A 56507-nucleotide genomic window follows, 5' to 3' on the forward strand; every position below is an offset into this window, starting at 1 on the left:
ACTCTCGCTGCCTGCGCCCCGTCATACTCCGCGGTCCGCGCGCGCCGTCCTCCCCCCAACGGGATGACCGCGTCAAGGGCCATCAGGCGGTGGTGCCGGAAAAGTGTCGCTGGAAACATTCGGTACCTGCCAGGGAGGTGAGTCGTGAGCGACGCATTCCCACCCTCACCGGTTCCGCCGCCGTTGCCGCGTGAGCTCGTGCCGAGGCCCGCCCTGCGGGCCGCGCTCGACGAGGGCGCCGGCCGCGCGGTCACGCTCGTCTGTGCCCCCGCCGGGTTCGGCAAGTCGGTCGCCGTGGCCGACTGGGTGCGACGCGGCGACACGACACCCTCGGTCTGGCTCTCGCTGACCGAGGAACACGACGACCCGGTGCGCCTCTGGACGGCGGTCCTCACCGCGGTGCGTGCGCGCGGCGCGGACCCCGCGGCTGCTCCCTCGGACGGCCGGGCACCCGGGATCGCGGGACTCGGCGACGTGCTCGCCGAGTTCGCCACGCTGCCCGGGCCCCTGCGGCTCGTCCTCGACGACGCCCACCACCTGCGCGGGCGCACGTGCGCCGAGCAACTGCGGGAGTTCGTCCGCGCCCACGGGCCCGCGGTCCAGCTGGTCGTCGTGAGCCGGCTGGACCCACCACTGCCGCTGGCCCGGATGCGGCTGGCCGGCGAGCTGTGCGAGCTGCGCGCGGACCGCCTGCGTTTCGGCGAGCGGGAGACCGCGACGCTCCTGCGCCGGTGTGGCCTCGAACTGACGGCGGAACAGGCGTCGAGGCTGCACGAACGGACCGGCGGCTGGGTCGCCGGGCTGCGACTGGCCGCGTGCTCGATGCGCCAGGAGCGCGACCCCGACCGGTTCCTCGCCGACTTCTCCGGCGACGACCACGCCGTCGCGGACTACCTGGTCGGGGAGGTGCTGGCCGGGATCAGCGAGGACCGTCGCGAGGTGCTGCGGCGGGTCAGCATCGCCGATCCGGTCCCGGCGGGGCTCGCGGTCGAGCTCTGCGACCGCGACGACGCCGCCGACGTCCTGGACGAGCTCGGGCACGAGCTCGGCCTGGTCAACGTCGACCCGGACCGGGCCGACTACCACGTCCAGGAGCTCCTGCGTTCGCACCTCGAGGCCGACCTCGCCCGCCGGGACGGGGCGTCGACGGCCGACCTGCACCGCCGCGCGGCACTGTGGTGGGACGGCCACGGCCGGCCCGCCGAGGCACTGCGGCACGCAGGGAAGGCGGGCGATCCCACCTTCGCCGGCGGCATGCTCGAACGCCGCGGCGCCCGCCTCGTCGCGATCGGTGACCGCGCCGCGCTGCGTGACGCACTCCGCGCGGCCGGGACGACGGCCGAGGCGAGGACGTGGGCCGCGGCGCTGTCCGCGCAGGAGAACCTCGTGCGCGGCGACATGAACGCGGTGGCCGCGGACGTCAGACGGGCCCGCCGGGACGGGCGTCCCGCGGCCGGTTCCGAGCTGGCGGTGCTCCTGACGGCGACCAGCCGGCTCGCGGGGCTGTCCGGTTCGGTGCCGGCCACCCCCGAACCGCTGCCCGACGACCCGTCGCTCGCGGCCCTCGCACTGGCCGGCCGGGGCGCCGTCGAGGTCTTCGCGGGCGCCCCGGGCCCCGGCCGGTCGAACCTGGCGACGGCACTGGACACCGCTCGGCGCCGGCACCTGCCGCTGCTGGAGGCACAGTGCCTCGCGCTGCTCGGGGTGGCCGCCTGGAACGTCGGCGACCTCCGTGAGGCCGCCGCGAGGTCCGACGGCGCGCTGCGAGCGCTCACCCGCGAGGGCTGGGAGCACTCGGGGCTGTGGGTCACCGCGTCGTCGATCGCCGCGCTGACCGCGGTGGAGCGCGGGCGTCCCGACGTCGCCCTCGTCCTCCTCGAGGGCGCGGCGGGTCCCGACCCCGATTCGCTCGACCCCGCGGTGCGCGTCGCGCTCGGCCTCGCCCGGGGTGCTGCGCTGTTCGACTCCGGGGAGCGCGCGGCGGGGGTGCTCGAACTGCAGCGTGCCCGCTCGGACGGCGTCGGGCAGCCACTGCCGCCCGCCCTCGCGACGACGGCGGCACTGATCGAGAACCGCATCGCGCTCCGGATGGGCTACACGCGCGCGGCGGCCGCGGCCGAGGGGCGCATCGAGGGGCTGACCGGCGCCCGGGGCGAGCGGCTGCTGATGCGCGCGTGGGCCGAGTGCGAGACCGGTGAGTACCGCAAGGCGTACCGCTGTGCGCACGCGGCACTCGACCCGGCCTCCCGGTCCGTCCGACGGTCGACCCTGGTCGAGGCGTGGCTGGTCCTCGCGGACGTCGCGCTGCACGACGGCGATCGGCCGGGCGCGCGGTGCGCGCTGCGCAGCGCGCTGGACCGGGCGGCGGCCATGGACCTGGCCCGGCCGTTCGTCATGGCGCCGTCGGCGGTGCGCGCCCTGCTCGTCGACGAGCTCATGGGGGACGGCGACCGCGGCCGGTTCGCGGCCCGCGTGCTGTCCGTGCCCACCGGCGGGCCCCGCGGCGTCGCGCCGACGCTCACGGCCCGCGAGGAGGACGTGCTCGCGCTGCTGCCGTCGCTGCTCAACCTCGACGAGATCGCCGCGGCCCTCTCGGTCTCGGTCAACACCGTCAAGAGCCACGTCCGGTCGATCTACGACAAGCTGGGGGTCTGTTCGCGCCGCCGGGCGGTGCTCGCCGCGCACGAGCGTGGCCTGCTGGGCCGGCGTCCGTCGGCGACCCGGACCGGGACACCGCATCTCACGGTCAACGGCTGAGTTCTGCCCGCGCAGCCGCACCGGGTCGGGGTGCGGCGGGAAGGGGGAGGCGATGCACGTCCCGGGGAGCACGATCGCGCTGCCGGAGCTGCCTGCGGCGTCGGTGCCCCGGCCCGACCTCGTCGACCTCCTGGACCGGGCCGAGCCGGGACAGCTCGTGCTGGTGGTCGCACCGCCGGGTTACGGCAAGACCGTCGTGCTGACCGAGTGGATGCGGGCCCGCCACGCCCCGCGCGTCGCGTGGGTCTCCCTCGACGCGACGTTCGACGCCGACCGGTTCCGCTCGGCGCTGACCGCCGCCCTGGCCGCCGTGCCGGGTCTGCCTCAGGGTCTGTTGCGCAACGCCGCCGGGGCGGCGGGCCACCGGCCTGGGGCGGACGTCGTCGACGAGCTCCTGGCCGCGCTCGACGACGTCCGGCCCGCGGTCCCGGTCGTACTCGACGACGTGCACGAGCTGACCGATCCCGGGGCGCTGCGCGACCTCGGCCGGCTCGTGCTCACCGGGGCCGCAGGGCTCCGGCTGGTCCTCGCCAGCAGGCACGACCCGCCGCTCCCGCTGCCCAGGCTGCGGGCGGCGGGCCGGACGCACGAGCTACGGGCCGAACACCTGCGGTTCACCCTCGCGGAGACGACGTCGCTGATGCGGGTGTCCGGCCTGGACCTGACGCCGGGCCAGATCGCCGCGCTGCACTCGCGTACCGCCGGGTGGGCCGCCGGGCTGCGGTTCGCCGCCGTCGCACTGCAGTCCACGGAGGACCGTCAGGGTTTCATCGAGCAGTTCTCCGGCAGCGAGCACTCGACGGCGGACTACCTCACCGGTGAGGTGATGGCGAGCCTCCCGGTGCCGTCCCGGGACCTCCTGCGGGTGGAGTCGGTCTGCGGCCTCCTGCCGACGGGGCTGGCCTCGGCGCTGTCGGGACGACCGGACGCCGGCCGGGTGCTCGGCGAGCTGGCCGACGACACCGGACTGGTGGAGCGGCTGGACCCGTCCACCTTCCGGATCCACCCGCTGCTGCGCACGTACCTGGGAGCAGAGCTGGAACGGCATCTTCCCGCGCGGTACCGGCACTCGCACGTCACCGCGGCATGGTGGTGGCTGGCCGCGGGCGACCCCGTCCATGCGCTGCGTCACGCCGAGCGGGCCGAGGATCCCGAGCTGCTCCGCAGCCTGTTGCCGTCGATGGGCCTGCGGCTCGTCGCGACCGGCGAGCTCGCCGCGCTGCGCACGCTGATCGACGGCGCGCGTGACGCCGGCGGGCCGGTCGACGCGTGGGCACCGCTGCTGGAGGCCTACCTCGAGTTCGCTCTCGGCGCGGGCACCGACCGGACGGCCCTCGCCGCCCTGGAGCAGGCGGACCGGGTGTGGCCGGCCGCGCCCCAGCCGCCGCCGGCCCAGCTGCGGGGATCGATCGAGCTGCTCCTCACCGGCCACACCGAGACCCGTGCGCCGGTTCCGTCGGTCGCCGAGACACCGGAGCAGGCGCTGCTGGAGAGGCTGAGCCGGGCGACGGTCGAGGTCAGCGAGCCGGCACTCGACCCCGCCCGGGTGCGAACGGGGCTGGAGGAGCTGGTCCTGCTCGCGCGCGAGCACGGGTTCGGCTGGTTCGAGGAGTGGGCCTGGACCCTGCTGACGGTGGTCGAGCTCGCCGCGGGCCGCTACCGGGACATGGCCGGTGCGGCCCGATCGGCCATCACCGCGGCGGCGATGCTGGGCCGCCAGGTCAGCGCGATGCCGGCGTCGGTCGCGGTGATCGCCTACGCCGACCTGCTCGCCGGGGACCCCGCGGCGGCACGGCAGCGGGTGGCGGCCGCCGTCGCCGAGGAGCCGCGCGGGGAGCCCGAGCGGGTCCTTCGCGTGCTGCACTCGGTCGCCGGGCACGATCTCGGGGAGACGGCGATCGGCCTGGCGCGGTGCCGGTCCGCCCTGTTCGAGCTGACGGCGCCGGCCGCGGTGCTGGCCTCCCTCGCCGTCCTCGAGCACGAGGTGGAGCTCTCCCACGCCGGTGCGACGAACGCGGCCCGCACCACCGAATGGCTGCAGGAGCGGGTGGGGAACGTCGCCGAGGTCCTGCTCATGGACGCCAGAGCCCACCAGGCCGCCGGACGGCACGACGCCGCGCGGACCACGGCCGAGGCGATCGTCGCCGGCGTCGTGCCGCATCTCGTCGCCCACACACCGGTCGACGCACACCTCGTGCTCAGCGAGTGCGCGCTGCGCGACGGCGAGCTCGAGCGGGGTCGTGCCGAGCTCGTCGCCGCGCTGCGCGGTGCCGCGAAGCTCGACGTCGTACGGCCGCCCGCGGTGATCACCGGACCGGTCGGGGACCTCGTCGAGTCCGTCAGCGCGGAGGTCTCGGACCCGCCGTGGCACGAGCGGCTCGTCGCCGCCCGCGCGATGGTGCACGGACGCGTCCGCGCGGCACTGAGCGAGCGCGAGCTCGCCGTCCTCGCGCTGCTGCCGTCGTTGCTCAGCGCCGCCGAGATCGCCGACGAGCTGACCGTCTCGGTCAACACCGTGAAGACCCACATCCGGTCGATCTACACCAAGCTCGGTGTGGGACATCGGCGCGACGCCGTCGTGCAGGCGCGGGAGCTGGACCTGCTGCCCTGACCCGTGCTGTTCACCTCCTGAGGATGACGTGCCGGGAGGCGGCTCGGGCCACCGTGACGACGGTCGGAGCAGCGAGGCACGGAGGCCGTCGATGGAGCTGGATACCAACGACCCGCCGGAAGGTCACTACGAGATCCGGATCATCGGCCGGCTCTCGGACCGCGCTCGCGCCGCGTTCCCGGGAATGGAGGTGCGTGAGGTGCCCGCCGAGACGATCATCTCCGGCGACCTGGCCGACGACGGTGGCGTGCAGGACGTGCTGCGCCTCATCCAGTCCCTCGGCCTGCAGGTCGTGTCGGTCCGCAGGGCCGGCTGAGCGCGGAGGGGCCGGCGCGATGACGAACCAGGACGATCAGCGCAGGCTGGAAGCCATCGAGCAGCACATGTTCGCGGACGACCCGGAGTTCGTCCGCCAGTTCCGGCGTCGGTGCGACGCGGTGGGCCGGAGCGGTCGGACCGGGTCCGGCCGTGCCGGGAGGGCGCGGTGGCAGGTGTGGGCGGCCGCGACGTTCGGCCTCCTCGTGTTCGTCGTCGGGATCGTGACCTCCGCGCCCGGGCTCGCGCTGGTCGGAGCGCTCTTCCTCGTGGCCTCGATCTGGGTGGGGCGGGTGGTCCGCGCGCGGCGCGGCCGTCGCGAATGACGCCCGGCCCCCGGCCGCCCCCACTCGTTCGCAACCTCACTGCTCTTGTCCGGCGCGCGGCCGACCCTGAGGTTGCGCGCGGCAGAACGCACGCAACGGCCCCGCTTCCCGCGAGGGCCGGTGCAGCAGTGGGGTTTCGCGCTCGCGCGGTTTGCGGCCCGGTCGAGGGTATATCGTGCGGAGCCGAACGAAAAGGGCTGCGACCCCTGCCCGACGCCGTGGAGGCTGAGCGATGACGGACCTCGGGGACCGGGTGACGGCGCTGCTGCCGCGGGCGCGGACCGAGCTGGCCGAGCTGGTCGCGATCCGGTCGGTCGCGGGCGCAGACAGCGGGCTCGCGGACGAGTGCCTGCGTGCGGGGGAGTGGGTGGCCTCGGCGTTCCGGGCCGAGGGGTTCGCCGACGCCCACCTGGTCCCGACGGCGGACGGCAGCGCGGCGGTCGTCGGCACCCGGCCCTGTGCCGACCCGGACGCACCGACGGTGCTGCTCCATGCGCACTACGACGTGCAGCCGCCGTCGGACGGGGACGCGTGGCGGACCCCGCCGTTCACCCTGACCGAGGTCGGCGGACGCTGGTACGGGCGCGGTGCGGCCGACGGCAAGGGCAACATCCTCATGCACCTCACCGCGCTGCGGGCGCTCGGCGAGGAGGTGCCGGTGCACCTGAAGCTGGTGGTCGAGGGCTCGGCGGAACAGGGCACGGGCGGTCTCGAGGCCTTCGTCCCCGAGCATGCCGACCTCCTACGGGCCGATGCGGTCCTCGTGTGCGACACGGGCGACGCCGCCGTCGGGAAGCCCGCGCTCACCGTCAGCCTGCCGAGCATGGTGAACGCGGTGCTCACCGTCGAGGCGCTCGAGCGCGACCTGCACCCGGGGACGTTCGGCGGCGCCGCACCCGACGCACTCGCCGCCCTCGTCGCCATGCTCGCCTCGGTGCGCGACGAGCGCGGCACCACCACGGTCCGCGACCTGCCTGACGATCAGGTGTCGTCCGGGGCGCCGTACCCGCCGGAACGGTTGCGGTCCGACGCAGCTCCCGTGCGCGGCGTGGACCTGGTGGGGGACGGGACGATCGCGGACATGCTCTGGGCCCGTCGTGCCCTCACCGTGCTCGGCATCGACGGCCCGCCGGTCCCCGGGGCGGCCGCCGCGATCGTGCCGCGGGCGCGGGCCCGGCTGAACCTGCGCATCCCCCCGGGAGTCACGCCCCTGCAGGCGCAGCGGGCCCTCGTGGCCCACCTGCACGAGGTGGCCCCGTGGCGCGTGCGCATCGAGATCGAGACGGAGGCGGTCGGCGAGCCGTTCCGGGCGAGGACGGACGGCCCGACCCACCGCGCGATGCTCGAGGCGATGCGCGAGGCGTACGGGCGTACGCCGGAGCGGCTGGGCCGGGGCGGGGCGATCCCGCTGTGCACCGTCCTCGCCGACACCTACCCCGACGCGGAGATCCTGCTCGTCGGTGTGGAGGGGCCGCGCTCGCACGTTCACGCGCCCGACGAGAGCGTGCATCCGGGCGAGCTCCGCGACATGGCGCTGGTCGAGGCGTTGTTCCTGCGCGGCTACGGCGCGTCGGCGAGTGGCTGAGCGGACCCGTGGGCCCGGCCGGCGGCCAGCGCCGACCGCACCCGCGGCGGCCACGGGTTGGCAGTGGGGGAGTCCGGTGTCGCGTGCACGACGGTCGTCGACCCCGTCGCGGCGACCGTCGATCCGGCGCGGACCGCGAAGTCGTAGCGCATCGACGTGGTGCCGACGTGCCCGACGGTCAGGTCGATCTCGACGCGGTCGCCGAACCACAGCCGGGCGCGGAAGTCGGCCTCGAAGCGCACCCGCGGGATGCGGCCGAACAGGTCAGCCAGGCCGAGCCGTCCGAGCAGCTCGGCCTCGGCCGCCTCGACCCAGCGCAGCACGACGCCGTTGTAGTAGTGCCCCGACGCGTCGGTGTCGGACCACTCGACGGTCCGGCCGATCGTGACGGTCGGCCGGGTCGCCGCCGCGGTCACGCCGACACCGTCGGGTGGGGGTCGGACCGCGCGTAGTCGCCCCCGAGCAGCGCGCCACCGATGGGCGCGACCGCGGGCAGGTCGAGCGCGCGCAGCATCCGGTGCGTCGTCGCGACGGCCGCGGACAGCACGGGTTTGCCCAGCACGTCCTGGACCTCGTCGATCACGCCGAGCGAGGGCATCTGCACGCACGCGGACAGCACGACGGCGTCGGCGTCCGGCCGGTCGAGCTCCTTCGCGTAGGCGATCAGGTTCCGCGGGTCGAGTGCGGCGACGTCGAGGTTGCCGGGCACGCACAGCGCCCGGTGGTCGAGCACGGTGACGCCCTCGGCCTCGATGTAGCCGACGACGGTGCGGGTCAGCTCGGGCAGGTACGGCGCGATGAGCACGATCCGTTTCGCGTCGAGCACCCGCAGCCCGTCGACGAGCGCGCCCGCGCTGGTCACGACGGGTGCGGGTCCGCCGTTGTCGACGGTCCGCCGGTGCAGCCGGCGCTCCGACTCCCGGTGGTAGCCCGGCCCCATGCTCATGATCGCGACGAGGCAGGCGTACCCGAGGACGTCGACGCGCGCGTCGGAGAGCTCGACGGCGCAGCGGTCGGACTCGCCGTCCATCGCGGCCAGCTCGTCGGCGGTCACGCGGGTCATGCGCATCCGGCTGGAGTGGAACGTGAACCGCTCCGGCGCCACCGTCTCACGCGCCCGCAGCAGCGCCGGGATCTCGGTCTCCATCGTCACGTTCGAGCTGGGGACGATCTGGCCGATCCGGAACGGGCGGGTCGTCGGGCCCGTCATCGCGCATCGACCACCGGGTTGCGCAGCGTCCCGATGCCCTCGACGGTCGCCTCGACGACGTCGCCGGGGCGCAGGAACTGCGGCGGGTTCTGGGCGGCGCCGACGCCCTGCGGCGAGCCGGTCGCGATGACGTCGCCGGGTTCGAGGGTCATGCCCGAGGAGATGTCGGCGATCAGCTCGGCGACGGTGAACAGCATGTGGGCGGTGTTGCCCTTCTGCTTCACCTCGCCGTTGACCTTCAGGCCCAGCGCGAGCGTCTGCGGGTCGGGCACCTCGTCGGCGGTGCGGACGGCGGGGCCGAACGGCGCGTAGGAGTCCTGGCCCTTGGAGAAGAACCACTGCCCGGAGCGGCGCTGGTCGCGCGCGGAGATGTCGTTGACGATCGAGTACCCGAACACGTGGGCGAGCGCGTCCTCGCGGGACACCTTGCGGGCGGTCCGCCCGATGACGACGGCCAGCTCGCACTCCCAGTCGAGCTGCTCGGTGAGGTCGCCGTCGTGCAGGATCGGCTCGCCCGGGCCGACGACGGCGGTCGCCGGCTTTCCGAACAGCACCGGCCGCGTCGGCAGCTCCTTGTGGGTGTCGAGGGCGCGGGCCGACTCGTCGACGTGCTCGACGTAGTTGAGCCCGACGCCGACGATCTTGCCGGGCCGGAACGGGGCGTGCAGTCGCACCGCGTCGCGGGGGACGCGGGGCCCGTCGAGAGCCGGGAGATCGGCGCCGAAGAGCGCAGGGATTCCCGTGACGCGCGCGGACAGGTCCACGACCTCGCCGCCGTCGAGGGCGCCGGGCCGGGCCGGCCCACCGTCGACGGAGAAGGTGACCAGGAGCATCGGAGGATCCCTTTCAGACGGCCTGGTGGCCGTCGTTGTCGGCGTAGGCCTCTTCGCGGTAGAAGCCCAGCGAGCGCATCACCGGGAAGTCGGTGAAGGAGAACAGGCACGCGTCGTCGGAGGTGCTGGCATTGGCGTGCTCGTGCCAGGACCACGACGGGATGGCGAAGATGTCGCCCTCGGTCCAGTCGTACCGGACCCCGTCGATGACGGTGTGCCCCGAGCCCTTGGCGGCGGTGTAGATCTGCGAGCCGACCTGGCGGTGGGCCATCGTGCGCTCGCCGGGACGCAGCATCTGCATGTGCGCGCTCATCGTCGGCATGACGGAACCGCCGGTCAGCGGGTTGGAGTACTCCATGATGATGCCGTCGTAGGGCGAGCCGTCGGAGGCCTTCGCCGCGTTCTGCAGCGCCTCGTAGGTGGGCTCCCACGGGTAGGCGGTCAGCGGTGAGTACGGCTTGTCCCACGTGTCGCCGACCGGGCGCAGCTGACCGGCGCCGTAGGTGAGCACCGAGGAGTTCGTGACGCCGTCCTGCTTCTGGTAGACGTCCGGGTGCACCTCGTAGAACGGCGCGTCCAGCGCGTTGACCAGCGGGATGTCGAGACCGTCCTGCCAGATCACGGCGCCCTCGGCCTCCAGGCCCTCGTTGCCGTGCTCGTGCCAGGTCCAGTTCGGGGTGATCGCGAAGTCGCGCGGGCCGACCTTGAGCTTCTGCCCGTCGACGATCGTCCACGCGCCCTCGCCCTCGAGCACGAACCGCAGCGCGGACGCCTGGTGGCGGTGCGCGGTCATCGACTCGCCGGGCGCCATGACCTGCAGGCCGGTGTAGAGCAGTCCGCAGGTGGCCGCGATGTCGCGGAGGTCGGGGTTGTAGAGCGCGACGACCCGCCGGCCAGCGTCGTCGCCGCTGACCAGGCCGAGCGCCTCCAGCACGAGCGGACGCAGGTCGGCGTAGCGCCACAGCATGGGGCGCGAGCGCGGCCTGGGGTACCAGGGCTCGATCTTGTTGGCGATCGTCCACAGCGCACCGGCCTCGAGGTCCTCGAGCCGCCGGTAGTAGGCCTCCAGCTCCGCGGTGTCGCGCACCCGGGCGCGCCCGAGGACGTCGTCACTCAGGTCGGTCATCACGCCTCCTCGTCTCTCGTCGCCCGACCAACATAGCGTCTTTTCGACGGCAGCAACAGATGCTAATGTTCTGCTCACTCAACCAGCGTCAGGAGTGAGGAATATGAGGATCGCCGTCGTGGGTGGAGGTCCGGGCGGCCTCTATCTCGCCGCGCTGGCGAAGCAGCTCGACCCGGGGCGCGAGGTCGTCGTCTTCGAGCGCAACGCGGTCGACGACACGTTCGGCTTCGGCGTCGTGTTCTCCGACGAGACGCTCGACGGGCTCGAGCAGGCCGACCCGGTGCTGTTCGCGGCGGTCTCGGCCCGGTTCGCGCGATGGTCCGACATCGACGTCGTGCACCGCGGCGAGACGGTCACCTCGGGTGGTCACGGGTTCTCCGCGATCAACCGGCGCGTGCTGCTGGAGCTGCTCGCCGGCCGCTGCGCCGACGTGGGGGTCGACCTGCGGTTCCGCACCGTCGCCCCGCCCGTCGAGGCGCTGCGCGCGGAGTACGACCTGGTCGTCGCCGCCGACGGGGCGCGCTCCGCGATCCGCACCGCGCAGGCCGACGTGTTCGGCCCCGACCTCGACGTCCGCAGCGCCCGTTACATGTGGCTCGGCACCGACCGGGTGCTCGACGCGTTCACCTTCGTCGCCAAGCAGACCCCGCACGGCACCCTGATGGTCCACGCGTACCCGTTCTCCGAGCACCGGTCGACGTTCATCGTCGAGACCGCCGAGAGCACCTGGCGCGCACTGGGTTTCGACGCGGTCGACGCCGACGCGCTGCCGCCGGGCGCCAACGACGAGGCGAGCATCGCCGCGCTCGCCGAGATGTTCCGCGAGGAGCTGGGCGGTGCCGCGCTCGTCGCGAACAACTCGAGATGGCTGCGGTTCACCACCGTCCGCAACCGCCGCTGGCACGACGGCAACCTCGTCCTGCTCGGCGACGCCGCGCACACCGCGCACTTCTCCATCGGCTCGGGCACGAAGCTCGCGATGGAGGACGCCCTCGCCCTGGCCGCATCGCTGCGCCGGCACGCCGACGTCGCGACCGCGCTCGCGGCCTACGAGGCCGAGCGCCGGCCCGTGGTCGAGTCGACGCAGCGGGCGGCGCAGGCGAGCCTGGAGTGGTTCGAGGACGTCGACCACGTGACCGGGCTCGACCCGCAGCAGTTCGCGTTCAACCTGCTCACCCGCAGCCGCCGCGTCACGTTCGACAACCTCGCGGTCCGCGACCCCGACTACGCCGCCCGCGTGCGCACCCACTTCGCGCCCGGCGCGCCGCCGCTGTTCCAGCCGTTCACGCTCCGGAACCTGGTGCTGCGCAACAGGATCGTCGCCGCACCCGTCACGGTCGACGCAGCCCGCGACGGGGTGCCGGGCGACGCCGAGATGCTCCTGCTGTCCGCCGCCGCCGTCGGGGGAGCGGGGCTGGTGCTCACCGGCGGCACCGCCGTCGCGCCCGATGGTCGTGCCTGCGCGGGGAGCAGTGGCCTCTGGTCCGAGCCGCACGTCGCGGCCTGGCGCGCGATCACCGACCGCATCCACGCGACGTCCGCCGCCCGTGTCGGCGTCCAGCTCACCCACGCGGGCCGGCGCGGCGTCGCGCCCGTCGCGCCGACGCCGGTCCCGTACGTTCCCGGGGACCCCGAGCCGGGGCCGGTCGACGAGGAGGCCGTCGTCGCCGCGTTCGCCGACGCCGCCCGCCGCGCCGCCGACGCCGGGTTCGACGTGCTCGAGCTGCACGCCGGCCACGGCCACCTGCTCTCGACGTACCTGTCGCCGCTCACGAACCCCGGCGACGTCGCTCACCGGCTGCGGTTCCCGCTGCGCGTCCTCGACGCCGTCCGCGCCGCCTGGGACGGCCCGCTGCTCGTGCGCGTCTCCGCGGCCGACCACGCGCTCGGCGGGCAGCCGATCGGCGACGCCGTCGAGATCGGTCGCGCGCTCGCCGCGCACGGCGCCGACGCCGTCGACGTCTCGTCGGGCGAGGTCGTGGCCCACGAGCGGCCGAACTACGGCCGCAGCTACCAGACCCCGCTGGCCGAGCGGATCCGCCACGACGCCGGCGTCCCCGTCGTCGCGGTCGGCGGCATCTCCACCGCCGACGACGCCAACTCGATCGTCCTGGCCGGCCGCGCCGACCTCGTCGCCGTCGGCCGCGCGATGCTGCACGACCCCGCGTGGGCCCTGCACGCCGCCGTCGCGCTGGGCTGGGACGAGGTCGAATGGCCCGCCCACCTGCGCGCCGGGGCCGCCCCGCCGCCGACCGCCCGGCGTGTCCCGCCGCGGCTCACGCTCACCGATCCCGAGCCCGTGCCGGTCCACCGGCGCTGGCGTCCGCTGCTCACCTCCGCGAAGGGCTGACCGCCATGCTGGAGCTGCCGCGTTTCACCGCCGCCGCCGTCCAGGCCGCACCCGTCTACCTCGACGCGGCGGCCACCGTCGCGAAGGCCGCCGACCTCGTCGCGGAGGCGGCGGGCCGCGGCGCGACGCTCGTCGCGTTCCCGGAGGCCTTCGTCCCGGGCTACCCGTACTGGAACTGGACCATGAACCCGGTGCAGGGCTCGCCGTGGTTCGAGCGGTTGTACCGCAACGCGATCGACGTCCCGGGGCCGGAGGTCGACACCCTGTGCGCGGCGGCCCGCCGGCACGGCGTCACCGTCGTCGTCGGGGTGAACGAGCGCGGCGCGCACAGCATGGGCGTCATCTACAACACGATGCTCACGATCTCCCACACCGGCGAGCTGATCGGCGTGCACCGCAAGCTGGTGCCGACGTGGGCCGAGAAGCTGACCTGGACCGGCGGCGACGGCAGCTCGCTGGTCGTGCACGACACCCCGGTCGGGCGCCTCGGCGTGCTGGCCTGCGGGGAGAACACCAACACCCTGGCCCGGTTCGCCCTGCTGGCCCAGGGTGAGCAGGTGCACGTCGCGTCCTACATCGCGCTGCCGGTCGCCCCCGAGGACTACGACATGGCCGACGCCATCGCCATCCGCACCGCCGCGCACGCGTTCGAGGGCAAGGTCTTCTCGGTGGTGTCGACGTCGGTCGTCTCCGACGAGATCGTCGACGCCGTCGCGGGCGACGACGAGGCCGTCCGCAAACAGCTGTCGCGCCCGCGCAACGCCCTGTCGGGCATCTTCGGCCCCGACGGGCGTCCGGTCGTCGAGCCGCTCGTCGACGACGAGGGCATCGTCTACGCCGAGATCGACCTGGCGCGCAGCATCCAGGCCAAGCAGATGCACGACATCATCGGCCACTACAACCGGTTCGACGTGCTCTCGCTGCACCTCGACGCGACACCGCGGGTCCCGCTCGTCGTGACGGGCCGGCCTCCGGTCGCGGCGACCGACGACGAGGCGGAGGTGGAGCGATGACCCCGCTCTCGCCCAGCGCCCACGTCGACACCTTCTGCCGCGACCGGCTCCCACCGGCGCAGCAGTGGCCCGAGTTCGTGTTCGACCTGCCCGACCTGCACTACCCGCAGCGGCTCAATGCCGCGACCGCCCTGCTCGACGCGGCCGTCGCCGGGCACGGTGCCGACCGGCCCTGCCTGCTCTCGGCCGACGAGACCTGGACCTACGGCGACGTGCTGGCCCGGGCCAACCGGATCGCGCACGTCCTCACCGCCGACCTCGGCGTCGTCCCCGGCAACCGGGTCCTGCTCCGTGGGCCCAACACCCCGTGGCTCGCGGCGTGCTGGCTCGCCGTCCTCAAGGCCGGGGCGGTCGCCGTCGCCACCATGCCGCTGCTGCGCCGCCACGAGCTCGACAAGATCGTCGCGACGGCCCGGCCCACCGTCGCGCTGTGCGACGAGCGCTTCCTCGACGAGCTGCCACCCGGCGTGCCCGCGGTGTCGTTCGGCCAGGACCTGCAGGCCCGCTGCGCGGCGCACCCCGCCACGTTCCCGGACGTCGCCACCGCCGCCGACGACGTCGCCCTGCTCGCGTTCACCTCCGGCACCACCGGGCGGCCCAAGGCGACGATGCACTTCCACCGCGACGTGCTCGCGATCGCGGACACCTTCTCCACGCACGTCCTGAAGCCCCGGCCCGACGACGTGTTCACCGGCACGCCACCGTTGGCGTTCACGTTCGGGCTCGGCGGGCTGCTCGTGTTCCCGCTGCGCGTGGGTGCGTCGGTGCTGCTGGTCGAACGCGCGACCCCCACCGAGCTGGCCCGGATCGCCGCCGAGCACGGCGTGACCGTCCTGTTCACCGCGCCGACGGCATACCGGGCGATCCTCGACGCCGGCGACGGGCACCTGCTCGCCGGAGTCCGGCGCGCGGTGTCGGCGGGGGAGGCGCTGCCCGCCGATGTCGCCGTCCGCTACCGCGAGGCCGTCGGGCGGCCCCTGATCGACGGCATCGGCGGCACCGAGATGCTGCACGTCTTCATCTCCGCGGCCGACGACGACGCCCGCCCCGGCGCGACCGGCCGCGCCGTCCCGGGCTTCCGTGCCGAGGTGCACGACGTCGACGGCCGGCCGGTGCCCGACGGCACCCCCGGCCTGCTGGCGGTGAAGGGCCCCACCGGCTGCCGCTACCTCGACGACCCGCGACAGACCGGCTACGTCCGCGACGGCTGGAACCTCACCGGCGATGTCTACGTGCGCGACCCCGACGGCTGGTTCCACTACGTCGCGCGGTCCGACGACATGATCGTCTCCTCCGGCTACAACATCGCCGGGCCGGAGGTCGAGGAGCTGCTGCTCACGCACCCCGACGTCGTGGAGTCCGGCGTCGTGGGCGCTCCCGACGCCGAGCGCGGTGCGCTCGTCACCGCGTTCGTCGTCCTCCGCGACGGCGTCGAGCCCGGTCCGGCGACCGCCAGGACGCTGCAGGACCACGTCAAGCGTGTCGGAGCGCCGTACAAGTACCCGCGCCGGGTCGAGTTCGTCGACGCCCTGCCGCGCAACGCGTCGGGCAAGTTGCTGCGGGCCGTGCTGCGCGAGCGGGCCGCCGACCCTGCGGTCGCGGTGCCGGTACCCGCTACGCCGCAGGACGCTCGAGGTCTCCCGTCCACGACTGCGGGTCGCTAGCCTTCGGAGCTTCCCGGCCGGGCCGGGGACCCGAGGAGGAGCGGTGCAGGGCTGGGAGATCCGTCTCGACACGCGCGACGTCGACCTCGCGCGCGCCCAGGTCGCCCGCTCGTACTGTCCGCATGCGCTCGCGCCCACGAGGGGCGCGTTCCGCGCGCGGCACGCCGAGGCCGGCTCCGCCGACGTCGGCGTGTTCTCGCTGTCCTACGGCGAGGGCGCGGTGCGGGTGCGTCCGGAGCCCTTCGGCGACTTCGTCCTGCTGTCCCGTCCGCTCGCCGGGACGCTCGCGGTCCGTGGCCGGGCGGGGGAGTGCCGCGCCGTCCCGGGGCGGACCGTCGCGCTCGATCCGCACACCGCGCACGATCTCGACTTCGGGCCGGGCTGCCGGCTGCTGACGATCAAGCTGCCGACGACGCTCGTCGCACGCGCGGGCGCCGCCTCGGGGCGGGCCGGCGACGTGCGCACCGGGCCGGCGACCGATCCGCGGCCGTGGGACGCCATCATGCGGCTGCTGCTCGCCGACGTCGTCCCGCAGGGGCTGCTCGACACCCCGTTCGGCGCCTCGGTCGCCCAGCTCGCCGCCGTGGCCGCGCTGGACTCCTTCGGGGCCGCACCGGCTCCCGAACGCCGCCGGGCCGCCGCGGCCGACGTCGTGCGCCGGGCGTGCGACTACGTCGACGCCCACGCGGGCGACGGGATCGGGCTGCTCGACATCGCCGACGCGGCCGGCGTGGCGCCCCGGACCCTGCAGGACCACTTCCGCGACCGGCTCGGCACGAGTCCCACCGCGCACCTGCGCCGGGTCCGGCTGGAACGGGCGCGCGCCGACCTCCTCGCGGGCGACGGGGAGACCGTCGTCGCGGTTGCGTCGCGCTGGGGATTCGGCCACCTCGGGCGCTTCGCCGCGGAGTACCGCCGTGCGTTCGGCCGCTCACCCTCCGACGACCTGCGGCGCGGCTGACGACCCTGTGAGCGGCGATGGTCGCTGTAGCGGCCTGCTGTAGCGGCCATCGCCGCTCACGACCGCGTGATGCGGCCACGTCGCGCTCGCCGGACAAGCCGAGGGACGAGCCGCGCCTAGCGTCGCCGGACATCTCACACACGGAGGCCCAGCGCATGAGCACCTACGTCCTCGTCCACGGTTCCTGGCACGACGGCGACATGTGGAAGCCGGTCGCGACCCACCTGGCCGGCATGGGCCACGACGTGCACACCCCGACCGTCGCCGGGCACGGCGTCGGCGTGCCCAAGAACGTCGACCACGACGACTGCGTCGCCTCGATCGTCGACCACATCGTCGGCGCCGACCTGCGCGACGTGATCCTGCTGGGCCACAGCTTCGGGGGCACCGTCATCGCCCGCGTCGCCGAGGAGATCCCCGACCGGCTGCGCCGGATGATCTTCTGGAACGCATTCGTCCCCGCGCCGGGCAACAGCCTGCTCGACGAGGTGCCGCCGCACTACCGCGCCCTGTTCGACCAGCTGGCCGCCTCGAGCGACGACGACACCGTGGCGATGCCGTTCCCGGTCTGGCGCGAGGCGTTCATCCAGGACGCGGACGCCGAGCTCGCCGCCGCGACCCACGCCCGGCTGTCGACCGAGCCCTACCAGCCGTTCCGCGACAAGCTGGACCTCAGCCGCTTCTATGCCTCGGACGTCCCGAAGAGCTACATCAACGCCACCGAGGACACCGCGCTGCCGCCCGGCGAGTGGGGCTGGCACCCGCGCATGTCCGGTCGGCTCGGGATGTACCGGCTGGTGCAGCTCGCCGGCAGCCATGAGGTCATGTTCACCGCGCCGGAGCGGCTCGCGGTCGCCATCGACGCCGCCGGCCGGGACTGAGCGCCGGCGCGCCGCCGGGGCCGGTCAGCCCGCGCGGGAGGCGGGGAGCGACCGGGCCGGCGCCTCGGCCGGGCCGAGCATCGCCTCGACGTGCCGCGCGGCGGGCTCGCGCAGCCGGGCGGACAACGCGCTGAACAGCTCCTGGGCCCGTCGGCCGTTCCAGTCCGCGGGCAGCAGCTCCAGCGGGAGTCCCGGGTCGGCGTAGGGCAGCCGGCGCCAGGCGGTCAGCATGTCGACGAGGTCGACGAAGGCGCGCGCGTCGTCGCCCGTGCCGTCGAGCCAGCGGGCGCCGACCGGCTCGAAGCGGTCGAGGAAGTCGGCGTAGAGCGCCTGCAGACCATCGAGGTCCCACCACGACGCCACCAGCTCGGACAGGTCGCCACCGGCGACGTGCGGCCCGGTGAAGACCTGGGTGAACCCGGCGAGCCCCGCCCGCTCGAGCGTCTCGACCGTCGCGTCCCGCAGATGGCTCGGCGCGATCCAGGTGCCGGGCGACACGGTGCCGAAGCCGAGCCTCGTCAGGGTCGAGCGGAGCTGGTGGCGCTTGGCCCGCTCGGTGTCCGGGACGGAGAAGACGACGAGCAGCCAGCCGTCGTCGGCGGCGCCGCGGGTGTGCCCGAAAATGCGCACGTCGCCCTCGGCGAGCAGGCCGTAGGCGTCGGCCGACAGCGCGTACCCCGCGGCGTCGGCCCGGCGCTGGGCGTCGACGAGCCCGCGCCGCTTGAGCCGGTGGATGGCCGAGCGGACGGCCTGCACGTTGACACCCATCTCGCCCAGCAGCCGGACGAGGCCCGCGATCGGCAGCCAGCCGCCCCGCTCGCGTGCGTACAGGCCGTACACGGTCAGGATCAGGCGACCGGGTTGGCCCGCGGCACCTCCGCCGTCCTCGTCGTCGATCGCCACGTCGTCACCCTAACCGGCCGCGGTCCGCGCACCGCTCGGGACGCGGCGCGTGCCACGGCCGTCGCATGGGCCCCGCCGGAGCGTGTCGCTCGGTGAACACCCGTACTCGCCGCGATGCTCGTCGGCCTGCCACGGTCGCGACGGTTGTCGGCCGAGCTCTGCCGGACGAGCTCGGCGTGGGCGCGATGCACCCGGGCGCGTCCGGACCTGCGCCGAGCGCCATGTGCCCCTCCGAGCCGTTCCCGCCGCGCGTGATCCGCGCCGCGACACGTAGATCGCGCCGGCATGTCCGCTCCCACCTTCGCGCCGCCGACGGTCAGTGCTGCCCTGGCCCGCACGCTCCTCGACACCGCGGTCGCCGCGTCCGAGGTGCACGGCCAGGCGAGCGCCATCGCGGTCGTCGACAACTCCGGCGTGCTGAAGGGCTTCGTCCGGAGGGACGGCGCCGCGCTGCTCACCGTCCAGATCGCGCAGGACAAGGCCTACACCGCCGCGTCGTTCGGACTGGCCACGCACGAGTGGCACGACTTCATCAAGGATGACGCCCCGCTGGCGGACGGCATCGCCCACACCTCGCGCCTGGTCGTCTTCGGGGGTGGCTATCCGATCAGGGTCGGCGGCGCCGTCGTCGGCGGTATCGGGGTGTCGGGCGGGCACTACTCCGACGACATGAAGATCGCGACGGCCGCGCTCGCGGACGCGGGATACCCCGCCTGACCGCCGACGGCCGCGCCGCCGACGGTTGCTCAGGTGGCCGGTCGGCGAGGCCGGACGACCCGGCCCGATCACCGAGCGGGGTTCGGACTCGCCCGGACGGGTACTCCGGCTCGTCGAGGAGGAGGGCGGGATGTCGGTGGCGACACGCGGCGGTGGCCATGTGCAGCGGTCGGGCGGAGGTGGGTCGAGCGGGCTGGCCGACGTCGTCGAGCTGATCCTGGACAAGGGCCTGGTGATCGACGTCTTCGTCCGGGTGTCGATCGTCGGGATCGAGCTGCTGACGATCGACGCACGCATCGTCGTCGCCAGTGTGGACACGTTCCTGCGGTTCGCGGAGGCGACGAACCGGCTCGACCTGTACAGCAAGGAGAAGCGCGGCACCGACCTGCCGGAAATCCTGCAGAAGACCACCGAGAAGGCGATGCGCTGACGACGGCGGGGCCGCGCTCAGGTCGTGGCCACGCGCCGGCTGATCGCTCGATGTCCTGCTCGACGTCCTCGTCCTCGTCCTCGCTCACGCCACGCCGCGGCCGGTGTTGCGGACGTGGATGAGGGCGACGTCGTCGTCGTGGGCGCCGCCGGTCAGCTCCGCGACCAGCCCGTCGCACAGCTCGGCGGTGACCGGGCGTGGCAGCGCCGCGACGGCGCTGCGCAACCACCCCATGCCGACGGTGAGGTCGCGCGTCCGACTCTCGACGAGCCCGTCGGTGTAGAGCAGCAGTTCGTCGCCGATGCCGAACCGGATGGTGCGTTCGGGGAACGACGCGCCGACGCCGAGCGGCTGGCCGAGCGCCTCGCCGAACTCCGTGAGCGTGCCGTCGACGTGCCGGAGGAGCGCGGGGAGGTGCCCGGCGTTGGCGTAGCGCAGTGTGCCGTCGGCGGAGTGCACGGCGTAGAAGCAGGTCACGAACGTGCTTGCGGTGAACGCCGACAGGACGGCCGACGTCTGGTGCAGCACCCGGGAGGGCGGCAGGCCGAGCACCGCGTAGCAGCGGACCGCGGTCCGGGCCTGGCCCATGACGGTCGCGGCGGTGACCCCGTGCCCGACCACGTCGCCGATCACGAACGCGGTCGCATCCCCGGGCAGCGGGATGACGTCGAACCAGTCCCCGCCGATCTTCGACCCGGTGGCGGCGGGCAGGTAGCGGGTGACGATCTCCAGGCCCGCGACCGGGGGCGCCTCGGGCAGCATGCTGCGGGACAGCTCGCGGGCGAGGTTGCGTTCCCGTTCGAAGAGCCGCGAGTTGTCCAGCGCGATGGCCGAGTAGCCGGCGATGCCCTCCGCCAGGTACTCGTGCCGGTCGGTGAACCGGCCCGGTTCGGGATGGCCGAAGAAGAAGCCGCCGAGCACCTCGCCGCTGGTCGGGGAGATCACCGGGACCGCGAGGTAGCTGCGCACCGGCAGGTGCCCCTCGGGCATGCCGTGGTAGGGTGCGTTGCGCCCGAAACGCGGGTCGACGGTGATGTCCGGGCTGCGGACGGTGCCCTCGCCGTCGAAGGTCGGGGCGAAGACGGCGGTGTTGCGCGGCATCGGGAAGCGCTCGAACGCCTCCCGGGGCGCCCCGGAGAGCGTGTAGAGGGTGTAGGACTCGCCGAACTGGTCGACGAGGTTGTAGAAGAACGCCCCGAACGCGGCCCCGACGGCGGTGGTGGCGGCGTCGGTGGCGTCCTGCACGACCCGGTCGAGATCGAGCTGTGCGGTGAGCCGGCGGCCCACCGAGTTGAGCGCGTCGATCACCGCGGCCTCGGCGCGCAGGACGTCGACGGTGTGCTGCACCGCCGCGGTCCCCGCCGCGAAGGCCTCGAGGACACGCCGGTGTCCCTCGCCGACGTCGGTCCGGGCGACCAGCGCGACCGCACCCCCGGGCGGCGGCCCGGCGCCGTCGTCGCCGGCGAGACCGGCCTCGGCGGTCACGACGACGCCTGCGGTCGCTCCCCGGACCAGTGCGGCGAGTACGTCGGGATCGGGGACGAACACCATGGGCGACGCGCCGTCGCAGGGGCACAGCAACGACCGTTGTGCGGCCGTGAGCACGACGCGTTCGACCGGGACGGGTCGTCCGTCCGGGCCCGTCAGCAGCGCCGCCAGCGAGCTGAGCGCGGCCGGGCGGGGCATCGGTCAGGCCTCCGCGAGCGCGTCGTGCAGCGTCGAACGGATCTCGAGCTCGTCGGTGAGCCTGGTCAGCTCCAGCGGACGCAGCAACAGCGGGCCCGCCGCGACGATCCGGACGGTCACACCGGCGCCCGCCGTCCGGTGGGCGCGGACGAGCTCCGCCATCCCGACGGAGGCGAGGAACGTGCTCGCGCTCAGGTCGATCACCAGCGTCGCCGGCCGCAGCCGGACCGCCCGCAGTACCTCCCGCCGCAGCCGCGGAGCGAGGGAGAGGTCGAGCGGACCGGTCACGACCAGCACCACGCCCCCGGGGACCTCGTGGAGCCGCACCGAGCCCGACGGCTCATTGCCGAACGGTCCACGGTCGGGCTCGGTCATGGGCGACATCCTCGCACCCGCGAGGCCCTGCGGAACCCGTCCAGGACCACGTTCCTGGGCGGATAGCCGACCGGTCCCGCCGGGTCACGCCGCCGGGTGGCCCCGTCCGCCGCGGTCGTCGCCGAGCAGCGCCTCGATCGCCCCGACGAACACCCGCCACCGCTGGACGCGGCTCGCCAGGATCCGGGCCCCGACGGCGGTCACCCGGTACCGGCGGTCGGCGCCGCGGCGCACCAGACGGTTGCGTTCGAGATGCCCCAGCCTGCGGATGACCTGCTCGCGGGCCGGGACGATCCGGCCCGCCGCGCGCGTCGTCCCCAGGTCGAGCAACGCGGCCCGGGTCCGCGGCCCCTGTTCGAGCACCGCGAGCAGGATCATGTCCACCTGGTGGGCGTCACGGACGACGATCGGTCGCGTCCGGCGGCGCGGGGCGGCGGGGTGGTCGGCACGGCCCGGACGTCGGTCGCTCTGCCGGACCGCGGGCGCCGGATCGTCCGCCTCTCCGTGGGACGACCGTCGGGTCGGGCCGCCGCGGTCGACGCGCGACCGGTCGGGCTCCGCTGCCGCGCGACGGCCCCCGTCGGCGGCGTGGCCACGTCCGTCCCGGGATGCCGCACGGGGCTGGGAGTGGTCGTCGGACGCCGTGCCGGTCGGGCGTGGCGGCCGGGCCCGGGTCCGGGACGCCGCGGCCGGTCCGAACGCCGAGGCCAAGCCGTCTCCCGTCGTCGTGTCGCGTCGGGTCACCGGTGCTCCTTCCCACGTCCGGCCGGCTCGGGTGGTTCGGCCTCCTCCGCCGCCTGCAGCGCGGTCAGGATCTCCACGCCGAGCGCGCGGTAGTCGCCGGCGACGTTCGCCGCGGTCGCGGCGACACGCGGCGTCCGGGTGCCGGCGCGCAACGACTCCCACCACACCGGCTGGTGCGCGACCTCGATCTCCAGCTCGTGGGCCAGTTTGCCGAGCCTGCGGGCGTCCTGGGCGGTGCGTTCGGCGTGCCGGATGGTCGTGCGGAACCGCGGCGAGTCGTCGCCGAACGCCCGGTCGATCGCCGCGTTGGCCTCCGCGTGGATGGCCCGGGAGCGGCTGCCCGTGCCGAACAGGACGACACCGAGCAGCCCGAGCTGTGGGTTGATCTCGCGAGCCAGCACGAACCGCTCGGCGACCAGCCCGATCCCGACGAGGCCCCCGACGTCGGTCTTCGTCGGCATCAGGACCCACCGAGCCGCCGCGAGGGCGAGATCGGACAAGATCGTCGACTCGGGAGGGCAGTCGATGAAGACGATCTCGTAGTCCCCGGCCACTGGCGCGAGGACGTCGCCGAGCACGGTGAACGCCTCCCGCCCGTGGTGCTGGAGCCGCGAGACCATCACCGGGGTGAGGTCCTCGAGTCGCGCACCGCCGCAGACGACGTCGAGCTGCGGCCGGACGTCGCGCAACGGCCGCACCGGAGTCCCCCCGATCACCGCCGCCAGCAGCCCGGCGCCCTGGTCGTCGTCGGGGGAGTCGCGGTAGCCGAGGTCGTCGGAGAGGTTCGCCTGGCGGTTGAGGTCCACGAGCAGGCAGCGGTAGCCCGCCGCGGCGAACTGGCCCCCCAGGTTCGCGGCGAGCGAGGTCTTGCCGACCCCGCCCTTGTCGTTGACGACGGCGACGACCCGCGACAGCGCCGCCCCACGGTCGCGCCCGTCCATCTCCGCCTCCCTGCGCGCGGCCGCGTCCGGCCGCCTGGCCCGCCCGTGCCTCATCGCTGCGCGCGGCCCCGCCGCCCGGTGCCGCGCGCCGCGCGCGCCCGCGTGTCCTGCTCGTCCGCGGCGGTCTCCGGCGGGCCCGCCTCGCGGGTGGCCTTCCGGCGTGGTGGCGGCGTGCGGGCGCCGGCGTCGGCGTCACCCGACGCCCGGGTGCGTTCGCCGGCCGCCTTGCGACCTCCCGGATCGTGACGTCCCGCGTCCCGGCGTCCCGCCTCCCGGGTTCCTGCGTCGCGCTGGCCCGCGTCGCCCGGCCGCTCGCGGCGGGAGCCGGCGCGCACCGCCCGGCCGGAATCGTCGCGGCGCGATGAGGACCGGTCCGACCGCCGTGGCTCGGTGTCCTCCTCAGGCGCGCGCCGGCGTGCTCCCGTCGCGCGGCGAGGGCGGCGTTCGGTCGCCACCTCGGTGCCTCCGCCGGACGTACGTCGTCGGGGTCGGAGGAGCCCCTCGAGGCGGGTGCCCGCGGGCTGATGCTCGCCCTCGTCGGTCTCCTGGTCCGGGTCGTCGACCGTCTGCCCGCCGGGGTCGGTCTCCTCGTCGGAGTCGGTCAGCTCGACGTCCTCGTCCTCGTCCTCGTCCTCGTCCTCGTCAGAGTCTTCGTCGGAGTCTTCGTCGTCCGAGTCCTCCTCGTCGGAGTCCTCCGCGTCCGCCACGTCCGCGGTCTCGTCGGCGGGCTCGTCGCTCTCGTCGTCGGCGGCGTCGGCCCCGTCGTCGTCGGGCTCGTCGATCTCGTCCTCGGTGTCGTCGTCCTCGGTGTCGTCGTCCTCGGTGTCGTCGTCCTCGGTGTCGTCGTCCTCGGTGTGGTCGTCCTCGGTGTGGTCGTCCTCGGTCCCGTCGAACTCGTCGTCGTCCGGGGAGGAGGCGTCCTCGGTGTCGTCGTCCGTCTCGGTCCCGACGGAGCCGGTGTCGTCGGCGCCGTCGACAGGCTCCTCGTCCTCGTCCCAATCCTCGGCGGCCTCGTCGTCCTCGTCGTCGGCGGCCTCGTCGTCGGCCGCCTCGTCGTCCTCGTCGGCCGCGTCCGAGTCCGGGCCGCCCGAGCCGGTGATCCCGGAACCGGACTCGTCGGTCTCGGCGTCGTCGGAGGCGTCGTCGGAGTCCCGGTCGGTCGCGGCCGTCTCGCCGGTCCGGGAGTCGTCGGAGGGTGCGGTGACGTCGGCGCGCCCGGACGTCTCCGCGGACTGCTCCTCGTCGGCGGCGGTGTCCTCGACGCGGATCTGCACGTCGACCCTGCGCGTCCCGATCATGAAGTAGCCGCTGAAGTTCGCCAGCTCGGCCGGTGATCGCTCGTTCATGATCCGCTCCTCCGTCGACGGTCGCGCTCGCGCCCTGCTTTCCCCACCGTCGGCGGCCCAAGCGGTCGGGAGCGCCGCGAGACCCGCCGGACCGAGAGGTTGCGCTGGTCGGCGGGACGGGGACACCCGGACGCGCACCCCGGCCTGCGCCGGTCGGACCTCGGGTGGCGACCGGGAGCGACATCGACTCGTCCCGCCGGGCACTGCGTGTGACGACAACGCGCCCACGATCGTGTTTCCGACTGTCGTGGGCGGGCAATGTCATCGACGGACGGCGCTGCTCCCCGGCGCCTGCCACCCACCGACGGCGGGCGCGCACGCGGCCCGCCCCGACCGCGAACGGAACCCGACGCGATGACCGCCACGGTCCACGGAACCGATCTCGGAGACCAACCCGCGTGGGGCCCGGAGCTGCCGGGACGGTATCGACTCGGCGGACTGGTCGGCGTCGGCGGGACGGCAAGCGTCTACCGGGCGACGGACGTCTCCACCGGCACCGAGGTCGCCGTCAAGGTGCTGCATGCGACGTCGGACCCGACCGTCGCCGCCCGGTTCGCGGGCGAGGTGAGGCTGCTGCGCGGTCTGCACCATCCCGGACTCGCCCGGATCGTCGACGCCGGTCTCGCCGGCCCGCACCCCTTCCTGGTCACGCGGTTCGTCGACGGCGAGACCCTGCAGACCACGATCCGCCGCGGGCCGATGGACGTGAGCGAGGTGACCGCCCTCGGGGCACGGCTGGCCTCGACGTTGGCCCACGTCCACGCGCACGGGGTCGTCCATCGCGACGTCAAACCCGCCAACATCCTTCTCGACGGCACCGGACGCCCGTTCCTCACCGACTTCGGGGTCTCCCGGCTCGTCGAGGCGACCCAGCTGACCGAGACGGGCGCCACCGTCGGGACACCCGCCTACATGGCTCCGGAGCAGGTGCGCGGCAGCCGCGTCGGTCCGGCAGCCGACGTCTACGCGCTGGGTCTGGTCCTGCTCGAGGCGCTCACCGGGCGACGGGAGTACCCGGGCGGGCTGGTCGAGTCGGCCGTCGCCCGGCTCCACCGGAGCCCACGGGTGCCGGCCGAGCTTCCCACCGGCCTCGCCGCGCTGCTGCGCCGGATGACCGCCGACGACCCGGACCGTCGCCCGGACGCCGGCACCGTCGCGACCCGGCTCGCCGGCCGGGACGCCGCGGCGGCGGCCCGGGGTCGTCGTGTGGCGCGCGTGCTCGCGGCGGCGGTGGCGCTCGGCGTCGTCGGACTGGGTGTCAGCCGGGTGCCGGACCTGGTAAGGGCCGACGCCGTCGTCGCCGACACCCCGGCCGTGCTGGATGCGCCCGCGGAGGCGGGCCCGGATCCGTCCACGGACGGCGGGTCCCGCGTGGTCGTGGCCGAGCGGACCCGGGCCTCGTCGGCGGGTCGCGCCGGTCCCGCGGCCGCGGCCGGCACCGAGCCGCCCGCGACGCCGGCGGCCGGGACCACGCCGGACGCGGGCACGACCGGGACACTCGACGACGATGCTGCTGACGGTGCGGCGCGCGACGCCGCAGCCCGCGACTCCGCGGCGAACGACAGGCCCCGCGACGCCGCAGCCGGCGACAGTGTCCGCGACGCCGACGCGGGAGCTGCGACGACGCCGACCACGGCGGCGAAGTCGAACAACGGCAAGGCCAAGGGACACGACAAGGGGCGCGGCAACGGCCGCTCGTGACGCCCGACGAAGCCCGGGCCGCCCGCACACGACGGGGCCCGGGCTTCACCGTTCACGAGGACGAGCGGGTGTCCTCCTTGTCGGACAGCCGAGGACTCCGACCAGCAGGAACACCACCCCCATCAGCCCGGCGGCGGTGCGGACCGGTCGGCCGGTGGCGGTCTCGGCGGATCGGGCTGTGCTCATCGTGATGGCTCCGTCGTCGAGGTGGACCGTGTGGTCGCGGACGGGTCGTCGGGCCGGTTGAGGCGGGTGACGAGCAACCCGGGGGTCGTGACGGTGACGGTCAGGCCGGGGTGGTGCAGCAGGCCGAACGGCTCGAACCCGCGGACCGGCCGGCGGAACCGGATGCAGACACCGCCACGGGTGTCGCTGCCGAACGTCAGACCGAGGTCGGCGAGCGAGAGGCGCGGGCCGAGAACCGTGACGGCGTTCAGCGGACCGGTCGGTTCGGCCGAGAAGACGTTGACCAGCGGCGTGCGGACCCGCCACGGCCCGAAGCGGACGTCGAGCAGGTCGTGCGTGACGGCGACCCACGCCGTCGCCGGTCGGACGCCGAGCGCGGCCAGCATTGGGCGGGCCACGGCGGCGAACGAGAAGTCGTACCGCGTCTCCGGCGTCAGGATCGGCGAGTGCAGCCGGCCGGACAGCGCGATCACGGTCCGCGCCACGCGCGCGGCGCTGCGCTCATGCGTTGCTCCTCGTTCCGGTTCGGGGATGCTCGGGCTCCAGGGACGCCGGCGCCCTGCTGCTCGACCAGCGCGGAGGCCGGCCGGCCGACGATGTCGGCTGCCCCGTCGTGGGCGGCCGAAACCGGTCGCACCGCGAAACCGGGCACGACGCCCCGTGGCCGCGGCGCCGGCGCGGCCACCCGCGACGGGCCGCGGGGAGCACCGGCGCGTAATACCGTGCGGCCATGCAGCTCGACGGGGCGTGGGCCCGGGCGTGGGCGGGCGCCCTCGCGCACCTGATCGACTCGGCGCACCTGGCGACGGGTGCCGACCTCTCGCGGACGGTCGACCGCTCGGTGGGCCCACTCGGCCTGTCCGCCGAGGTGCTGATGGTGGACCTGGCCCAGCAGGTCCTCATGCCCGTCCGGCAGGAGCCGGTCGTGGGGGTGGACGTCGAGGGGACCCTCGCCGGGAGGGCCTACCAGTACGGCGAGATCGTCCGGGACGACGACCGCGGCGCGCCGCAGCTATGGGTCCCGGTGCTCGACGGGACCGACCGGGTCGGCGTGCTGCGGGTCGGCCTGCCCGGCCCCCGGCCGTCCTGGTTCCCCGACGACGACGCCCTCGACGACGAGCTCTGGACCCTCGCGGGGCTCGTCGGCCACATCGTGATGTCCAAGCTCGTCCACAGTGACCGGCTCCGGCGCCTGCGCAGCAACGGCCTGCTCTCGCCGGGATCGGAGCTGCTCTGGCAGCTCGTCCCGCCACGCACGTTCGCGACCGAGCACGTCGTGGTCTCGGCGATCCTCGAGCCCCACGACACGGTGGTCGGCGACGCCTACGACTACAGCGTCGACGGGGACGTGGTCACCCTCGCCGTGTTCGACTCGTCGGGACACGACATCCGGGCCGGGGTGACGAGCGCCTTGGCGTTGACGGCGGTCCGCAACGCTCGGCTGTCGGGGCGGCACGACCTCGTGGAGGTCGCGGCCCACGCCGATGCGGTCATCGCCGACCAGCCACGCCCGATGCAGTTCTCCACCGCGGTGCTCGCCCGCCTCGACACCGCCGGCGGAGCGTTGGACTACCTGCTGGCCGGTCATCCGCCACCGCTGCTCGTCCGGGACGGGCGCGTGGTGAAGGAGCTGACGGCGGTGCCCCGCCCGCCCCTGGGGGTGACCGGTCCGGACGTCGGCCCGGCGCACACCGCGCGTGAGCAGCTGGAGCCGGGGGACCGGTTGCTGCTGTACACCGACGGCGTGACCGAGGCACGCGACGGCAACGGCGAGTTCTTCGGGGAACGACGGCTCGTCGAGCTCACCGAGCAGGCCGCCGCCGCCGACCTGTCCGCGCCGGAGACCCTGCGCCGGTTGCGGACCGCGGTGATGCGCCACCAGGCGGGGCGGCTCCAGGACGACGCGACGCTCCTCCTCGTCGACTGGGCCTCGGACCGGCACCTGCGGATGTTCCCGGCCGGCCGACCGTCGCGCTGACCCGTGGTGTCGGGCGCGCGAGGGGTCCGAGGAGGCGGCGTGCCCGTGAGTGGCGATGGTCGCCGTGGCGACCATCGCCACTCACGACCCGGGTACGGGTCGCGAGCACGAGGGCGCGCGTCCGGCGCGCGCTCAGCCGTGGCGACGGCGGGCCCTCGCCCCGCCCGCGACCGCGAGCCCGACGGCCAGCGCGGCCGCCGTCCCGGCCGCGCGCCGGCGCCGTTCCCGTCGGTGCCCGTCCCGGCCGCCGTGCACCTGCTGCGGCCGGTCGGGAGGTGCGTAGAGCGCGCCAGCGCTCGCGGGGGCCGACTCGTCGGAGCTCTGCACGTAGTGCCGGACCTCCGTGGCGAACAGCCGCTCGGCGCTCTCGGGCCACACCTTGTGCTGCACCAGCAGCAGTCGCGCGAGCAGCCGCCGGCGACGACCCCGCGCCGCGGCACCCGCAGCTGGTCGACGACGATCCGGGCGACGCGCTCGGGGGTGTAGGTCGGCGGGGACAGCCGCAACCGGGTGCCGGTGCAGTTGCCCGCGTCCCGCCAGATCGGGGTGTCGATCGCGGCGGGCAGCACCGTCGCGACCCGGACCCCCGACGCGCCGGAGGTCCGCAACTCCTGGCGCAGCGAGACGCCCAGCGCCCGCACACCGAACTTCGCCATCGAGTAGGCCGCGCCGTACGGGAGCGCGATGACGCCGAGGACCGACGACACGTTGACGATCACCCCGTGGCCGCGCTCGAGCATGTGCGGCAGTACCGCGCGGCAGCCGTGGACGTAGCCCATGAGGTCGACGTCGAGGACGCGCCGGACGTCGGCGAGCGGCACGTCGAGGAACGCGCCGAACTGGACGTGGACCGGCACCGTCACTCGCGGGCGGAGCACCTCGACGAGATCGGCCCCTGGCGTGCGTCCATCGTGAGCAGCAGGCCGGCGATCCGCGTGCCGCCGAGGTGCGCGACGGCACGTCGGGTCGACGAGGTCCCCCATGACCGGTGGCAGGGCCCGCTGCGCTGGTCCGGGCCCGTGGCGGCCGGGCACGGCGGTCACGCGCAGCACCGTCGCCCCTCCCGGCTCGACCGCCCGGCCGACGTCAGGCCGAACCGGCCGCGGCGAGGTCGGGGACGGGCCCGCGCTGCCGCGGGACCCTGGTCTCGTGGCGTGCCTGCGGCCGGAGCCCGGCTCCGCGGTGTCGTTGCGACGCGCCGGCCAGTGCCTCGGCGACGGCGGCCAAGGGACCTGGGCCGTCGAGCAGGTCCAGGTGCCCGCCCTCCACCGTCACGTTCCGGGCGGCGGCGTCGACCGATGCGCGCCACGGGACCACCCGGTCGCCATGGCTGTGGATCGAGGTGAACGGAACCGGCACCGCGGCGCGGACCGTCCGCCGGAACTCGGCACAGCACGATCCGTACAGGCACTCGAACCGCGCGACGTCCGGCACCCCGAGCGTGCCGGCCGTGCTCATGAACGTCCCGAGGACCAGCCCGACCAGCCCCAGACGGCGCAGGTCGAACGGGGTGCCCAGGGTGACCAGCGACCGCGCGGGCGCCCCGGCGGCGACGGCGGCGCGGGCGAACAGGCCGCCCCGGCTGTGCGCGACCAGGTGCACGCCGGCACCCCGGTCGACGCGCGTGATCGTGTCGAGGAGCGCGTCGGTGCTGCGGGCGCCGCAGGCCGTCCCGATGCCCGCGGTGTGGGGTGTGACGTCGTACCCGAGCGAGCCGAGCCAGTCGCAGAGCGGCGTCAGCCCGGCGGCGACGGTGCCCACCCCGCCGACGACGACCACCGGGCCGTGGCCCCGCCAGCGCCGGGCGACGTCGTCGGCGGGCGTGGCCGTACCCCGCCACAGGGTCCGCACCCCCGCGATGCGGCCGAGGACGGTGGCGAGCGCCGTGAGGCCCTCGGTCACGGGATGGGTGCCGAGTGCCGCGGTCGTCGTGGTCATTGGTCGCCTCCGTCGGTTCCGGCAGTCATGTGCCCGGACGGTCGGGCGACAAACAGTCATCGGCGCCACAGCCCCGTCACGACGCGATGACCTGCGGCGACACCACTACGAGCTGCGATCGCGCCCAGGTGGCGGTCTGGTGCGCGTGGGGCGAGCAGGCGCCGGCGAGCTCGACGAGTGCGGCCCGCCGCATCGCCTGCGCGGCCTGGGCGAGCAGCGTCCAGTCGAGCGCGACCCCGGCCGCCTTGCGGTGCAGCCGACGCAGGTCGGCGAGCAGCAGCAGCCCCGTCTCGGGACGGTGGCGCACCGACCGTGCGGCGCGCGCGGCCACGGCGCCGCGCAGGGGCGCGGGACGCGGCCACGACCGCAGCGCCACACCGGTGTCGGCAGCGGTCTCGCCCAGCCGCTGCAGGTCGGCGGCGGCCCAGCCGGCGAGGTCGTGCGCGGTGTGGACGATCTCGTGCTCGTCGGGATGGCGGTCGGGCAGCGCCTGCAGCTCGTGCAGCAACGAGGTCTGGGACCGGCCGAGCTCGCGCAGCACCAGGGCGATCTTGCTCATCGCACTCCCTCGCTCCCGGCCGTCGGCGCCGCGGTCCCGCTCTGGTCGGGAACCCTCTGCAGCGCCGCGGCGGCGATCTTGAACAGTGGTTGCTTCGAGACGGGGTCCCAGTCGGTCGGCACCGTCTCGTTGGCCGCGCGTCCCGGCTCGCCGTCGCCGGGCCGGTCACCGGCGGGGGTGTCCCAGTAGCCGTAGTGGAACGGCACGAAGAGCACCCCGTCGCGGGTCTCGGTGATCCGGACGCGAGCCCTTACCGCACCCTGCGCGGTCTGGACGTCGGCGAGGTCGCCGTCGCCGAGCCCGCAGCGGCGGGCGTCCGTGGCCGAGCACTCGATCCACGGTTCGGGCGCCGCGTCGCGCAGCTCGGGGGTCCGGCCCGTCTTGGTGCGGGTGTGGAAGTGGTGGATCGTACGACCGGTGACCAGCGCGAACGGGTACTCGTCGTCGGGGGCCGTGCGCGGCGGGAGGAACTCGGCCGCCTTCAGCACGGCCTTGGCATCGGGGTTGAGCGCCCGGTACTCGGTCTCCTCCAGCGGCGCGCCGGTCACGAGGTCGCGCCCGTAGCTCTCGCACTCGTCCGGCGCGCTCCAGAACCGGCCGTCGGCGTACAGGCGCTCGGTGCCGTCGGGGTGCGCGTCGTTGCACGGCCATTGCACGCCCGACGCACGCGCGCGCAGCGTCGCGTGCGAGAGGCCGGTGTAGTCGCACGGGCGTCCCGCCGTCGACGCGGCCCACGCGTCGAACGCCGACTCCGCGTCGTGCCAGGCGGGGAACGGCCGTCCGTCCGCGTCCCGGAAGTCCATGCGACGTGCGAAGTCGAGCAGGATGTCGAGGTCGGCGCGGGCATCGCCCGGCGGGTCGACGGCCTTGTCCGACAGGTGCACCGTGCGGTCGGCGTTGGTGAAGCACCCGGTCTTCTCCGCCCAGGTGGCGGCCGGCAGCACGACGTCGGCGAGCCGGGCCGTCTCCGACGGGAAGATGTCCTGCACGACGAGGAACAGCCGCTCCTGCCCGAGGATCCGCCGGATGCGGGCGAGGTCGGGCATCGAGACGGCCGGGTTGGTCGCGCTGACCCACAGCATGCGGATCGTGCCCTGCTCGACGTAGCGGAACATCTGCATCGCGTGCGTCGGCGGGGCCATGTGCGGGATCTGCAGGGGATCGAGGTTCCAGTGCCGCGCGAGCTCGGCCACGTGGGCGTCGTTGTTCCAGTTGCGGAACCCGGCCATGTCGCCGTCGGCGCCGCACTCACGGGTGTTCTCCGCGGTGGGCTGGCCGTTCATCTGCAGGATCCCGCACCCGGGCCGGCCGAGCATGCCGCGCACCAGGTTGAGGTTGTTGACCTGTACGGCGGCGGCCGTCGCCTGGTGGGACTGGTAGAAGCCCTGCAGCACCGTCGACAACAGCCGTTCGGCCGAGCCCAGCAGCCGGGCCGCGGCGCGGATCTCCTCGGCGTCCAGCCCGCAGATGTCCGCGACCCGGCCGGGCGGGTACTCGGCGACGCCGGCGGCCAGCTCGTCGAAACCCACGGTATGGGCGTCGACGTACCCGTGGTCGATCCGGTCGTCGGCGATGACCTGGTGCAGCAGTCCGTTCATCAGCGCGAGGTTCGTCCCGGGCAGCGGGGCCAGGTGCACGCCACCGCTCTCGACGGCCGCGCGGGCGACCGCGGTGCGGCGCGGGTCGACGCACAGCAGCCGCGGGGGAGTGGGGCCGGCGAGCCGGTCGAGGATGCGCATCCACAGCACGGGCTGGGTCTCGGCGGCGTTGTGCCCGAACAGGGCGATCACGTCGGCGTGGTCGACGTCGCCGTAGCTGCCGGGTTGGCCGTCGCACGCGAAGGTCTCCTTCAGCGCCGCGGCCGCGGTCGCGGTGCACAGCCGGGTGTTGCCGTCGACGTGGTTGGTGCCGATCGCGCCGTGCGCGATCGCGGCGAGGGAGTAGTACTCCTCGGCGAACAGCTGCCCGGAGGTGTAGAAGCCGATCGCGCTCGGGCCCTGTTCGCGCAGCAGGGTCCTCGTCCGGTCGACGACCCGACCCATCGCGGTGTTCCAGTCGGTCTCGACGAGCCGGTCGCCGTCGCGCACGAGGGGTCGGGTGAGCCGGTCGGCCGAGGCGTTGGCCTGCCAGGCGTAGAGGTCTTTCGGGCCGAGCCGCCCGCGGTTGACCCGGTCGTCGGCGCGGCCGCGCACGCCGACGACACGCCCGTCGCACACGGCGATGTCCATCGCGTCGCCGTTGGAGTGCAACAGCGACGCCGTCGGCACCCACCGCTCGACGTCCTCCTCCCGGACGCCGTCGGCGAGGTGGACGTCGACCCGGGCGGGCCACGTCTCGCCCGCGGCGTAGGGGCACCGCGCACCCCACGGGTCGGCGATCGCGTCCCGATCGCGCGGTGTCGACGACGGGGACGACGGCGGGGACGACGGTCGGGGCGACGGCTCGGACATGCCGGGGGACTTCCCCGAACGACGGTGTTCACGCGTTCACCGGGCGCAGGGACACGCCGGTCACCCGACGGACGGGCGCTCCGCGGACCCGCTGCTCCCGGCCGTGGACGTGAAGAAGGAGATCTTGCCGTCGGCCTCGAGCACGGCGAGGTCGATCTCGGCGAAGTGCTGGATGCCCTTCTCCCTGGCGGCGGCCATGAGGTCGTTGGCGGGCAGGCGCTCCCGCGCCATCACGTCGAGCAGCGGATCGCCGTCGTGCACGATCACGACCGGCACGCCGTGGGTCAGCGGACGCGCCTGCCGCCAGCGGGTGTTGACCCACGAGACGCCGATCGTCAGCAGCGCGAACGTGCTCACCGCCAGGATGCCGGACGTGACGGAGTAGTCCTGCTGCGTGATGGCCTGTTGGACGAGGTCGCCCATGGTGACGTACAGCAGCAGCTGGAACGTGCTGAGTTCCCCGAGGGTGGAGCGCCCGGCGACCCGGGTGACCAGCCAGAGGAAGCCGAAGATGATCGCGGCCCTTACGACGATCTCCATCAGGTCACCGGTCCTTCGGCGGTGTGTTCGGTCCGCATCGCGGGCTCAGGGCAGCAGGAAGGTCGAGAACGACACCGTCGCCGCAGGCGCCCCCGCGTCGACGACGGACACCTCGCCGGACTCGCCGAGCTGGCTCGACGGCTGGATGTAGGCGTCGAAGTCGACGCTCAACGTCTCGCCGGGCGGCGGGTCGAACGTCCAGTAGAGGTTCGTGTCGTCGGCGGTCTCGGTGGCGGGCTCGGGATCGAGGCCCTGGCTCTCGAAGATGTCGAAGTAGTCGCTCGTCACGGCCAGGGTCACCGGGCCGGGGAAGCCGCCCGCCCGGCGCACGGTGACCGTCCAGGGCACGTCGAGTCCCGCCCGGGCGACCCAGGCGTAGGTCACCGAGACCGTCCAGGGTCCGCTCGACGCCGTGCGCGTCGTGCTGCGCACCCCCAGCAGCCCCGCCAGTCCGGCCAGCACGATCACCAGCAGGATCGCGACGACCGCCGTCCGGGCCACTGCGCTCCGCGGGCCGGCGGCGTCGCGGACGTCGGAGAGAGTCGATCCGCTGCCGGAGGCCGACCTTCGGCCCGCGCGGGAGACGGTCACGGCGCCGGCACCCCCACGGCTCCTCCTCCCACCGGGCCGCCGTCGGCGGCGACGGTCGATCGCTACCCACCGGCACGGCGGGCAAACATCCCGCCCGGACCCGGGGCAGCGCCGCTCAGCCGTCGCGCCGGCCGTCGTCGCGCAGGTGCGAACCGGCCATGGGCCCCATCTGCAGCATCCCGCCGTCGACGACCCACGACCGACGACCCACGACGCGCCCGTCACGTGGCAGGCGGCGGGCCGAGGCGGGGGAAGCGATCACGTCGGCGAGCGCGCGCGCGTGACCGGACCGGCCGCCGGTACTCCCGGACGGGCGGTGCCGGTGGGGTCCCGACGGTGCACGCGACGCTCGTCCGACCGGCGCGGACGGCGCCCCGCGGTCGTGACTGGCGTCAGCCGATCTCGTGCGCGAGCTCGATGGCCCTGGCGAGGTTCGTCAGCTTCGCGTCGACGGTCTCGCCGGCCGGGTAGAACCGGACGGTCGTCACGCCGCGGTCGCGCCACAGCGCCAGCCGGTCGCGGATCATGTCCTCGGTGCCGATCAGCGTCGTCGCGAAGATCATGTCGTCGGAGACGAGCGCGGTGGCCTCGGTGTGCCGGCCCGCCTGCCACAGGGCGCGGACCTCGGCCGCGACGTCGGCCCAGCCCTGGCGGCTGTAGGCGCTGTTGTAGAAGTTCGTGGTGGCCGAGCCCATGCCGCCGAGGCTGAACGCGAGGTCCTTCTTGCGCGTCGCCGCGACTGCCGCGAGCTCTCGTTCGTCGTCGACGAAGTTCACCTCGGCGCCCTGGCAGAGGTCGAGGTCGGCGAGCCTGCGGCCGGCCCGGTCGGCGCCCGCACGCAAGGGTTCCAGGTAGGCGTCGGCACCCTCGGGGACGAAGCTGCTGCCCAGCCAGCCGTCGGCGATCTCGCCGACGAGCTCGAGCATCTTCGGCATCAGGGCCGCGACGTAGATCGGGATCCCCGGGTTCGCCGGCAGCGAGGACCGCATCGGTACCCCGTCGCCGCCCGGCAACGGGATCGACACCGCCGACCCGTGGTACTCGATCTTGTCGCCGGCGAAGACCTGCCGGACGACGTCCACGGTCTCGCGCATGCGCCGCAGCGGGCGGTCGAACGCGACGCCGTGCATCCCCTCGATGACCTGCGGGCCGGAGTTCCCGAGACCCAGCACGAACCGGCCGCCGGACAGCTCCGAGAGCGTCATCGCGGTCGTCGCGATCGCGGTGGGTGTGCGGGTGCCGAGCTGCAGCGTGCCGCTGCCGAGCAGCATCCGGTCGGTCCTGCCCGCCAGGTAGCCGAGGGGGGAGGGGGCGTCGGAACCCCAGGCCTCGGAGATCCAGCACATGTCCATGCCGAGCTTCTCGGCCTCGACCGCGAGGGTGAGGTTGTCCTGCCACGATCCGACGAGGGCCTCGATGGTCGTCGACGTCCGCATCAGGCCGCCGCCTTCTCGGCGAGTGCCTTGATCGCCTCGAGGTTCGACTCGATGCCGCTGCGGAACTCCTGCATCCGGTTGGCCACGATCTTCGCCTCTTTGTGGGGCAGGCGGTCGATGGCGAAGCTGAGCCCGGAGCGGCCCGGACCCATCCGGCCCCACTGCTGCAGCGTCGTCGTCGGGCCCGCGCGGTCGAGGACGAAACCCCAGGTCGACGACGGCCGCTCGTCCTGTCCGGCGTCGACGTCCCACGTGAACGCCTTCTCCGGCTCCCACTCGACGACCGTGGACGTCGACTCCCACTCGCCGAGCGCGGCGTGGAAGCTGCGGGCGCGGAACCGGTGCCCGACGGCGGGCGCGTCGACGCCGTCGAGCCAGGTGATCTCGAGCAGCTCCGCGCTGAGCTTCACCATGAGCTGGACGTCGCTGACGAGGGCCCACACGTCGGCGGGTGAGGCGTTGATCTCGACGCTCGCCCGGGCGACGGGCAGATCGGCGTACAACATCGGTGCCGCTCCTTCGGTTCTTCGCGGACGGGCTCTAGTAAGTTCTTTCATAGAACGTACAACGGCAGCGAATTGCCCACAAGAACGGGAAGGCGACCCACAGAAAAGAGGTCGGCCCGCCGCGGTGCGCGGCGGGCCGACCCGGAACGATTTCGCGCAGGCGAAATCGTCAGGCGAACAACCGCCCCCGCGGCTGCACGCGCGGCGCGTCCCGGCCCTCGACGGTGCGGCCGGTGAACGGCTCACCGCAGTGCGAGCAGACCTGCACCGCGCGTGCGTCGTGGTCGCACGTCGTGTGGTGCAGCAGGACGGGTGGCCCCTCCGGCCCGGTGGCCCACTTGTCGCCCCAGTTGAGCAGCGCCATGATGACCGGGAACAGGTCCTTGCCCTTCTGCGTGAGGTGGTACTCGTAGCGCGGCGGGTTGTCCTGGTAGGGCCGCTTCTCCACGACCCCGTGCTCGATCAGGCCGTCGAGGCGCTCCTTGAGGATGTTCCGGGAGATCCCGAGCTCCTCCTGCATCTGTTCGAAACGGTTCCGGCCCTTGAATCCGAACAGATCGCGGACGATGAGCAACGTCCACCACTCGCCCACGACTTCGAGCGTCTGGGCGATGGAGCAGTCGAAGTCTGCGAAGCTCTTCCTGCGCATGGTACGACTATAGCCCGAGTTCTCATAGCGTGACGCAACCCACCCGTTGCGACGGGCGCGGCCGGCCGGTCACGCCGTTCCCGGGGCGGTCGCGGCGCGCTCGCCCAGCCCGGGGTCGGCCGTGGCGCCCTCGGTGGCACCGGAACTCGTCCACGACGTGCGCAGCGCCGCCAGCGCACCGAGCGTGATCAGGCCCATCACGACGATGTACACCGACACCGACGCCGATGTTTTTGTCGACGCGAGCAGCGACGTCATGACCAGCGGCGCGAACCCGCCGCCGACGACGTTGGACAGCTGGTAGCCCAGCGACGCGCCGCTGTAGCGCACCGCCACCGGGAACAGTTCGGAGAACAGCGCCGCCGTCGGGCCGTACATGATGCCGTTGACGAACATCGCGACGGCGATACCCGCGCCGACGACGACCGGGTTGCCGGTGTCCACCAGCATGAAGTACGGGAAAGCCCAGACCACGGTCGCGACGACGCCGATGAGGAAGACGGGGCGGCGCCCGATCCGGTCGCTGAGGCGCGAGAACACGATGATCGACACCGCCATGAACGCCGCCCCGACCATGATCGCGACCAGCATCGTGTTGCGGGTCAGCTTCAGCGTCTGCGTCGCGTACGCGAGCGTCCCGGTCGTGTATACGTAGAACGAGCCGCCGACCACCAGGAACGTCCCGATCGTGACGAGGATCCGGGCCGGGTGGTCCTTGATCACCTGCAGCACCGGCGAGCGCCGGGGTCGGCCGGTCGCGGCGTTGTCGCGGAAGGCCGGTGTGTCCTCGATGCGCAGCTGGACCAGCAGCGCGACCAGCACGACCACCCCGCCGACGAGGAACGGAATCCGCCAGCCCCAGTTGAGGAACGCCTCGGCGCTGGTCGTCCCCGCGACGAGGAAGAACGCACCGCTGGACAGGATGAGCCCCAGCGGGAGCCCGATCTGGGCCCAGGCGCCGTAGGCCCCGCGTCTGCCCGGCGGGGCGTACTCGGTGGCGAGCAGCACCGCGCCGCCCCACTGGCCACCCAGTGCGAGGCCCTGGGCGATGCGCAGCAGCGACAGCAGCAGCGGTGCGGCGAGCCCGATCGTCGCGAAGCCCGGCAGGACGCCGATGGCGAAGGTCGCGGCGGCCATCAGGGCGAGGGCGACGACCAGGGCGCGGCGCCGTCCGTGCCGGTCGCCGAGGTGCCCGAACAGCGCGCCGCCGACCGGACGCGCGACGAACCCGACGGCGATCGTCGCGAAGGAGGACAGCGTGGCCACCAGCGGGCTGAACGACGGGGAGAAGAAGACCTTCGGGAAGACCAGCGCCGCGGCCGTCGTGTAGAGGAAGAAGTCGTACCACTCGGTCGACTGCCCGAGCAGCGTCGCGATGCGGACGCGGCGCAGCTCGCGGGGGGACACCGCCGACCCGCTCGGGTCCCGGCGAGGTGGGGTAGAGCTCATGTCAGGCCTCCGTTGGTCGTGGCAGAGCACTTTCTCGTCGTGCGCGTGGCGCCGCAGATGTGGTCGTGCGCGTGGCGCCGCAGGTGTAGTCGTGCGCGGCGGGCGTGGTCAGCGCGTTCCGGCGTCGGCACCCACGGGGGAGGGGTGTGCGAGCGTCCGGACGGTGAGGCCGCCCTCGGCGGCGACGGCCCGCAGCCGCTTCTTGTCGAGCTTCCCGACGCTGGTGCGCGGCAGCTCGGAGGTGAGGGCCCAGCGCTCCGGCAGCCACCACCGGGGGACGTGCACGGCGAGGTGGTCGCGCAGGTCGTCGGCGGTGACGTCGGCCCCGGCGCGCAGGACCACGACGGCGAGCGGACGTTCGTCCCAGCGCGGGTCGGGCACGCCGATGACCGCGGACTCGACGACGTCCGGGTGGGCGTCGAGCTGGTCCTGCAGCGCGACCGAGGAGATCCACTCGCCACCGGACTTGATGACGTCCTTGGCGCGGTCGGTGATCTTGAAGTAGCCCCGGCGGTCGATGACGCCCATGTCGCCCGTGCGCAGCCAGCCGTCGGCGGTGAACCGGTCGGCGCCGGTCCCGCCGAGGTAGGACCCGGTGACCCAGGGCCCGCGCAGCTCGAGCTCGCCGACGGCCTCGCCGTCGCGCGGGAGCGGCTCGCCGTACTCGTCGACGGCGCGCATCTCCAGCCCGGGGAGCAGCCGGCCCGACCACTGCCGCCACGGCGTGTCCTCGTCGTCGGCGTCCGCGGCGGCCGGCAGCGCCAGGCCGCCCCACGGACCGACCTCGGTCATGCCCCAGCCCTGCACGAGGTTCGCCCCGTGGGTCCGGGCGTAGTGGTCGATCAGCGAGTCCGGCACCGACGACCCCGCACAGATGATCGACCGCAGCGACCCGAGGTCGACCGGGTTGTTCTGCGCGTAGGTCTTCACCTGGGCCCAGATCAGGGGGATCGAGACGGCGACGGTCGGGCGGGTCGCGGCGACGATCGAGGCGATCGCCCGCGGCCCGACGTCGCGCCCGGGAAGGACCAGCCCGGCGCCGGTCAGCAGCGACGCGTGCGGCAGCCCCCATCCGTTGACGTGGAACATCGGGGTGACCTGGAGGATGCGGTCGCGATCAGACAGTGCCATCGCCGAGCCCGACGCGATGGTCAGCGCCTGCAGCCAGATCGACCGGTGGCTGTAGGCGACGCCCTTGGGGAGCCCGGTCGTCCCGGTCGTGTAGCAGATCGCGGCGGCGGCGCGCTCGTCCGGATCCGACGGCCAGCCGTCCGTCGGGTCGGCGGACCCGACCAGTGCCTCGTAGCCGAGGTACGGCTCAGGGGCCGTCCCCACGACGACCACCGTGTGCACGCTCGGCGTCCGCTCCAGCAGCGGCTCGACGCGCGGCAGGAGGTCGTCGTCGACGATGAGCACGCCGTCACGGGCGTCGTCGATGACGTACACGAGCTGGTCGTCGGAGAGCCGTGAGTTGACCAGGTGCAGCACCGCGCCCATCGCCGGAACCCCGTAGAACGTCTCGAGGTGCGCCTGATGGTTGTGGCACAGGGAGCCGACGCGGTCGCCCGCGCGGACGCCGAGCGCGTGCAGGGCCGCGGCGAGCCGTCCCGCCCGGGCGAGGACGGTGGCGAGGTCGGCCTCGTGCGCGACGGCGCCGTCGGCGCACGACAGCACCCGGGTGTCGGGGTGCACGTGCTGCGCGTGCCGCACCATCGCTCCCACGGTCAGCGGGACGTCCTGCATCGTGCTCATGAGCTCGCTCATGGGTCTGACCAACTCCAGTCCGTGATGCGTGCACAACCAGTTCGATGACGCTACGCGGTGGCGGTGTCGCCGCGGTCGTCGTCAGAGGTCCGCGACCGCCGGGATGACGTCGTCGCCGATGCGCCGCAGCGAGTCGAGGATCTGCTGGTGGTCGCCGACGATGTGGCGCACCAGGACCTTCTCGAATCCCATGTCGCGGTAGCCGGCGAGCCGTTTGACCACGGTTCCGGCCGACCCGACGAGCGAGGTGTCGCGCTCGTGGCCGAACCCGCGGTACCCCGCCGCGATCATCGGTTCCACGGCCTCCCATGCCTGCTCGTCGGTCTCGGCGACGTAGATGTCGCGGCGGAGCACGGCGTCGGGGACCCGCCCGTGCTCGGCGCAGACGGCGCGGTACCGGTCGAGCAGCACGCGCAGCTCCTCGGGGGCGGTGCCGGGTGCGGTCTCCCAGGCGTCGCCCAGCCGCCCCGCGCGGTCGACCGCGCCACCTGCCGTCGCCGCCACCCAGATCTGCGCGGGGACGGCGGGGACCGGGTTGATGCGCACGCCGTCGAGCTGGAAGAACTCGCCCTCGTGCGTCACCGTCTCGCCCGCCAGCAGCGCGCGGACGACGGTGATGAACTCCTCGCTGCGCCGCCCTCGGGAACCCTTGGCGATCCGGAATCCCGTGAACTGCTCGCTGACGTCGCCGTTGCCGACGACCAGGGTCAGCGGCTCGGGCGCGAACGCCGCCAGGGTCCCGACCTGTTCGGCGGCGATCACGGGGTGGTGGAACGGCGCGAGGTAGAGCAGCCCGACCGGCATGTCTCCGGTGACGGCCAGCATCCGGGCGAGGGTGGGCGTCGGGGCGAACGCGTTCGCGTAGGACGAGGCGTGGCTGTCGCCGACCATCAGGAACCCGAAGTGGTGCTCCGCGGCGGTCCGCGCGATCTCCAGCAGCTGCCGGGCCTGGACGCGCGCGTCGGTCACCCCGAGCGGGATGTCGCTGAACTCGCCCTTCGCGACGACGGTCTCGTGGTAGCGGCGCAACGAGTCCTCCGACGAGGCGAAGATGAACCGGAGCGACGTTCCGAGCAGCATGCGCGTTCCCTCTCGGTGCGGCGTGTTCGCCGTCGTGCCGGGTGGCCGGCGCTCGGCAGTGAGTAGCGTCATAGAACGCTAGCAGCGGTCGCCGGAGCGGGGCAAGGGTGCGGTTCGCCCGTTGTGGGCCGGTTTCCCGACACTGTGCGTGTCGAGGGGTGGGGCTCTACCGTGGCGGTGGGTACCGGGAACCGTCGGAGAAAGGACCCGGCCATGGCCAAGCCGTTCGCCTCCTCAGCCGACGTCGAGGCCAAGGAGCAGACGCTCGAACTGCTCGCCGACGGCGTCTACGCGCTCACCGCCGAGGGTGACCCCAACATCGGCGCGATCGAGGGCGAGGACTTCCTCGTCTGCTTCGAGGCGCTGGCGACGCCCGTCGTCGCCGCGAGATGGCTCGCGATCCTGCGCGAGCACACCGACAAGCCGGTCCGGTACCTGGTGCTGAGCCACTACCACGCCGTCCGCGTGCTCGGGGCGAGCGCGTTCGACGCGGAGGCGATCGTCGCTCACGAGATCACCCGTGCGCTGGTGGCCGAGCGCGGCGCGCAGGACTGGGAGTCCGAGTTCGCGCGGATGCCGCGGCTCGCCGAGGGTGCCGACTCGGTCCCCGGACTGACCTGGCCGACGCTGACCTTCGCCGACCGGATGACCATCGATCTCGGCGGCGACCGCGGCGAGCTGGTGCTGCAGTACCACGGCCGCGGGCACACCGAGGGCGACATCACCGCGTGGCTGCCCCGGCACCGGATCCTGTTCGCGGGCGACCTCGTCGAGGCCCAGGCCGCCCTCTACACCGGCGACGCCTCCCACCGCGACTGGGCGACCACCACGCTCGACCGCATCGAGGCCCTCGGGGCCGATCAGCTCGTCGGCGGCCGCGGCGGGGTGTCGCGCGGACCGGCCGAGGTCTCCGCCGCGATCGCGCAGACCCGGCGGTTCCTGCAGGTCATGATCGACCGGGTGGGTGCCGTTCAGCAGCGTGGCGGCACGCTGAAGGAGGCGTTCGAGACCACCCACGCCGCGCTCGTCGACGACTACGGGCGGTGGCCGATCTTCGAGCACTGCCTGCCGTTCGACGTCTCGCGTCTCTGGGACGAGCTCTCCGGGGTGGAGCGGCCGATCATCTGGACGAGCGAGCGCGACCAGGACGTCTGGGCGCAGCTGCAGGGCTAGGGGTGTCCGACGGATCGCCGCCGACGGGCTCGGTGATCCGGGCGCCGAGACCGCGGCGGGTGATCCGTCAGACACCCTGGGATACCAGAAGAGCCGCCCGAGGGTCGGATGGGCGGCTCGGATCAGGTTGACGCGCTCGTACGGGGCCATCCGGGCGGGGATCGGTGGCCCGCCCGGACGGCCCTCGTCATGGTCGGGCGAGCCGGGTCGCCAGCTCGTCGAGGCTGGAGACGATCACATCCGGTTGGTCGCCGATCGTGTCGAACGGGCCGCCCGACCTGTTCAACCAGGCGGTGCGCATCCCGGCCGACTTGGCGCCGATGACGTCGAACGGATTGCACGAGACCAGCCAGAGCTGACCGACCGTGCACCCGAGCATGGTGCCGGCGTGCTGGTAGACCTGCGGCGACGGCTTGAACGCCCCGACGGCGTCGACGCTCAGCCATGCGACGAAGTGGTCGGCCAGCCCGCTGTTCATCAGGCAGCGTTGCAGCATCTCGGGACTGCCGTTGGACAGCACGTACAGGCTGTGCCCCGCCTCGGTGAGCGTGCACAGGGCAGGCTCGACGTCCGGGAACGGCTCCGGCGCGTCGTACTGGTCGAGCAGCGAGGCTCGCGCGTCCGCCGGCAGCTCGTGGCCGTCGGCGAGCAACGCGTAGTCCAGCGAGCGGGCTGTGACCCACGCGAAGCTGCGGTACCGCTCCATCATCGTCAGACGGAAGGAGTACTCGAGCTGCTTCTGTCGCCACACCGCCGCGACCCGCTGTGCCGCTTCGTCGGGCAGGTAGCGCGTCAGCGCCGTCGCGATCGCCAGCGGGTCGACCAGCGTCCCGTAGAGGTCGAACAGGAGGGTGTCCCGCTCCGTCGCCGACATGTCCGGCGGCTGCACGTCCGGCCGCTGTCCCGATCGGGTCAACTCGTGATCCCCCCGTCGACGACGATCGCCTGCCCGGTCAGGTACCGCGAGGCGTCGGAGGCGAGGAAGACGATCGCGTCGGCCATCTCAGGCGGCTGGCCCTGCCGGCCGAGCGGAACGGTCGTCGCGACCATCTTCTCGTGTTCCTCCTTGCCGCCCATGTAGGCGACGACCGGGTCGTTGAACGGCGTGTCCACCCAGCCGGGGCACAGGCAGTTCGCGCGGATCCGATCGGGGGCCAGCTCGATCGCGAGGGTGCGTGTGAACGCCACGACCGCTCCCTTGGACGCCGAGTAGGCCGTCAGGCCGGCGATCCCCTTCAGGGCGGCGATCGAGGCGACGGTGACGAACGACGCCCCGTTGCTCCGTCGTAGGTGCGGAACCGTGTACTTCGCGGTGAGGAAGCACGACCTCGCGTTCACCGCGACGTGCTGCTCCCAGCTGTCGATGTTCGTGTCCGTCACCGAACCGGACCGCTGTAGACCCGCGACGTTCACCACGACGTCGATGCCGCCCAGGAGCCGTGCGGCCGCCTCGGCGAGGTCTCGGACCGCCGCCGCGTCGGAGACGTCGGTCGGCACGGCGTGCGCCGGCGCCCCCGTCGCTCCGAGGAGGTCGACGGTCTGCTTCAGCGCGGTCTCGGCGACGTCCGCCAGCACGACCGACGCCCCCTGCTCGACGAACCTCTGGGCCGTGGCCCGGCCGATCCCCGACGCCGCGCCCGTCACGATCGCCCGCTTCCCGGCGAGCGTCGTCATGCCACGCCCACGGCGAGTGCGGCCGCGCCGGCCATCGCGACGTCGGCGTCCTGGTCGGGGCTCCCCCCGCCGACGCCGACCGCGCCGACGACGGAACCGTCGACGCGCAGGAGCGCGCCGCCGCCGAAGGGGATGTAGGGCTGGCCGTGGCTGCCCGTCAGCCCGTAGAACGGGCCGCCGGGCTGCACCGCGGGTGCCAGGTCGGCGGTCGACATCGCCAGCGACGCGGCGGTGTAGGCCTTCGCCTGCGACACCTCCACCGCGGCCAGGATCGCGCTGTCCTGACGGGCGAACGCGAGCAGGTTCCGCCCGGCATCCACGACGGAGACGCATGACGGGGACCCCGTCTCGCTCGCCCGAGCCAGCGCGGCGGCGACGACGCGGCTCGCCGCTTCGTAGGTGAGGATGGTGCTCATCGTTGTCCTTCGTTCGATCGGGTCCGGCCGGTCGCGGCTACCAGAGGGCCAGGGCCTCGGCATTGGACGGCGTTCGCTTCTGGCTGAGCAGGGTCTGGTGGTTGGCCTTGATGTACTCGGCGCAGCGCACCGCGACGGCGCCGATCGTGCTGGTCGGGTTGACCGCAGCTCCGGTGGTCAGCGAACTGCCGTCGGTGATGAACAGGTTGGGGACCTCCCATGTCTGGTTGACCGCGTTGGTGACCGAGTCCGCGGGGCTGTTGCCCATCCGGCAGGTCCCCATGAGGTGCCAGGCCGGCGGCGGGTGCATCGGTCCGGTCATGTGGGTCTCCACCGCACCGGCGGCCTCGGCGGCCTCGCGCAGTCGCTCGGTTCCGAACTCGGCGAGGGCGATGTCGTTGTCGGACAACGCGTAGTCGATGTGGGCAGCGGGCAGCCCGCTGGAGTCCTTCGCGTCGGCGTCGAGGGTGACCCGGTTCGTGATCACGGGGAGGTCGTCGCCCTGCATGAAGGACACGACGTGGTGCCCGAAGTGGCGGTTGAACGCCGCCCGGTGCTCCGCGCCCCACGGCTCCGGCGGCGCGGTGTGCGTGCCCATCGCGCTGTAGGCCGCGCCGAAGCTGCCCAGCGTGAGCATCGTCATCCCGTTGACGAAGCCGTGGCTCGGATCGGTGTCGTAGTGCTGCTGGGAGTGGACCGAGCAGCCGATGGCGCCCTTGTAGCCTTCGATGGGGTCCTCGAACCACATGTCGGCGAACGACCAGCAATGGTGCATCAGGTGCGTGCCGACGAGCCCGTTGCCGTTGGCCAGCCCGTCCGGATGACCCTTCTGGGCCGACATGAGCAGCAGCCGCGGCGTGCCGACCCCGTTGGCGGCGAGGACGACGACGTCGGCCCGCACCTCGTGGCGGGCCCCGGTGAGGCGGTCGATGTAGACGGCGCCGGTGGCTCGGCCGCCCTCGACCAGGATGGACTCGACGCGCGCATAGGTCCGCAGGTCCACGCCGTTGCGGATGGCCTGCGGCCAGTAGGCCACGTCGGCCGATCCGAGGGAGCCGCGCGGGCAGCCGCTCAGGCAGTTCCCGCACGAGTTGCACGGTTGGCGTCCGTTGTGCCCGCGGGTCAGGATCGCGTTGTCGGTCGGCCACCAGCTCCAGCCCAGCTTGTTCCATGCCTCGGCCATCCGCCGACCCCCGTTGCCCGGCTTGATCGGGGGTCCGTGGCGCATCGGACGCGGAGGGTTGGCCGGGTCGCCCGCGAGACCCGAGACACCGACCTCCGCATCGTTGATGTCGTAGAAGGGCGCAAGGTCCTCGTAGCTGATCGGCCAGTCGATGGTGCCGGCGAGACCGTGCTCGGTTCCCTTCCGGAAATCGACCGGCTTGTACCTGAACCAGTGTCCGGCGTAGTGGACCGTGCTGCCGCCGACGACGTTCATCAAGCGGGGGCTGGTGACCCCGGTGATGGGATAGTCCTCGGGGGCCTGGCGCATATTGGGATCGAACGCCCAGCCCCGGTACTTCTCGATCTCCCACTCGTCGTGGAAGTGGGGAAACTGTGTCGGGTGCACCCAGTCACCCTGCTCCAGGCAGACGACGCGGATTCCTGCGTCGCTGAGACGCTTGCTCATCGCCGCGCCACCCATACCGGAGCCGATCACCAGGACGTCCGTCGTCCTCTCCAACGAGCTCGGCACAACTGTCTCCTCGAAACGTGGTGGGAAGGGCTGATCTGAGAGTCGTTACCGCGCGTCCGCGAGTGACCGCGCGACGTCCTCGGTCGCGATGAATCGGCCGTCGGAGGGTGGGGTGAAGCCGTCCCAGTCCGTGGTCAGCCGGTCGTAGCCGTAGGGCAGCGGCGGGCCGTTGTAGTCCCGTGCGGCACGGAGGTGCGTCCGCATCACCAGCACGACCGCGGGCCGGGAGTAGTAGCCGGCATAGGTGAGTGCGCGCAACTGGCCGAAGAACTCCGGGTCGTCGTTCTCCAGCCTGCGCAGCACGGCGACCCGCTGCTCGCGGTCCTCGGCGAGGATTTCCGGCTCGACGGCGTCGAGTGCCGCTGTGAACCTGTCCTCGACCGCTCCGGGGAAAGGCGCGGTGCGAGAGCCGGTCGGAGCGACGTAGCGCGGGATGAAGTCCTCCACGACGCCGACCTCGCTCGGGGCCGGAAACCCTTCGCCGGGCGGGACGAGCTCGTCGACGATCGCCCGTAGAACCGTTCTCTGGTGATCGGAGAACATCACGGGTATCCGGTTCCCGCCCGGCTCGGCGGCGGCCGCGCGCAACGCGTCACGGACGTCGTCGGGGGAGCCGGTCAATCCGAGTTCCGGGGTGTTGAGGGGCGCATTCACGACCGGGCCTCCTTGCGAGGTCGTCAAAAGGCGGACTCGCGGCGGCCGGCACGAATGCCGTGCCCCACCGCGTGCCGGTTCATGATGTCCGAAATGGGGGGCACGCAACTGTGCACGTTGTGGACAGCCCCGCGACGAGCCCGCTCAGGACTCGATATCGAGGAGGCGAATCCGCTTGTAGAGCGTGGTGCGGGAGATGCCGAGTGCCTCCGCCGCGTGCACCTTATTTCCTCCGTGCTGCTGCAGCGCCCGCACGATCGCGTCGCGCTCGGCCTGCTCCAGCATGGTCAGCCGACGGCCCGGTCGATGTTCCCTCAGCCGGAGCGGGAGGTCCTCAGCGGTCACCACCTCGCCGGTGATCTGCTCGGCCACGTGAGCGAGAACCTGGCGCAGCTCGTGCAGGTTCCCCGGCCACGGATGGTTGCGCAGCGCGTCCCACGCACCCCGGGTCAGTCGCACGGGAAGACCGGGCGCCAGCTCGGCGAACAGCGCCCCGACGAGGTCGGGCAGCTCGTCCTTGCGGAACCGCAACGGCTGGATCTCCACACGCGCCCCGCAGAGAGCGGCCAGACCGACCTGCTCGGCGCCGAGGTCCGCAAGTGGGCCGCTGGTGAACGCGAACCACACCGACGCGTCCCGCAGCGCCCTTGCGGTCCGGGCTGCCGTCGTCGGTGGCAGCAGATGGATGTTCTCCACGGCCAGCAGGCTGGTGTGCTCGCGGACCACATCGGTCAGCGCCTCGTCCCAGCGCGCCTCGCCCATCAACGCGACGTCCGCCGCGTCGTGACTGCAGACCGGGTCGCAACCCGCCAGCCTGGCGACTGCCGCAGATCGGCCGCTCCCCGGCTCGCCTGTGACGAGCACGTTCGTCCGGCGGGCCCGGTGGGCGTCCAGGACGGCCAGCGGATCCTTCGGCCGGCTCGGGGCGCGCCGCCGCGGCACCGGCCGCCGCCGGCCGTCGGCGGCGATCTCGAACAGCACCCCGCTCGGCGCGTCGGCCAGCCTGCGGAAACGTATCCGTACGTCGGTCCCGTCGGTGAGCCTGGCCGCGCGTACGTGTGGCTCGACGACGGCCTCACGGGCGAGGTCGCGCAGCTGGAGGTGATCGGTCGACTCCAGTGCGCGCTGTGCGGCCGGGCTGGCCATCATGATGTCCTCGTCCAGCAGCACCACGACGCTGTCCGGACGCTGGGTCGCCTCCTGGAACGCCGCGAGCATCCGCTGCTGGTCGGCGCGTGCGCCGGCCAGCAGACGCCGCGCGATGTCGCCCGCAGCGCGGTTGACGATGGGTGCCCACAGCGCGTTCTCCTCGACCGCCGGCCCCGTGATCTGCAGGACGGCCTCGATGCGCCTCGTGACCGGATGCAGGATGGGCTGCCCGTAGCAGCTGAAACGCTTCATCGGCTCCATGAAGTGCTCAGCGCCGCTGATCGCGATGCCGTGCCGAACCTCGAGCACCGTCGCGATGGAGTTGGTGCCAGTGGTCTCCTCGGTGAAGCGGTTGCCCAGCACGGCGCCGATGCCGTCGAGATCGGCTTCCACGAAGGAGTCGCTGAACCGACGCTCGACGATGCAGGCGTCGCGGTCGGCCAGCATCAGGGCGAACCGGGTGCCCTCCAGATCAGCCGTCAGGCCGGCCAGAACCGGGCGTGCGGCGCGCAGGAGCTTGCTGTCGTCGTCGAACTCGACCGGGGTGACGTGGTCCAGCGGCGCGTCGGGACGCAGCCCGCACGCCCGCGACCGTCGCCACGACTGGGCGATCTCCGGCCGTAGCGCCGACTCGGTCACCTCATACGGCGACATGGCCTCGTACCGCGACGTACCACAGCGCAGGTCTCGCCACCTGGATCACCAACCTCACCGTCAGCAATCACGTTCGTCGCCCTCCGGCTCGGCGAGGACGGGCGCCGACGGCACGGCGAGAAAAATGTAGGCAAAGCCACACAGCATCGTCAACGAGGGCCTCCCGGCAGCGGCGGGAAGGTTCTACTTCCGTCACCGTCCGACCCGGCCGGTGGCCGAACGACCGGCCGAAGGGGCACCTGCCACCGGCGGGCCGCTCTGGCAGGTCCGCGACGGTCCGGGAGTGCCCGCGATGCGCGGTCCGCGAGCCCGCGGCCGGGCGTCCTGGCAGGTCGGCGCGGACCGTCGACCGGCTCCTCGTCGGAGCCACCCATAGGGATAGGTCCCCGACGATCCGGTCTACGAGCTGACGAGGAGCCCGCCGAGGCAGACCGGGACCGCCGTCCGGGCGGACCACGGAACGTGGTGTTCAACCGGTCGAGGGCTCAAATCGCCGAGGGGACTGCCGGACGAGAGTGCCGGACGAGATTGCCACGAGGCGGAAGATGGAAGGCCAGGTCGACGACGAACCCCCGTCGGATCCTGGCCCTGCCCCCGACGACGGGAGACGACGACGATGTCCTCCTCCGCACCCGTCCTGGTGCTGGGCGCCGGGCCGGTCGGCCAGACGACCGCCTTGTTGCTCGCCCGCTGGGGCGTGTCGACGATCCTGCTGGACCGCCGTCCCCGGCGCGACGCCGTCGGGTCCAGGGCGATCTGCCAGCAGCGCGACGTCCTCGACATCTGGGAGGCCGTCGGGGCGGGCCACCGGATCGCCGACGAGGGCGTCACCTGGACCACGGCCCGGACCTTCCACGGCGACCGCGAGCTGTTCAGCGTCGAGCTCGCCGACCACGGGGTCCCGGCGTTCCCGCCGTTCGTCAACATCTCGCAGAGCCGCACCGAGGAGATCCTCGACGAGCTCGTCGCCGCCCAGCCGCTGGTCGACCTGCGCTGGGACCGGCACGCGACCCACCTCCACCAGGACGGCGACGGTGTGACGGTCGTGCTCGGTGACGGGCACCGGCTCCGCGGTTCCCACGTCGTCGTCTGCGCCGGGCCGCGCTGCGACGAGCTGCGCGCGCCGCTGGGGGTGTCGTTCGACGGGCACTCGTTCGACGACCGCTTCCTGATCTGCGACATCCGGACGGACCTGCCGGACCGGGTGCACGAGCGGCGGTTCTACTTCGACCCGGTGTGGAACCCGGGCCGGCAGGTGCTGATCCACCCGTGCCCCGACTCGCGGTTCCGCATCGACTGGCAGGTCCCCGCCGACTACGACCTCGACGACGAGGCGGTGTCGGGCGCCCTGGACGACCGCATCCGGGCGGTGATCGGTGATCGCCCCTACGAGCTGCTGTGGTCGTCGGTGTACCGGTTCCACTCCCGCGTCGTCGACCGGATGCGGGTGGGGCGCGTCCTCGTCGCGGGCGACGCCGCGCACCTGATGTCCCCCTTCGGGGCGCGGGGTCTCAACTCCGGGGTCGCCGACGCCGAGAACGCGGCGTGGAAGATCGCGTACGTCCGGCACGGCTGGGCTCCCGACGCGCTGCTGGACAGCTACCACGCCGAGCGGCACGCCGCCGCCCTGGAGAACCTCGCGGTCACGACGGCGACGATGAACTTCCTCGTCCCCCGCGACGACGCGCAGGCCCGGCACCGTGCGGACACGCTCGCGGCGGCCGCCGACGACCCGGCGAGCCGTGCCTTCGTGGACTCGGGCCGGCTCGCCGAACCGTTCTGGTACGTCGACTCGGCGTTGACGACCCCGGCCGCGCACCGGCCGTTCGCCGGGCGCCCGCCCCGGGGGCAGGCCCCGGCCGCCGGTCCGGGGGTGCTGGTGCCCGACGCGCCGGTCGTGGCCCCCGACGGTCGCCGCCGGCTGCGGCTGCTGGCCCGCGACGGGTTCCTGCTGCTCAGCGGCCATCAGGTCGGGCCCGCCGCCGTCCGCGACGGCGCCGCCGGGATACCGGGCCCGGTCCGCAGCCTCGCGCTGGCCGACATCGACGCCGAGGGCGCGCTCACCACGGCCCTCGCGGCCCGGCCCGACGAGGTCTGGATCGTCCGGCCCGACGCCCACGTCGCCGGGGTCCTGGTCGACCCGGTCGCGCCGGAGATCGCGGCCGCGCTGCACCGCGCCGTGGGTCACCCGGCGCCGGCCGATCGGGACGACGCGCTGCGCCGCTGACGGAGCGGCTGTCACGCCCGCGGCCGCCGCGCCGCGGACGACCTCGGCGCAGCGGGATCTCAGGGCGGGAGGGGCTCGTCGGGCGGTGCGGTGGTCCCGGCGACGTCCTCGACGGCGTCCGCGAGCCGCCGCGCACACGTCGCGATGTCCGGCGGCACCGAACGCAGGTGCCGCGACGACGCCTCCCCGAGCGCCGCGGCGGCCGCCAGCAGCCGGGCCATCCCGCCGTCGTCGTAGCGCACCCGGCCGGCGATGCGGCGCAGGGTGATCGAGGCCTGCGCGACGCGCCGCTCCTCGGCCCGGGCCGCCTCGTGCCGCCTGCCCGGTGCGGTGCCGGGCCAGTGGTCGTCGTGGATGGGCACGTCCCGACGATACGGGTCTTCGAACAGATGTTCGAGTGACGTCACCCGGCTGCCGCACCCACCGGCGCGACCGGGGCCGCGGCGGCCTGCCCGGGTCGCTCACGGGCAGGCCGGCGCGGTCTCCGCCGCGCGGGCCGGTTCAGCTGTCGTCGCCGCCGTCGTTGCCGCTGTCGTCGCCGCCGTGCGCGGCCTCCCACGCCCGGACGCCGCCCGCCCCGTACATCGGGCCGTCGTAGGTCAGACCACGGGCCTTCATCTCGTCGGACGCCTTGACGACCTGCACCTCGTCGCCGACCTGGAGGTAGGCGTACCAGGCCTTCGCGTCGTCGGCGGCGAGGTGGATGCAGCCGCCGGACGCGTTCTCCGGGTCGCCCTCGTGGAACGCGATGCCGCCGTCCTCGAAGAACACCGAGTACGGCATCGGGTCCGGCACGCCGTTGGTGAACGACTCGCCGCTGACGTGGTCGATGTCCTTCAGGTAGACGTGCAGGTCGTGCCCGACCGGCGTCGGCTCGGTCTTGCCGCCCGAGGCGATGTTCACCGGCCCGCGCGTGACCTTGCCGTCCTGGATCAGCCAGGCGCGCTGGGAGTCGAGGTCGACGCAGGCCTTCGCCGTCACCGAGCACGGGGTGCCCGGGACGAGCGGCTGCGCCCGCGCCGCCGCGGCGGCGGCGGACTCGCCGGTGGTCGGGTCCGGTGCCGTGTTCGGGGTGGCGGACGCGGGGGCGGCGAGCAGCACGCTCGTCACGGCCGTCACCACGCCGAGTCCCAGTCCGCCGTACAGATGCCGTTTGCGCACCGATGTCCTCCTCTAGTGCCGGCCCTGTCACCTGGCCGCTGTAGGGAGGACGGCCATCACCCGGTCAGGTTGCGCCGGGTGGCCGAGCATGTGCGGTCCGCAAGGGGGTATGTCCCTCGGCGTCCGGATTCATCCGGTTTCCCGCCGCCCCGGGCGCGCGGTCCGTGGCCGTCCGCCACGGCGCGTGCCCGGGGCACGCCGCTGTGTAGGGTGACCGTGCCGGTAGGGAGGCGTCTGGGTGCCTGGTGGCCCCCGCGGTCTTCAACACCGACGTGGCCGAGTATCTCGGTCAGGCGGGTTCGATTCCCGTCCGCCTCCGCTCCCGGCCGCGCGTGTCCGAGCGGTCAGAACCGCCACGTCGTCGCCCCGCCGGGCGCGATGCTCAGCGCCGTCGCCGACTCGGCGACGATCCGGTAGACGTGCCACGGCGGCCGCCCGGCGGACGGGGCGCTGAAGTCCGCCGTCAGCGCGGTGCCGGAGTCGTCGACCCGGCACGGCCAGTCCTCGGCCCAGTGCGCGGCCGTCCGCGCCACCGTCGCGGGGTCGGTGACCTGCTCCGCGGTGCCGCGGACGACGAGGTCGAACTTCTCGGTGGCCAGGCTCAGCGCGCATCGCGGGTCGCGGGCGAGGTTGCGGCCCTTGCGCGTCCGCTCACCGGTCTCGAACCAGAAGGTGCCGTCCACCCACAGCGCGCCGATGCCGGTCACGTGCGGGCCGCCGTCCGCGTCGAGGGTCGTGAGCCAGCTGGAGTGCCGGTTCGGCCCGCCCGAGCCGGGTGCCTGCGGGAAGCCGGCGTCGAGCCCGGCGGTGATCGTGCCCCAGTCGAGGGTGGGCAGGTCGTAGAGCGTGGCGAGGTTGGTGGCGTCCATGGTGGTGGGACCGTCGCCGACCGCGGCGCTCATCGGCCGTTCGGCGCGCCGCCGCCGCGGATGGTACGAGTGATCACCGGGACGAGGAGGTCGGACATGACGGGTCCGCTGGACGGGGTCACGGTCGTCGCGCTGGAGCAGGCCATCGCGGCCCCGCTGTGCACGCGGCACCTGGCCGACCTCGGTGCGCGCGTGATCAAGGTCGAGAACCCCGGCGTCGGCGACGCGAGCCGGCACTACGACGGCGTCGTCCGCGGGCTCGCGGCGCACTTCGTCTGGCTCAACCACGGGAAGGAGTCCGCCGAGCTCGACCTGCGCGAGGAGGCCGACCGGGCCGTGTTCGCCCGCCTCCTCGACCGGGCCGACGTGCTGGTCAGCAACCTGGCGCCGGGCGCGCTCGGCCGCCACGGGCTCGCTCCCGACGACCTGGCGCGGCGGCACCCGCGGCTGGTCGTCGTCGACATCTCCGGGTACGGCACGGGCGGTCCGCTCGACCACAAGCGGGCCTACGACCTGCTGATCCAGTCCGAGGGCGGCTCGTGCGCGATCACCGGCACGCCGGGTGCACCCGTCAAGCCGGGGGTACCCGTCGCCGACATCGGCACGGCGCTCTACGCCTACTCGGCGGTGCTGGCGGCGCTCTACGACCGCGAGCACACCGGGCGCGGCACCGTCGTGCGCGTCGCGATGCTCGACGTCCTCGCCGAGATGATGGGCTTCGCCCTCAACACGGTCGTGCACGGCGGCGAGCTCGTCCCGGTCGGCCTCGGCTCACCGACGGTCGCCCCCTACGGCGCCTACCCGACCCGTGACGGGCAGACCGTCGTGCTCGGGGTGACCAACGACCGGGAGTGGCGACGGCTCACCGAGGACCTGCTCGGCCGTCCCGACCTCGCGGCCGACCCGCGCTACGCCCGCAACTCGGACCGGGTCGGGCGCCGCGGCGAGCTCGACGCGATCGTGGGCGAGTGGTGCGCCCGTCACGACCTCGACGACGTGCGCGCCCGCGCCGACGAGGCCGGCATCGGCAACGCCCGGCTCAACGACGTGCACGACCTCGCCGCCCACCCGCAGCTGTCGGCGCGCGGCCGGTGGCGGGAGGTGGGCTCGCCGGTCGGGCCGCTGCCCGCGCTCGTCCCGCCCGCGCTCGGTACGGGATGGACGCTGCCCGACGCGCGGGTGCCCGCGCTCGGCGAGCACACCGACGCGATCCGGGCGGAGTTCGCGGCCGCGGATCCCCCGTGAGCGGCGATGGTCGCCATGGCGACCACCGCCGCTCACGAACCGGGGTGGACGGGAAGCCGGCTCCGGGGCCGACCGGGGACCGACGGGCGACTCAGAACTCAGGCGTCGAGCACCTCGCGCAGCCGGGCGGCGAACTCCGCCGGCTTGCCGGCGTAGGGGACGTCGCCGCCGGTGAAGCCGCCGTGGTGGCTCGGGAAGACGACGGCCTCCTGGCCGAGCCGCGCGGCGAGGGCCCGCGCCGTCCGCCCGGTGAAGCTCTCCCCGGACTCCTCGGCGACGCCGACGACGATCCGCGTGGGTGCCGCGGTCAGCGCCGCGACGTGCGGGACGTAGTCGGTGACGGCCAACGAGACGTCCGACAGCAGCGGGTCGTCGCGGCTCCCGTCGTCCTCCGACGGCATGCCGAACATCGCGGGGTCGGGTGTCGGCCGGGCGAAGTACGCGTCGGTGAACTCGCCCTGCCACGACGTCATCGCGATGAACGCCGCCATTCCGGCGCCGAACCCCTTCGCCCGGTACGCGTCGAGGAACCCGTCGCGGGCGCGGACCGCGGCGTCGGCGTCGGGCAGGACCGGGATCAGGGGCGGCTCGTGGGCGACGAGGGTCCGCACGTCGCCGGGGTGTTCCGCGACGAGCGCCAGGCCGGCGACGGCGCCGCCGCTGCTGCCGAACACGTCGACGGGGCCCGCGCCGAGGGTCTCGACGAGCCGGTGCAGGTCCCCGGCCTGGGTACGGGGGTCGTTGTCGGTGCGCCCGTCCCTGCGGACGCTGCGGCCGAGCCCCCGCGGGTCGTAGGTCACGGTGGTCCGGTCGTCCATCAGCGACGCGAGGGTCGTGAAGCCCTCGGCGGTCATCGGCTGGCCGATCAGGAGCAGGGGCGGGCGGCCGCCGGCGGTGGGCAGCGGACCGTGCACGTCGTAGGCGATGTCGGCCTCGGCGTCGCTGAGGGTTCGTGTCGTCATGCACGGTTGACGACGGCGCGCCCGCAAACTCATCTGTGCCCGGCGAAGCGGTCCCCGCGGGCCCCGTCACCAGCGGCGGGGCCCCACGCCGCGGGCCGATAGAGTCGGTGCCGCACGCCATCCCCAGGAGAGCTTCGATGACCCGACTGAGCCAGTCCGCCGAGCGCGTCACCGCGCTGCTCGCCGGCGCCGACCTCGCCACCGACGCCGCGGTGCGCGAGCTGCTGACCGAGACCACGGCGCGCCGCAGCCTGGACCTGTCGGACCTGCCGCCTGCCGAGCAGGCCGCCCTGATCGCCGCGCGCTCGCAGCAGCTGCAGCCCTCGGCCGACGCGCTCGCCGCCCGGATCGTCTCGGCGGCGGAGAAGGGCAGGCCGTTCGTCGCGAAGTTCGGGATCGACCCGACCGGCGCCGAGGTGCACCTGGGCCACTCCGTGCCGATGCAGATCCTGAGCCGCTTCCAGCGCATGGGCCACGACGTCGTCTTCATCGTCGGCGACATGACGGCGAAGATCGGCGACCCGTCGGGCCGTTCCGACGACCGCCCGGCGCTGACCGACGAGGACATCGAGCACAACCTCGCCACCTACCGCGAGCAGGTCAGCCCCTTCTTCGACTTCGACCGGGCGCACTTCCGGCGCAACGGCGACTGGCTGCGGAAGATCACGCTGCCGGAGATCATCGGCATCACGGCGCAGATCCCGGTGTCGATGTCGTTGCAGCGCGAGGACTTCCGCAAGCGGCTCGACGCCGGGCAGGGGCTCTCGCTCGCCGAGCTGATGTACTCGATCGTCATGGCGCTCGACTCCGTGGAGATCAACTGCGACCTCGAGGTCGGCGGCATCGACCAGTTCCTCAACATGCAGATGTGCCGCAAGGTCATGGAGATCAGCGGCCAGGTGCCGGAGCTGGTCGTCGCGACGTCGCTGATCGAGGGCACCGACGGCACCGGCGCCAAGATGAGCAAGTCCAAGGGCAACTACGTCCCGCTGACGGCCGCGCCCGGCGAGATCTTCGGCAAGATCA

50 protein-coding genes, 1 tRNA gene and 3 pseudogenes (1 of these 54 running past the window's edge) are annotated in these 56507 nt (G+C 73.7%); 19 read left to right on the forward strand and 35 right to left on the reverse strand.

Annotated features, from left to right (window positions below):
• The first annotated feature begins 144 nt into the window (after positions 1-144).
• From PSD17_RS10380 to PSD17_RS10400, 5 genes are all read left to right on the forward strand, one after another.
• The gene (locus PSD17_RS10380) at positions 145-2757 is read left to right on the forward strand and encodes a helix-turn-helix transcriptional regulator (RefSeq protein ID WP_013676334.1); all 2613 of its coding nucleotides are present in this window, start codon (positions 145-147) and stop codon (positions 2755-2757) included.
• 52 nt (positions 2758-2809) lie between these two features.
• The gene (locus PSD17_RS10385) at positions 2810-5368 is read left to right on the forward strand and encodes a LuxR C-terminal-related transcriptional regulator (RefSeq protein ID WP_013676333.1); all 2559 of its coding nucleotides are present in this window, start codon (positions 2810-2812) and stop codon (positions 5366-5368) included.
• Between the two features lie 91 nt (positions 5369-5459).
• The gene (locus tag PSD17_RS10390) at positions 5460-5684 is read left to right on the forward strand and encodes a hypothetical protein (protein ID WP_013676332.1); all 225 of its coding nucleotides are present in this window, start codon (positions 5460-5462) and stop codon (positions 5682-5684) included.
• A 19-nt stretch (positions 5685-5703) separates the two neighbouring features.
• Entirely contained in the window at positions 5704-6009 is a 306-nt protein-coding gene (locus PSD17_RS10395) for a DUF3040 domain-containing protein (protein WP_013676331.1), read from the forward strand.
• Between the two features lie 232 nt (positions 6010-6241).
• Positions 6242-7594, forward strand: coding sequence for a M20/M25/M40 family metallo-hydrolase (locus PSD17_RS10400; RefSeq protein WP_339122508.1), 1353 nt, complete (start codon positions 6242-6244; stop codon positions 7592-7594).
• Here PSD17_RS10400 and PSD17_RS10405 read toward each other — a convergent pair.
• Genes PSD17_RS10405 through PSD17_RS10420 form a run of 4 tightly spaced genes read right to left on the reverse strand, consistent with a single transcriptional unit; the run spans position 7570 to position 10763 of the window.
• Positions 7570-8010, reverse strand: coding sequence for an acyl-CoA thioesterase (locus PSD17_RS10405; RefSeq protein WP_339122509.1), 441 nt, complete (start codon positions 8008-8010; stop codon positions 7570-7572). The two genes, PSD17_RS10400 and PSD17_RS10405, sit on opposite strands and share 25 nt — an antisense overlap.
• On the reverse strand, positions 8007-8804 hold the full coding sequence (locus PSD17_RS10410) for a maleate cis-trans isomerase family protein (RefSeq protein WP_013676328.1): 798 nt from the start codon (positions 8802-8804) through the stop codon (positions 8007-8009). The genes PSD17_RS10405 and PSD17_RS10410 overlap by 4 nt, the downstream gene beginning before the upstream one ends.
• Positions 8801-9637, reverse strand: coding sequence for a fumarylacetoacetate hydrolase family protein (locus PSD17_RS10415; RefSeq protein WP_339122510.1), 837 nt, complete (start codon positions 9635-9637; stop codon positions 8801-8803). The genes PSD17_RS10410 and PSD17_RS10415 overlap by 4 nt, the downstream gene beginning before the upstream one ends.
• Before the next feature lie 13 nt (positions 9638-9650).
• Complete coding sequence (locus PSD17_RS10420) at positions 9651-10763, reverse strand: cupin domain-containing protein (protein ID WP_339122511.1); 1113 nt, start codon at positions 10761-10763, stop codon at positions 9651-9653.
• Positions 10764-10866: 103 nt separating this feature from the next.
• On the opposite strand from PSD17_RS10420, the gene PSD17_RS10425 reads away from it, so the two are divergent.
• The 5 genes from PSD17_RS10425 to PSD17_RS10445 all read left to right on the forward strand — a co-directional run bounded on the left by PSD17_RS10425 (position 10867) and on the right by PSD17_RS10445 (position 17632).
• Positions 10867-13113, forward strand: coding sequence for an oxidoreductase (locus PSD17_RS10425; protein WP_339122512.1), 2247 nt, complete (start codon positions 10867-10869; stop codon positions 13111-13113).
• A gap of 5 nt (positions 13114-13118) precedes the next feature.
• Positions 13119-14126, forward strand: coding sequence for a carbon-nitrogen hydrolase family protein (locus tag PSD17_RS10430; protein ID WP_339122513.1), 1008 nt, complete (start codon positions 13119-13121; stop codon positions 14124-14126).
• Positions 14123-15790, forward strand: a complete 1668-nt coding sequence (locus PSD17_RS10435; RefSeq protein WP_339122514.1) for an AMP-binding protein — start codon at positions 14123-14125, stop codon at positions 15788-15790. Before PSD17_RS10430 ends, PSD17_RS10435 begins: the two co-directional genes overlap by 4 nt.
• Positions 15791-15833: 43 nt before the next feature.
• Positions 15834-16751, forward strand: a complete 918-nt coding sequence (locus PSD17_RS10440; RefSeq protein ID WP_339122515.1) for an AraC family transcriptional regulator — start codon at positions 15834-15836, stop codon at positions 16749-16751.
• Between the two features lie 155 nt (positions 16752-16906).
• Positions 16907-17632: an alpha/beta fold hydrolase gene (locus PSD17_RS10445; RefSeq protein WP_339122516.1), complete on the forward strand. Its 726-nt coding sequence runs from the start codon at positions 16907-16909 to the stop codon at positions 17630-17632.
• Between the two features lie 24 nt (positions 17633-17656).
• Here PSD17_RS10445 and PSD17_RS10450 read toward each other — a convergent pair whose 3' ends face one another.
• Positions 17657-18535, reverse strand: a complete 879-nt coding sequence (locus PSD17_RS10450) for a PaaX family transcriptional regulator (RefSeq protein WP_013676320.1) — start codon at positions 18533-18535, stop codon at positions 17657-17659.
• A gap of 285 nt (positions 18536-18820) precedes the next feature.
• Here PSD17_RS10450 and PSD17_RS10455 point away from each other — a divergent pair, with 285 nt between their 5' ends.
• A complete protein-coding gene (locus PSD17_RS10455; RefSeq protein WP_339122517.1) occupies positions 18821-19252 on the forward strand; it encodes a GlcG/HbpS family heme-binding protein in 432 nt (143 codons plus the stop codon).
• Positions 19253-19382: 130 nt separating this feature from the next.
• A pseudogene (gvpJ, locus tag PSD17_RS10460) lies at positions 19383-19667 on the forward strand (gas vesicle protein GvpJ); the annotation flags it as partial.
• A 99-nt stretch (positions 19668-19766) separates the two neighbouring features.
• Here the strand turns inward: gvpJ and PSD17_RS10465 are convergent.
• From PSD17_RS10465 to PSD17_RS10485, 5 genes are all read right to left on the reverse strand, one after another.
• Positions 19767-21368 carry a PP2C family protein-serine/threonine phosphatase gene (locus tag PSD17_RS10465; protein ID WP_013676317.1) on the reverse strand — a complete coding sequence of 534 codons (1602 nt, stop codon included), beginning with the start codon at positions 21366-21368 and terminating at the stop codon, positions 19767-19769.
• Between the two features lie 3 nt (positions 21369-21371).
• Positions 21372-21743, reverse strand: coding sequence for an STAS domain-containing protein (locus PSD17_RS10470; protein ID WP_013676316.1), 372 nt, complete (start codon positions 21741-21743; stop codon positions 21372-21374).
• 84 nt (positions 21744-21827) lie between these two features.
• Positions 21828-22121 carry a hypothetical protein gene (locus tag PSD17_RS10475; RefSeq protein WP_132975607.1) on the reverse strand — a complete coding sequence of 98 codons (294 nt, stop codon included), beginning with the start codon at positions 22119-22121 and terminating at the stop codon, positions 21828-21830.
• Positions 22122-22483: 362 nt separating this feature from the next.
• On the reverse strand, positions 22484-23428 hold the full coding sequence (locus PSD17_RS10480) for a ParA family protein (RefSeq protein ID WP_013676314.1): 945 nt from the start codon (positions 23426-23428) through the stop codon (positions 22484-22486).
• A 50-nt stretch (positions 23429-23478) separates the two neighbouring features.
• A complete protein-coding gene (locus tag PSD17_RS10485; protein ID WP_339122518.1) occupies positions 23479-24774 on the reverse strand; it encodes a hypothetical protein in 1296 nt (431 codons plus the stop codon).
• Between the two features lie 354 nt (positions 24775-25128).
• Here PSD17_RS10485 and PSD17_RS10490 point away from each other — a divergent pair, with 354 nt between their 5' ends.
• Positions 25129-26475 (forward strand): serine/threonine-protein kinase, encoded by a 1347-nt coding sequence (locus PSD17_RS10490; RefSeq protein ID WP_339122519.1) that lies wholly within the window; start codon positions 25129-25131, stop codon positions 26473-26475.
• 182 nt (positions 26476-26657) lie between these two features.
• Here PSD17_RS10490 and PSD17_RS10495 read toward each other — a convergent pair whose 3' ends face one another.
• The gene (locus tag PSD17_RS10495) at positions 26658-27146 is read right to left on the reverse strand and encodes a hypothetical protein (protein WP_339122520.1); all 489 of its coding nucleotides are present in this window, start codon (positions 27144-27146) and stop codon (positions 26658-26660) included.
• 245 nt (positions 27147-27391) lie between these two features.
• Here PSD17_RS10495 and PSD17_RS10500 point away from each other — a divergent pair, with 245 nt between their 5' ends.
• Entirely contained in the window at positions 27392-28639 is a 1248-nt protein-coding gene (locus PSD17_RS10500) for a PP2C family protein-serine/threonine phosphatase (protein WP_339122521.1), read from the forward strand.
• A gap of 132 nt (positions 28640-28771) precedes the next feature.
• On the opposite strand, the gene PSD17_RS10505 is transcribed toward PSD17_RS10500, so the two are convergent.
• From PSD17_RS10505 to PSD17_RS10570, 14 genes and pseudogenes are all read right to left on the reverse strand, one after another.
• Positions 28772-29029 carry a hypothetical protein gene (locus PSD17_RS10505; protein ID WP_339122522.1) on the reverse strand — a complete coding sequence of 86 codons (258 nt, stop codon included), beginning with the start codon at positions 29027-29029 and terminating at the stop codon, positions 28772-28774.
• 194 nt (positions 29030-29223) lie between these two features.
• A pseudogene (locus PSD17_RS35345) lies at positions 29224-29622 on the reverse strand (SDR family NAD(P)-dependent oxidoreductase); the annotation flags it as partial.
• A 103-nt stretch (positions 29623-29725) separates the two neighbouring features.
• Entirely contained in the window at positions 29726-30577 is an 852-nt protein-coding gene (locus tag PSD17_RS10515; protein WP_013676308.1) for a PGAP1 family protein, read from the reverse strand.
• Between the two features lie 76 nt (positions 30578-30653).
• Positions 30654-31136: a hypothetical protein gene (locus tag PSD17_RS10520; protein ID WP_013676307.1), complete on the reverse strand. Its 483-nt coding sequence runs from the start codon at positions 31134-31136 to the stop codon at positions 30654-30656.
• Positions 31133-33586, reverse strand: coding sequence for a molybdopterin oxidoreductase family protein (locus tag PSD17_RS10525; RefSeq protein WP_339122524.1), 2454 nt, complete (start codon positions 33584-33586; stop codon positions 31133-31135). The genes PSD17_RS10520 and PSD17_RS10525 overlap by 4 nt, the downstream gene beginning before the upstream one ends.
• 60 nt (positions 33587-33646) lie before the next feature.
• Complete coding sequence (locus PSD17_RS10530) at positions 33647-34126, reverse strand: DUF421 domain-containing protein (protein ID WP_339122525.1); 480 nt, start codon at positions 34124-34126, stop codon at positions 33647-33649.
• A gap of 45 nt (positions 34127-34171) precedes the next feature.
• Positions 34172-34627 (reverse strand): hypothetical protein, encoded by a 456-nt coding sequence (locus tag PSD17_RS10535; RefSeq protein ID WP_199796689.1) that lies wholly within the window; start codon positions 34625-34627, stop codon positions 34172-34174.
• Between the two features lie 205 nt (positions 34628-34832).
• Positions 34833-34979, reverse strand: coding sequence for a hypothetical protein (locus tag PSD17_RS10540; protein ID WP_199796688.1), 147 nt, complete (start codon positions 34977-34979; stop codon positions 34833-34835).
• Positions 34980-35109: 130 nt separating this feature from the next.
• Positions 35110-36153, reverse strand: a complete 1044-nt coding sequence (locus PSD17_RS10545) for an LLM class flavin-dependent oxidoreductase (RefSeq protein WP_013676303.1) — start codon at positions 36151-36153, stop codon at positions 35110-35112.
• On the reverse strand, positions 36153-36659 hold the full coding sequence (locus PSD17_RS10550; RefSeq protein WP_339122526.1) for an SRPBCC family protein: 507 nt from the start codon (positions 36657-36659) through the stop codon (positions 36153-36155). The genes PSD17_RS10545 and PSD17_RS10550 overlap by 1 nt, the downstream gene beginning before the upstream one ends.
• A 169-nt stretch (positions 36660-36828) precedes the next feature.
• Entirely contained in the window at positions 36829-37308 is a 480-nt protein-coding gene (locus PSD17_RS10555; RefSeq protein WP_013676301.1) for a winged helix-turn-helix transcriptional regulator, read from the reverse strand.
• 69 nt (positions 37309-37377) lie between these two features.
• Entirely contained in the window at positions 37378-38757 is a 1380-nt protein-coding gene (locus tag PSD17_RS10560) for an MFS transporter (RefSeq protein ID WP_339122527.1), read from the reverse strand.
• A 108-nt stretch (positions 38758-38865) separates the two neighbouring features.
• Positions 38866-40509 carry a long-chain-fatty-acid--CoA ligase gene (locus tag PSD17_RS10565; protein WP_339122528.1) on the reverse strand — a complete coding sequence of 548 codons (1644 nt, stop codon included), beginning with the start codon at positions 40507-40509 and terminating at the stop codon, positions 38866-38868.
• A gap of 93 nt (positions 40510-40602) precedes the next feature.
• Entirely contained in the window at positions 40603-41601 is a 999-nt protein-coding gene (locus PSD17_RS10570) for an LLM class flavin-dependent oxidoreductase (protein ID WP_339122529.1), read from the reverse strand.
• A gap of 213 nt (positions 41602-41814) precedes the next feature.
• Here PSD17_RS10570 and PSD17_RS10575 point away from each other — a divergent pair, with 213 nt between their 5' ends.
• Complete coding sequence (locus PSD17_RS10575) at positions 41815-42774, forward strand: MBL fold metallo-hydrolase (protein ID WP_339122530.1); 960 nt, start codon at positions 41815-41817, stop codon at positions 42772-42774.
• Between the two features lie 187 nt (positions 42775-42961).
• On the opposite strand, the gene PSD17_RS10580 is transcribed toward PSD17_RS10575, so the two are convergent.
• The 6 genes from PSD17_RS10580 to PSD17_RS10605 all read right to left on the reverse strand — a co-directional run bounded on the left by PSD17_RS10580 (position 42962) and on the right by PSD17_RS10605 (position 49017).
• Positions 42962-43690, reverse strand: coding sequence for a haloacid dehalogenase type II (locus tag PSD17_RS10580; protein WP_339122531.1), 729 nt, complete (start codon positions 43688-43690; stop codon positions 42962-42964).
• Positions 43687-44448, reverse strand: coding sequence for an SDR family NAD(P)-dependent oxidoreductase (locus PSD17_RS10585; protein ID WP_339122532.1), 762 nt, complete (start codon positions 44446-44448; stop codon positions 43687-43689). Before PSD17_RS10585 ends, PSD17_RS10580 begins: the two co-directional genes overlap by 4 nt.
• Entirely contained in the window at positions 44445-44864 is a 420-nt protein-coding gene (locus PSD17_RS10590; RefSeq protein WP_339122533.1) for a GlcG/HbpS family heme-binding protein, read from the reverse strand. The genes PSD17_RS10585 and PSD17_RS10590 overlap by 4 nt, the downstream gene beginning before the upstream one ends.
• Before the next feature lie 37 nt (positions 44865-44901).
• Entirely contained in the window at positions 44902-46494 is a 1593-nt protein-coding gene (locus tag PSD17_RS10595; RefSeq protein WP_339122534.1) for a GMC family oxidoreductase, read from the reverse strand.
• Between the two features lie 111 nt (positions 46495-46605).
• Positions 46606-47214, reverse strand: a complete 609-nt coding sequence (locus tag PSD17_RS10600; protein ID WP_339122535.1) for a gluconate 2-dehydrogenase subunit 3 family protein — start codon at positions 47212-47214, stop codon at positions 46606-46608.
• Between the two features lie 144 nt (positions 47215-47358).
• Entirely contained in the window at positions 47359-49017 is a 1659-nt protein-coding gene (locus PSD17_RS10605; RefSeq protein ID WP_339122536.1) for a sigma-54-dependent Fis family transcriptional regulator, read from the reverse strand.
• A gap of 613 nt (positions 49018-49630) precedes the next feature.
• Between PSD17_RS10605 and PSD17_RS10610 the strand changes: the two are divergent.
• Positions 49631-51244, forward strand: a pseudogene (locus PSD17_RS10610) (FAD-dependent monooxygenase); the annotation flags it as partial.
• Positions 51245-51303: 59 nt separating this feature from the next.
• On the opposite strand, the gene PSD17_RS10615 reads toward PSD17_RS10610, so the two are convergent.
• The gene (locus PSD17_RS10615; RefSeq protein WP_103379826.1) at positions 51304-51606 is read right to left on the reverse strand and encodes a hypothetical protein; all 303 of its coding nucleotides are present in this window, start codon (positions 51604-51606) and stop codon (positions 51304-51306) included.
• A gap of 139 nt (positions 51607-51745) precedes the next feature.
• A complete protein-coding gene (locus tag PSD17_RS10620) occupies positions 51746-52405 on the reverse strand; it encodes a L,D-transpeptidase (protein WP_339122537.1) in 660 nt (219 codons plus the stop codon).
• A gap of 226 nt (positions 52406-52631) precedes the next feature.
• Here PSD17_RS10620 and PSD17_RS10625 point away from each other — a divergent pair.
• A tRNA-Sec gene (locus tag PSD17_RS10625) sits at positions 52632-52724 on the forward strand.
• A 25-nt stretch (positions 52725-52749) separates the two neighbouring features.
• On the opposite strand, the gene PSD17_RS10630 is transcribed toward PSD17_RS10625, so the two are convergent.
• The gene (locus tag PSD17_RS10630; protein WP_339122538.1) at positions 52750-53307 is read right to left on the reverse strand and encodes a pyridoxamine 5'-phosphate oxidase family protein; all 558 of its coding nucleotides are present in this window, start codon (positions 53305-53307) and stop codon (positions 52750-52752) included.
• Positions 53308-53370: 63 nt separating this feature from the next.
• Between PSD17_RS10630 and PSD17_RS10635 the strand changes: the two genes are divergently transcribed.
• Positions 53371-54519, forward strand: coding sequence for a CaiB/BaiF CoA transferase family protein (locus PSD17_RS10635; RefSeq protein WP_339122539.1), 1149 nt, complete (start codon positions 53371-53373; stop codon positions 54517-54519).
• A 98-nt stretch (positions 54520-54617) separates the two neighbouring features.
• Here PSD17_RS10635 and PSD17_RS10640 read toward each other — a convergent pair whose 3' ends face one another.
• A complete protein-coding gene (locus PSD17_RS10640; protein WP_339122540.1) occupies positions 54618-55481 on the reverse strand; it encodes an alpha/beta fold hydrolase in 864 nt (287 codons plus the stop codon).
• A 137-nt stretch (positions 55482-55618) separates the two neighbouring features.
• Between PSD17_RS10640 and tyrS the strand changes: the two genes are divergently transcribed.
• A protein-coding gene (tyrS, locus tag PSD17_RS10645; protein WP_013676290.1) for a tyrosine--tRNA ligase crosses the window boundary here: on the forward strand, positions 55619-56507 show its 5' portion. Its footprint extends 506 nt past the window's final position; only the first 889 of its 1395 coding nucleotides appear in the window; the start codon lies at positions 55619-55621; the stop codon falls past the right edge of the window.

The sequence above is a fragment of the Pseudonocardia sp. D17 genome (assembly GCF_036984265.1).
Classification (GTDB): domain Bacteria; phylum Actinomycetota; class Actinomycetes; order Mycobacteriales; family Pseudonocardiaceae; genus Pseudonocardia; species Pseudonocardia benzenivorans.

Excerpts from the sequence above, each read along its gene's own strand:
- PSD17_RS10595 (WP_339122534.1), bottom strand. The coding sequence starts at position 46,494 with ATGAGCAAGCGTCTCAGCGACGCAGGAATCCGCGTCGTCTGCCTGGAG.
- PSD17_RS10640 (WP_339122540.1), bottom strand. The coding sequence starts at position 55,481 with ATGACGACACGAACCCTCAGCGACGCCGAGGCCGACATCGCCTACGAC.
- PSD17_RS10420 (WP_339122511.1), bottom strand. The coding sequence starts at position 10,763 with ATGACCGACCTGAGTGACGACGTCCTCGGGCGCGCCCGGGTGCGCGAC.
- PSD17_RS10410 (WP_013676328.1), bottom strand. The coding sequence starts at position 8,804 with ATGACGGGCCCGACGACCCGCCCGTTCCGGATCGGCCAGATCGTCCCC.
- PSD17_RS10560 (WP_339122527.1), bottom strand. The coding sequence starts at position 38,757 with ATGAGCTCTACCCCACCTCGCCGGGACCCGAGCGGGTCGGCGGTGTCC.
- PSD17_RS10605 (WP_339122536.1), bottom strand. The coding sequence starts at position 49,017 with ATGTCGCCGTATGAGGTGACCGAGTCGGCGCTACGGCCGGAGATCGCC.
- PSD17_RS10575 (WP_339122530.1), top strand. The coding sequence starts at position 41,815 with ATGGCCAAGCCGTTCGCCTCCTCAGCCGACGTCGAGGCCAAGGAGCAG.
- PSD17_RS10425 (WP_339122512.1), top strand. The coding sequence starts at position 10,867 with ATGAGGATCGCCGTCGTGGGTGGAGGTCCGGGCGGCCTCTATCTCGCC.
- PSD17_RS10485 (WP_339122518.1), bottom strand. The coding sequence starts at position 24,774 with ATGAACGAGCGATCACCGGCCGAGCTGGCGAACTTCAGCGGCTACTTC.
- PSD17_RS10470 (WP_013676316.1), bottom strand. The coding sequence starts at position 21,743 with ATGACCGAGCCCGACCGTGGACCGTTCGGCAATGAGCCGTCGGGCTCG.
- PSD17_RS10435 (WP_339122514.1), top strand. The coding sequence starts at position 14,123 with ATGACCCCGCTCTCGCCCAGCGCCCACGTCGACACCTTCTGCCGCGAC.
- PSD17_RS10550 (WP_339122526.1), bottom strand. The coding sequence starts at position 36,659 with ATGTTGTACGCCGATCTGCCCGTCGCCCGGGCGAGCGTCGAGATCAAC.
- PSD17_RS10475 (WP_132975607.1), bottom strand. The coding sequence starts at position 22,121 with ATGATCCTGCTCGCGGTGCTCGAACAGGGGCCGCGGACCCGGGCCGCG.
- PSD17_RS10445 (WP_339122516.1), top strand. The coding sequence starts at position 16,907 with ATGAGCACCTACGTCCTCGTCCACGGTTCCTGGCACGACGGCGACATG.
- PSD17_RS10400 (WP_339122508.1), top strand. The coding sequence starts at position 6,242 with ATGACGGACCTCGGGGACCGGGTGACGGCGCTGCTGCCGCGGGCGCGG.
- PSD17_RS10635 (WP_339122539.1), top strand. The coding sequence starts at position 53,371 with ATGACGGGTCCGCTGGACGGGGTCACGGTCGTCGCGCTGGAGCAGGCC.
- PSD17_RS10545 (WP_013676303.1), bottom strand. The coding sequence starts at position 36,153 with ATGCGGACGTCGACGACCATCGAGGCCCTCGTCGGATCGTGGCAGGAC.
- PSD17_RS10585 (WP_339122532.1), bottom strand. The coding sequence starts at position 44,448 with ATGACGACGCTCGCCGGGAAGCGGGCGATCGTGACGGGCGCGGCGTCG.
- PSD17_RS10490 (WP_339122519.1), top strand. The coding sequence starts at position 25,129 with ATGACCGCCACGGTCCACGGAACCGATCTCGGAGACCAACCCGCGTGG.
- PSD17_RS10630 (WP_339122538.1), bottom strand. The coding sequence starts at position 53,307 with ATGAGCGCCGCGGTCGGCGACGGTCCCACCACCATGGACGCCACCAAC.
- PSD17_RS10465 (WP_013676317.1), bottom strand. The coding sequence starts at position 21,368 with ATGCCCCGCCCGGCCGCGCTCAGCTCGCTGGCGGCGCTGCTGACGGGC.
- PSD17_RS10390 (WP_013676332.1), top strand. The coding sequence starts at position 5,460 with ATGGAGCTGGATACCAACGACCCGCCGGAAGGTCACTACGAGATCCGG.
- PSD17_RS10525 (WP_339122524.1), bottom strand. The coding sequence starts at position 33,586 with ATGTCCGAGCCGTCGCCCCGACCGTCGTCCCCGCCGTCGTCCCCGTCG.
- PSD17_RS10515 (WP_013676308.1), bottom strand. The coding sequence starts at position 30,577 with ATGACCACGACGACCGCGGCACTCGGCACCCATCCCGTGACCGAGGGC.
- PSD17_RS10570 (WP_339122529.1), bottom strand. The coding sequence starts at position 41,601 with ATGCTGCTCGGAACGTCGCTCCGGTTCATCTTCGCCTCGTCGGAGGAC.
- PSD17_RS10500 (WP_339122521.1), top strand. The coding sequence starts at position 27,392 with ATGCAGCTCGACGGGGCGTGGGCCCGGGCGTGGGCGGGCGCCCTCGCG.
- PSD17_RS10555 (WP_013676301.1), bottom strand. The coding sequence starts at position 37,308 with ATGCGCAGGAAGAGCTTCGCAGACTTCGACTGCTCCATCGCCCAGACG.
- PSD17_RS10430 (WP_339122513.1), top strand. The coding sequence starts at position 13,119 with ATGCTGGAGCTGCCGCGTTTCACCGCCGCCGCCGTCCAGGCCGCACCC.
- PSD17_RS10395 (WP_013676331.1), top strand. The coding sequence starts at position 5,704 with ATGACGAACCAGGACGATCAGCGCAGGCTGGAAGCCATCGAGCAGCAC.
- PSD17_RS10480 (WP_013676314.1), bottom strand. The coding sequence starts at position 23,428 with ATGGACGGGCGCGACCGTGGGGCGGCGCTGTCGCGGGTCGTCGCCGTC.
- PSD17_RS10520 (WP_013676307.1), bottom strand. The coding sequence starts at position 31,136 with ATGAGCAAGATCGCCCTGGTGCTGCGCGAGCTCGGCCGGTCCCAGACC.
- PSD17_RS10455 (WP_339122517.1), top strand. The coding sequence starts at position 18,821 with ATGTCCGCTCCCACCTTCGCGCCGCCGACGGTCAGTGCTGCCCTGGCC.
- PSD17_RS10530 (WP_339122525.1), bottom strand. The coding sequence starts at position 34,126 with ATGGAGATCGTCGTAAGGGCCGCGATCATCTTCGGCTTCCTCTGGCTG.
- PSD17_RS10565 (WP_339122528.1), bottom strand. The coding sequence starts at position 40,509 with ATGAGCACGATGCAGGACGTCCCGCTGACCGTGGGAGCGATGGTGCGG.
- PSD17_RS10385 (WP_013676333.1), top strand. The coding sequence starts at position 2,810 with ATGCACGTCCCGGGGAGCACGATCGCGCTGCCGGAGCTGCCTGCGGCG.
- PSD17_RS10415 (WP_339122510.1), bottom strand. The coding sequence starts at position 9,637 with ATGCTCCTGGTCACCTTCTCCGTCGACGGTGGGCCGGCCCGGCCCGGC.
- PSD17_RS10590 (WP_339122533.1), bottom strand. The coding sequence starts at position 44,864 with ATGAGCACCATCCTCACCTACGAAGCGGCGAGCCGCGTCGTCGCCGCC.